The 54,757-nt window shown below is 67.6% G+C and carries 65 protein-coding genes (2 of these 65 cut by a window edge); 35 read left to right on the top strand and 30 right to left on the bottom strand.

Going from position 1 to position 54,757, the window contains the following annotated elements:
• From E0H92_RS11075 to E0H92_RS11060, 4 genes are all read right to left on the bottom strand, one after another.
• Window positions 1-76 carry the beginning of an ABC transporter ATP-binding protein gene (locus tag E0H92_RS11075; protein WP_131467281.1) on the bottom strand. Its footprint begins 995 nt before the window's first position, so only the first 76 of its 1,071 coding nucleotides appear in the window; its start codon is at window positions 74-76; its stop codon lies beyond the left edge, outside the window.
• A 14-nt stretch (window positions 77-90) separates the two neighbouring features.
• Window positions 91-1,095 (bottom strand): ABC transporter permease, encoded by a 1,005-nt coding sequence (locus E0H92_RS11070; protein WP_131496148.1) that lies wholly within the window; start codon window positions 1,093-1,095, stop codon window positions 91-93.
• 3 nt (window positions 1,096-1,098) lie between these two features.
• The gene (locus E0H92_RS11065) at window positions 1,099-2,145 is read right to left on the bottom strand and encodes an ABC transporter permease (RefSeq protein WP_131467279.1); all 1,047 of its coding nucleotides are present in this window, start codon (window positions 2,143-2,145) and stop codon (window positions 1,099-1,101) included.
• Between the two features lie 147 nt (window positions 2,146-2,292).
• Window positions 2,293-2,661, bottom strand: a complete 369-nt coding sequence (locus tag E0H92_RS11060; protein ID WP_131285657.1) for a (deoxy)nucleoside triphosphate pyrophosphohydrolase — start codon at window positions 2,659-2,661, stop codon at window positions 2,293-2,295.
• A gap of 49 nt (window positions 2,662-2,710) precedes the next feature.
• On the opposite strand from E0H92_RS11060, the gene E0H92_RS11055 reads away from it, so the two are divergent.
• From E0H92_RS11055 to E0H92_RS11010, 10 genes are all read left to right on the top strand, one after another.
• On the top strand, window positions 2,711-3,337 hold the full coding sequence (locus tag E0H92_RS11055; RefSeq protein WP_131467278.1) for a hypothetical protein: 627 nt from the start codon (window positions 2,711-2,713) through the stop codon (window positions 3,335-3,337).
• Window positions 3,338-3,444: 107 nt separating this feature from the next.
• Entirely contained in the window at window positions 3,445-3,738 is a 294-nt protein-coding gene (locus E0H92_RS11050) for a hypothetical protein (RefSeq protein ID WP_131467277.1), read from the top strand.
• A gap of 80 nt (window positions 3,739-3,818) precedes the next feature.
• A complete protein-coding gene (locus tag E0H92_RS11045) occupies window positions 3,819-4,538 on the top strand; it encodes a hypothetical protein (RefSeq protein WP_238153388.1) in 720 nt (239 codons plus the stop codon).
• A 16-nt stretch (window positions 4,539-4,554) separates the two neighbouring features.
• Window positions 4,555-6,432 (top strand): fumarate reductase/succinate dehydrogenase flavoprotein subunit, encoded by a 1,878-nt coding sequence (locus E0H92_RS11040; RefSeq protein ID WP_131496147.1) that lies wholly within the window; start codon window positions 4,555-4,557, stop codon window positions 6,430-6,432.
• On the top strand, window positions 6,429-7,181 hold the full coding sequence (locus E0H92_RS11035) for a succinate dehydrogenase/fumarate reductase iron-sulfur subunit (RefSeq protein ID WP_131285662.1): 753 nt from the start codon (window positions 6,429-6,431) through the stop codon (window positions 7,179-7,181). The genes E0H92_RS11040 and E0H92_RS11035 overlap by 4 nt, the downstream gene beginning before the upstream one ends.
• Before the next feature lie 145 nt (window positions 7,182-7,326).
• A complete protein-coding gene (locus E0H92_RS11030; protein ID WP_131496146.1) occupies window positions 7,327-9,303 on the top strand; it encodes an ABC1 kinase family protein in 1,977 nt (658 codons plus the stop codon).
• 34 nt (window positions 9,304-9,337) lie between these two features.
• Window positions 9,338-10,729, top strand: a complete 1,392-nt coding sequence (locus tag E0H92_RS11025) for an MFS transporter (RefSeq protein ID WP_131496145.1) — start codon at window positions 9,338-9,340, stop codon at window positions 10,727-10,729.
• 130 nt (window positions 10,730-10,859) lie between these two features.
• Window positions 10,860-13,334, top strand: a complete 2,475-nt coding sequence (locus E0H92_RS11020) for a DUF4091 domain-containing protein (protein WP_131496144.1) — start codon at window positions 10,860-10,862, stop codon at window positions 13,332-13,334.
• 4 nt (window positions 13,335-13,338) lie between these two features.
• The gene (locus E0H92_RS11015; protein WP_131467271.1) at window positions 13,339-13,626 is read left to right on the top strand and encodes a 4a-hydroxytetrahydrobiopterin dehydratase; all 288 of its coding nucleotides are present in this window, start codon (window positions 13,339-13,341) and stop codon (window positions 13,624-13,626) included.
• Window positions 13,627-13,712: 86 nt separating this feature from the next.
• Complete coding sequence (locus E0H92_RS11010; RefSeq protein WP_131496143.1) at window positions 13,713-14,771, top strand: WD40/YVTN/BNR-like repeat-containing protein; 1,059 nt, start codon at window positions 13,713-13,715, stop codon at window positions 14,769-14,771.
• Window positions 14,772-14,885: 114 nt separating this feature from the next.
• Here the strand turns inward: E0H92_RS11010 and E0H92_RS11005 are convergent, their stop codons facing one another.
• Window positions 14,886-15,233 (bottom strand): VOC family protein, encoded by a 348-nt coding sequence (locus E0H92_RS11005; protein WP_131467269.1) that lies wholly within the window; start codon window positions 15,231-15,233, stop codon window positions 14,886-14,888.
• A gap of 10 nt (window positions 15,234-15,243) precedes the next feature.
• Window positions 15,244-16,077 carry a helix-turn-helix domain-containing protein gene (locus E0H92_RS11000; protein WP_165549742.1) on the bottom strand — a complete coding sequence of 278 codons (834 nt, stop codon included), beginning with the start codon at window positions 16,075-16,077 and terminating at the stop codon, window positions 15,244-15,246.
• Window positions 16,078-16,126: 49 nt separating this feature from the next.
• On the opposite strand from E0H92_RS11000, the gene E0H92_RS10995 reads away from it, so the two are divergent.
• Window positions 16,127-16,951: an acyltransferase domain-containing protein gene (locus E0H92_RS10995; RefSeq protein ID WP_131496141.1), complete on the top strand. Its 825-nt coding sequence runs from the start codon at window positions 16,127-16,129 to the stop codon at window positions 16,949-16,951.
• 3 nt (window positions 16,952-16,954) lie between these two features.
• Here the strand turns inward: E0H92_RS10995 and E0H92_RS10990 are convergent, their stop codons facing one another.
• The 3 genes from E0H92_RS10990 to E0H92_RS10975 all read right to left on the bottom strand — a co-directional run bounded on the left by E0H92_RS10990 (window position 16,955) and on the right by E0H92_RS10975 (window position 20,184).
• A complete protein-coding gene (locus E0H92_RS10990) occupies window positions 16,955-18,196 on the bottom strand; it encodes a polysaccharide deacetylase family protein (protein ID WP_165549741.1) in 1,242 nt (413 codons plus the stop codon).
• 78 nt (window positions 18,197-18,274) lie between these two features.
• Window positions 18,275-18,904 carry a DedA family protein gene (locus E0H92_RS10980; protein WP_131496139.1) on the bottom strand — a complete coding sequence of 210 codons (630 nt, stop codon included), beginning with the start codon at window positions 18,902-18,904 and terminating at the stop codon, window positions 18,275-18,277.
• 98 nt (window positions 18,905-19,002) lie between these two features.
• A complete protein-coding gene (locus E0H92_RS10975; RefSeq protein ID WP_131496138.1) occupies window positions 19,003-20,184 on the bottom strand; it encodes a cytochrome P450 family protein in 1,182 nt (393 codons plus the stop codon).
• 55 nt (window positions 20,185-20,239) lie between these two features.
• Here E0H92_RS10975 and E0H92_RS10970 point away from each other — a divergent pair, with 55 nt between their 5' ends.
• A complete protein-coding gene (locus E0H92_RS10970) occupies window positions 20,240-20,557 on the top strand; it encodes an ArsR/SmtB family transcription factor (protein ID WP_131285674.1) in 318 nt (105 codons plus the stop codon).
• Complete coding sequence (locus E0H92_RS10965) at window positions 20,547-20,987, top strand: SRPBCC family protein (RefSeq protein ID WP_131496137.1); 441 nt, start codon at window positions 20,547-20,549, stop codon at window positions 20,985-20,987. The genes E0H92_RS10970 and E0H92_RS10965 overlap by 11 nt, the downstream gene beginning before the upstream one ends.
• Here E0H92_RS10965 and E0H92_RS10960 read toward each other — a convergent pair.
• The 7 genes from E0H92_RS10960 to E0H92_RS44100 form a co-directional block, all read right to left on the bottom strand.
• On the bottom strand, window positions 20,947-21,741 hold the full coding sequence (locus tag E0H92_RS10960) for an ABC transporter permease (RefSeq protein WP_131496136.1): 795 nt from the start codon (window positions 21,739-21,741) through the stop codon (window positions 20,947-20,949). The genes E0H92_RS10965 and E0H92_RS10960 overlap by 41 nt on opposite strands.
• Entirely contained in the window at window positions 21,725-22,540 is an 816-nt protein-coding gene (locus E0H92_RS10955; RefSeq protein ID WP_131467260.1) for a 2-aminoethylphosphonate ABC transporter permease subunit, read from the bottom strand. The genes E0H92_RS10960 and E0H92_RS10955 overlap by 17 nt, the downstream gene beginning before the upstream one ends.
• Complete coding sequence (locus tag E0H92_RS10950; protein ID WP_131496135.1) at window positions 22,540-23,595, bottom strand: ABC transporter ATP-binding protein; 1,056 nt, start codon at window positions 23,593-23,595, stop codon at window positions 22,540-22,542. The genes E0H92_RS10955 and E0H92_RS10950 overlap by 1 nt, the downstream gene beginning before the upstream one ends.
• Window positions 23,592-24,617, bottom strand: a complete 1,026-nt coding sequence (locus tag E0H92_RS10945) for a 2-aminoethylphosphonate ABC transporter substrate-binding protein (protein ID WP_131496134.1) — start codon at window positions 24,615-24,617, stop codon at window positions 23,592-23,594. The genes E0H92_RS10950 and E0H92_RS10945 overlap by 4 nt, the downstream gene beginning before the upstream one ends.
• Window positions 24,614-25,717 carry a TIGR03364 family FAD-dependent oxidoreductase gene (locus E0H92_RS10940; protein WP_131467257.1) on the bottom strand — a complete coding sequence of 368 codons (1,104 nt, stop codon included), beginning with the start codon at window positions 25,715-25,717 and terminating at the stop codon, window positions 24,614-24,616. Before E0H92_RS10940 ends, E0H92_RS10945 begins: the two co-directional genes overlap by 4 nt.
• 88 nt (window positions 25,718-25,805) lie before the next feature.
• Complete coding sequence (locus tag E0H92_RS10935; protein WP_131496133.1) at window positions 25,806-26,507, bottom strand: GntR family transcriptional regulator; 702 nt, start codon at window positions 26,505-26,507, stop codon at window positions 25,806-25,808.
• A 72-nt stretch (window positions 26,508-26,579) separates the two neighbouring features.
• Entirely contained in the window at window positions 26,580-26,756 is a 177-nt protein-coding gene (locus E0H92_RS44100) for a DUF5302 domain-containing protein (protein WP_157996243.1), read from the bottom strand.
• A gap of 147 nt (window positions 26,757-26,903) precedes the next feature.
• Between E0H92_RS44100 and E0H92_RS10930 the strand changes: the two genes are divergently transcribed.
• From E0H92_RS10930 to E0H92_RS10920, 3 genes are read left to right on the top strand one after another with little or no spacing between them, the layout of a single operon-like run.
• Window positions 26,904-27,554: a LysE family translocator gene (locus E0H92_RS10930; protein WP_202873570.1), complete on the top strand. Its 651-nt coding sequence runs from the start codon at window positions 26,904-26,906 to the stop codon at window positions 27,552-27,554.
• Between the two features lie 34 nt (window positions 27,555-27,588).
• Window positions 27,589-28,254 carry a hypothetical protein gene (locus tag E0H92_RS10925; protein WP_131467255.1) on the top strand — a complete coding sequence of 222 codons (666 nt, stop codon included), beginning with the start codon at window positions 27,589-27,591 and terminating at the stop codon, window positions 28,252-28,254.
• Window positions 28,255-28,298: 44 nt separating this feature from the next.
• Window positions 28,299-29,186: an aminoglycoside phosphotransferase family protein gene (locus E0H92_RS10920; protein WP_131496496.1), complete on the top strand. Its 888-nt coding sequence runs from the start codon at window positions 28,299-28,301 to the stop codon at window positions 29,184-29,186.
• Here the strand turns inward: E0H92_RS10920 and E0H92_RS10915 are convergent.
• Complete coding sequence (locus E0H92_RS10915) at window positions 29,173-29,907, bottom strand: class I SAM-dependent DNA methyltransferase (protein WP_131496132.1); 735 nt, start codon at window positions 29,905-29,907, stop codon at window positions 29,173-29,175. The two genes, E0H92_RS10920 and E0H92_RS10915, sit on opposite strands and share 14 nt — an antisense overlap.
• Window positions 29,908-29,955: 48 nt before the next feature.
• Entirely contained in the window at window positions 29,956-30,768 is an 813-nt protein-coding gene (locus tag E0H92_RS10910) for an ATP-binding cassette domain-containing protein (protein WP_131496131.1), read from the bottom strand.
• 61 nt (window positions 30,769-30,829) lie between these two features.
• Between E0H92_RS10910 and E0H92_RS10905 the strand changes: the two genes are divergently transcribed.
• Window positions 30,830-31,762 carry a helix-turn-helix transcriptional regulator gene (locus tag E0H92_RS10905; RefSeq protein ID WP_131496130.1) on the top strand — a complete coding sequence of 311 codons (933 nt, stop codon included), beginning with the start codon at window positions 30,830-30,832 and terminating at the stop codon, window positions 31,760-31,762.
• A gap of 3 nt (window positions 31,763-31,765) precedes the next feature.
• On the opposite strand, the gene map is transcribed toward E0H92_RS10905, so the two are convergent.
• Window positions 31,766-32,539 carry a type I methionyl aminopeptidase gene (map, locus tag E0H92_RS10900; protein WP_131467250.1) on the bottom strand — a complete coding sequence of 258 codons (774 nt, stop codon included), beginning with the start codon at window positions 32,537-32,539 and terminating at the stop codon, window positions 31,766-31,768.
• 45 nt (window positions 32,540-32,584) lie between these two features.
• Here map and E0H92_RS10895 point away from each other — a divergent pair, with 45 nt between their 5' ends.
• Entirely contained in the window at window positions 32,585-32,851 is a 267-nt protein-coding gene (locus E0H92_RS10895) for a helix-turn-helix domain-containing protein (RefSeq protein WP_131467249.1), read from the top strand.
• Between the two features lie 12 nt (window positions 32,852-32,863).
• Here E0H92_RS10895 and E0H92_RS10890 read toward each other — a convergent pair whose 3' ends face one another.
• The 5 genes from E0H92_RS10890 to E0H92_RS45740 all read right to left on the bottom strand — a co-directional run bounded on the left by E0H92_RS10890 (window position 32,864) and on the right by E0H92_RS45740 (window position 36,181).
• Entirely contained in the window at window positions 32,864-33,364 is a 501-nt protein-coding gene (locus E0H92_RS10890) for a hypothetical protein (RefSeq protein WP_131496129.1), read from the bottom strand.
• 52 nt (window positions 33,365-33,416) lie between these two features.
• Entirely contained in the window at window positions 33,417-34,109 is a 693-nt protein-coding gene (locus tag E0H92_RS10885; protein WP_131496128.1) for a DUF5984 family protein, read from the bottom strand.
• 143 nt (window positions 34,110-34,252) lie between these two features.
• A complete protein-coding gene (locus tag E0H92_RS10880) occupies window positions 34,253-35,521 on the bottom strand; it encodes a type II toxin-antitoxin system HipA family toxin (RefSeq protein WP_131467244.1) in 1,269 nt (422 codons plus the stop codon).
• Entirely contained in the window at window positions 35,514-35,894 is a 381-nt protein-coding gene (locus E0H92_RS10875; RefSeq protein WP_131496127.1) for a helix-turn-helix domain-containing protein, read from the bottom strand. The genes E0H92_RS10880 and E0H92_RS10875 overlap by 8 nt, the downstream gene beginning before the upstream one ends.
• Before the next feature lie 128 nt (window positions 35,895-36,022).
• Window positions 36,023-36,181: a DUF6357 family protein gene (locus E0H92_RS45740; protein ID WP_420843814.1), complete on the bottom strand. Its 159-nt coding sequence runs from the start codon at window positions 36,179-36,181 to the stop codon at window positions 36,023-36,025.
• Between the two features lie 126 nt (window positions 36,182-36,307).
• On the opposite strand from E0H92_RS45740, the gene E0H92_RS10870 reads away from it, so the two are divergent.
• Together E0H92_RS10870 and E0H92_RS10865 are read left to right on the top strand one after the other, a co-directional pair.
• Entirely contained in the window at window positions 36,308-37,003 is a 696-nt protein-coding gene (locus tag E0H92_RS10870) for a hypothetical protein (RefSeq protein ID WP_131496126.1), read from the top strand.
• 310 nt (window positions 37,004-37,313) lie between these two features.
• Complete coding sequence (locus E0H92_RS10865; protein WP_131496125.1) at window positions 37,314-38,162, top strand: reverse transcriptase family protein; 849 nt, start codon at window positions 37,314-37,316, stop codon at window positions 38,160-38,162.
• Between the two features lie 159 nt (window positions 38,163-38,321).
• On the opposite strand, the gene ychF is transcribed toward E0H92_RS10865, so the two are convergent.
• Window positions 38,322-39,398, bottom strand: coding sequence for a redox-regulated ATPase YchF (gene ychF, locus E0H92_RS10860; RefSeq protein ID WP_131467237.1), 1,077 nt, complete (start codon window positions 39,396-39,398; stop codon window positions 38,322-38,324).
• Window positions 39,399-39,443: 45 nt separating this feature from the next.
• Window positions 39,444-39,965 carry a GNAT family N-acetyltransferase gene (locus E0H92_RS10855; protein WP_131496124.1) on the bottom strand — a complete coding sequence of 174 codons (522 nt, stop codon included), beginning with the start codon at window positions 39,963-39,965 and terminating at the stop codon, window positions 39,444-39,446.
• A gap of 67 nt (window positions 39,966-40,032) precedes the next feature.
• Between E0H92_RS10855 and E0H92_RS10850 the strand changes: the two genes are divergently transcribed.
• The 8 genes from E0H92_RS10850 to E0H92_RS10810 all read left to right on the top strand — a co-directional run bounded on the left by E0H92_RS10850 (window position 40,033) and on the right by E0H92_RS10810 (window position 47,326).
• Entirely contained in the window at window positions 40,033-40,899 is an 867-nt protein-coding gene (locus E0H92_RS10850; protein WP_238173371.1) for a DUF817 domain-containing protein, read from the top strand.
• A gap of 69 nt (window positions 40,900-40,968) precedes the next feature.
• Window positions 40,969-41,736, top strand: a complete 768-nt coding sequence (locus tag E0H92_RS10845; RefSeq protein ID WP_131496123.1) for a polysaccharide deacetylase family protein — start codon at window positions 40,969-40,971, stop codon at window positions 41,734-41,736.
• Between the two features lie 19 nt (window positions 41,737-41,755).
• Window positions 41,756-42,745 (top strand): methyltransferase, encoded by a 990-nt coding sequence (locus tag E0H92_RS10840; RefSeq protein WP_131496122.1) that lies wholly within the window; start codon window positions 41,756-41,758, stop codon window positions 42,743-42,745.
• A 46-nt stretch (window positions 42,746-42,791) separates the two neighbouring features.
• Window positions 42,792-43,961: a DNA recombination protein RmuC gene (locus E0H92_RS10835; protein ID WP_131285687.1), complete on the top strand. Its 1,170-nt coding sequence runs from the start codon at window positions 42,792-42,794 to the stop codon at window positions 43,959-43,961.
• 216 nt (window positions 43,962-44,177) lie between these two features.
• Window positions 44,178-45,371: a glycoside hydrolase family 64 protein gene (locus E0H92_RS10825; protein ID WP_131496121.1), complete on the top strand. Its 1,194-nt coding sequence runs from the start codon at window positions 44,178-44,180 to the stop codon at window positions 45,369-45,371.
• A 41-nt stretch (window positions 45,372-45,412) separates the two neighbouring features.
• The gene (locus tag E0H92_RS10820; protein WP_202873568.1) at window positions 45,413-45,751 is read left to right on the top strand and encodes an ArsR/SmtB family transcription factor; all 339 of its coding nucleotides are present in this window, start codon (window positions 45,413-45,415) and stop codon (window positions 45,749-45,751) included.
• Window positions 45,748-46,197, top strand: coding sequence for an SRPBCC domain-containing protein (locus E0H92_RS10815; protein WP_131467230.1), 450 nt, complete (start codon window positions 45,748-45,750; stop codon window positions 46,195-46,197). The genes E0H92_RS10820 and E0H92_RS10815 overlap by 4 nt, the downstream gene beginning before the upstream one ends.
• Window positions 46,198-46,204: 7 nt before the next feature.
• Window positions 46,205-47,326, top strand: a complete 1,122-nt coding sequence (locus tag E0H92_RS10810) for an aromatic ring-hydroxylating oxygenase subunit alpha (RefSeq protein WP_131496120.1) — start codon at window positions 46,205-46,207, stop codon at window positions 47,324-47,326.
• Here E0H92_RS10810 and E0H92_RS10805 read toward each other — a convergent pair.
• Entirely contained in the window at window positions 47,310-47,918 is a 609-nt protein-coding gene (locus E0H92_RS10805; RefSeq protein ID WP_131496119.1) for an NAD(P)-dependent oxidoreductase, read from the bottom strand. The two genes, E0H92_RS10810 and E0H92_RS10805, sit on opposite strands and share 17 nt — an antisense overlap.
• Before the next feature lie 77 nt (window positions 47,919-47,995).
• Here E0H92_RS10805 and E0H92_RS10800 point away from each other — a divergent pair, with 77 nt between their 5' ends.
• The 3 genes from E0H92_RS10800 (at window position 47,996) to E0H92_RS10790 (ending at window position 49,758) form a co-directional block, all read left to right on the top strand.
• A complete protein-coding gene (locus E0H92_RS10800; protein ID WP_131496118.1) occupies window positions 47,996-48,355 on the top strand; it encodes a winged helix-turn-helix transcriptional regulator in 360 nt (119 codons plus the stop codon).
• 83 nt (window positions 48,356-48,438) lie between these two features.
• On the top strand, window positions 48,439-48,957 hold the full coding sequence (locus tag E0H92_RS10795; protein ID WP_131467226.1) for a SigE family RNA polymerase sigma factor: 519 nt from the start codon (window positions 48,439-48,441) through the stop codon (window positions 48,955-48,957).
• A gap of 3 nt (window positions 48,958-48,960) precedes the next feature.
• Window positions 48,961-49,758, top strand: coding sequence for a hypothetical protein (locus tag E0H92_RS10790; protein ID WP_131496117.1), 798 nt, complete (start codon window positions 48,961-48,963; stop codon window positions 49,756-49,758).
• Here E0H92_RS10790 and E0H92_RS10785 read toward each other — a convergent pair.
• The 3 genes from E0H92_RS10785 to E0H92_RS10775 form a co-directional block, all read right to left on the bottom strand.
• The gene (locus E0H92_RS10785) at window positions 49,751-50,779 is read right to left on the bottom strand and encodes a 4-hydroxy-3-methylbut-2-enyl diphosphate reductase (protein ID WP_131467457.1); all 1,029 of its coding nucleotides are present in this window, start codon (window positions 50,777-50,779) and stop codon (window positions 49,751-49,753) included. The genes E0H92_RS10790 and E0H92_RS10785 overlap by 8 nt on opposite strands.
• A gap of 14 nt (window positions 50,780-50,793) precedes the next feature.
• Window positions 50,794-51,204: a hypothetical protein gene (locus E0H92_RS10780; RefSeq protein ID WP_131467224.1), complete on the bottom strand. Its 411-nt coding sequence runs from the start codon at window positions 51,202-51,204 to the stop codon at window positions 50,794-50,796.
• A 143-nt stretch (window positions 51,205-51,347) separates the two neighbouring features.
• Window positions 51,348-51,845, bottom strand: coding sequence for an HAD domain-containing protein (locus E0H92_RS10775; RefSeq protein ID WP_131496116.1), 498 nt, complete (start codon window positions 51,843-51,845; stop codon window positions 51,348-51,350).
• Between the two features lie 46 nt (window positions 51,846-51,891).
• Here E0H92_RS10775 and xseA point away from each other — a divergent pair, with 46 nt between their 5' ends.
• The 4 genes from xseA to E0H92_RS10755 all read left to right on the top strand — a co-directional run.
• Window positions 51,892-53,106, top strand: coding sequence for an exodeoxyribonuclease VII large subunit (gene xseA / locus E0H92_RS10770; RefSeq protein ID WP_131467222.1), 1,215 nt, complete (start codon window positions 51,892-51,894; stop codon window positions 53,104-53,106).
• A 17-nt stretch (window positions 53,107-53,123) separates the two neighbouring features.
• Window positions 53,124-53,318 carry an exodeoxyribonuclease VII small subunit gene (locus E0H92_RS10765; protein WP_131286047.1) on the top strand — a complete coding sequence of 65 codons (195 nt, stop codon included), beginning with the start codon at window positions 53,124-53,126 and terminating at the stop codon, window positions 53,316-53,318.
• Between the two features lie 110 nt (window positions 53,319-53,428).
• Window positions 53,429-53,818, top strand: a complete 390-nt coding sequence (locus E0H92_RS10760) for a GNAT family N-acetyltransferase (protein ID WP_131496115.1) — start codon at window positions 53,429-53,431, stop codon at window positions 53,816-53,818.
• 103 nt (window positions 53,819-53,921) lie between these two features.
• On the top strand, window positions 53,922-54,757 hold the 5' portion of the coding sequence (locus E0H92_RS10755) for a hypothetical protein (protein WP_131496114.1). 88 nt of this gene lie beyond the right edge of the window; 836 of the gene's 924 nt are visible here — the first part of the coding sequence; the start codon lies at window positions 53,922-53,924; its stop codon lies beyond the right edge, outside the window.

The following is a 54,757-nucleotide window of genomic DNA, read 5'->3' as shown; positions in this document are numbered from 1 at the left end:
GCAGGTCCTTGACCTCGAGGAACGGCTTTCCGGCACGGGTGTCCGCCGGCGGCGCACTGGTCACGGATTCGGTCATCTCACCTCACCTGATCAGGACAGCCGCACGCGCGGGTCGATAACGGCGTACAGGACGTCGACGACGATGTTCGCGAGCACCACGAAGATCGCCGCGAAAAGCACCACGCCCATGATCGCGGGCAGGTCGTTGCTGAGGACGGAGTCGATGGAGAACTTGCCGAGGCCGGTGATGCTGAAGATCTGTTCGGTGATCACCGCGCCGCCGAGCAGGCCGCCGACATCCAGGCCGAAGATGGTCACGATCGGCGTCAGCGCGGACCGCAGCCCGTGCTTGAAGACCACGGTCCGCTCGTCCAGGCCCTTCGCCCGGGCGGTCCGGATGTAGTCCTCGTTCATGGTGTCGATCATGTTGGCCCGGGTGATCCGCGTGTACAGCGCCGCGAACACCAGCGCGAGCGTGATCCACGGCAGGATGTAGAACTGCAGCCATTTCACCGGGCCGACCGTGAACAAGGCCGCGTTCGACGTGTCGGGGAACGGTATCCATTTCAGCTTCACGATGAACAGGAACAGCAGCAGGTAGCCGAACACGATCGTCGGGAACGACACCCCGAACAGGGCCAGGCCGACGCTCAGCTTGTCGACGAACCTGCCCTTCCGGAGCGCGGCGATCAGGCCGAGCATGACGCCTGACAACAGCCAGAGGACCGCGGCCCCGAGGGCCAGCCAGAGCGTCGCCGGGAACGCGTCCTTGATCGAGTTCCAGACCGGGATGCCGTTCTGGTACGACTCACCGAAGCACGGCCACGGGCAGTTGCGCTCGTTGCCCTCGGACCCGATCGTCCGCCCGCCCGGGCTCACCAGACCCTGCATGTACTGGCCGTACTGCACGACCAGCGGCTTGTCGAAGCCGTACGTCGCGTTGACCTGCGCGACTGTCTCCGCGTTGCAGTTCTTGCCGCAGATGAGCAACGCGGGGTTCGCCGGCGTGGCCCAGAACAGGAAGAACGTGATCGCGCTGATCACCAGCAGTACGAACACCGCCTGGATCAGGCGGCGGATGAGATAGCGGCCCACCGGTCAGCTCCTTCCCGCACGCGGATCGAGGGCGTCCCGGACGGAGTCGCCGAGCAGGTTGAACGCGAGCACGGTGATGAACAGCGCCGTGCCCGGGAAGAACAGGTACAACGGATTGCTCTCGATCCAGGCCGACGCGTCGGCGATCATCCGGCCCCACGAGGCGGTCGGCTCCTTGATGCCGACACCCAGGAAGGACAGTGCGGCCTCCGCGGTGATGTTCGTCGGGAGCAGCAGCGTCGTGTAGACCAGCAGCGTCGGCAGCAGGTTCGGCAGGACCTGCCGGAACAGCACGTAGTTCGGCCCGGCGCCGAGCGATCTGGCCGCCTCCACGAACTCGCGCTCACGCAACGAAAGCGTTTGACCACGGACGATTCGCGCGAGGTAGGCCCAGCCGAAGAAGCCGAGGACGAACATCAGCACGCCCATCCTGAGCTTGTTGTCGTCAGGTATGCCCAACAGGTCCTGGCCGCGCGACGCGACTACCGGTGTCAGAGCCATCACGAACAGCAGCGACGGGAAGCTCAGCATGATGTCCATCAGCCGGCTGAGCAGCGTGTCGACCCAGCCGCCGAAGTAACCGGACACCATGCCGATCACGGTGCCGAGCACGACCGCGATGATCGTGCCGCCGAGCGCCACGAGCAGCGAGACCCGGGTGCCGTAGACCAGCCGCGAGAAGACGTCACGGCCGTTCTGCGGCTCGACACCGAGCCAGTGCTCGGCGCTCGTGCCGCTGCCCCACAACCCGCCGATCGGGATACCGCCGTCGCGAGTGTTCAGCAACGGGCCGCCGTCGGCGTTGAGCTTGTTGAACTGATCAGGCGGGAAGCCGTTCAGCTTCACGATCAGCGGCGCGAACAGCGCCACCAGAATGATCAGCAGAATCACGATCGCACTGGCGATCGCGATCTTGTCGCGCCGCAGCCGTGCCCACGCGATCTCCCCCGGCGAGCGGCCCTCGATCTCCTTCGCTTCGGCAGTCTCGACCAGAGCATCTGTCGGCAGTCCCTCATCGGGAGACTGCGTCTCCGATACCCCCAGCGTCATCGCCCGTCACCCGTCCTTCATGGTGATGCACCCCGCACCTGTTGACCCGGGCTCGCCGGGTTGCCGGGAACCCTACGTATCTCGCAGTGTGGACGCCATGGGAAGCCAACGCTAGTCACCGAATCGTGACCGGTGTGACTTCCGCCACTACCGGCGAGTTCGAAGTGCCTTGACGAACGGACGATCGGGTACCAGCCAGTCACTCTCGTCGAGATCCTCCGGCGCGAACCACCGCAGCTCCGCGTGCTCCCGCAGAACCGGGTCACCGGCGACGATCACGGCCCGGTAAACGTGCAGCCGGTACGCCTCCGAGATGTCCACGCCGGGGCCCAGGGACTCACCGACCTTGATCTCCAGGTCCAGCTCCTCGCGAAGCTCCCGGACGGCCGCCTGTTCGTCGGTCTCGCCCGGCTCGACCTTGCCTCCCGGGAACTCCCAGCCGCCGTCCGGCCCCGGCCGGTACGCCGCCAGCACCAGGCCGTCCCGTACCACCGCAACACCCACCACGATCCGCATTGTCGCGACTTTGCCAGAAACTCTCACCCGCGTCCGGCATGATGCGGGAATGCCGTTGCAGAACAGGGTTCTGCCCACCCAGGAGATCGTCGCCGACCCCGGCCGCGGCCTGCTGATGGGCAACCGCGGCAGCCTGCACGGCGCCGACCGCCGCCTCGGGACGACCCGCTGGCGCTCGAAGGCGTGGATCTGCTGTGTCCTCGACTGGAAAGGGATCCGCCGCGATCCGATGCCGCCGGGGCGCTGGACCGCACTGTTCTTCTTCGACGAAGCGGTCGCGCTCGCCGCCGGCCATCGGCCCTGTCATTACTGCCGGCGCAGGGATTTCCTGCTGTACGCCGGTGCGTGGGCAAGCGCACACGGTCTCGCCGAACGACCACGAGCCGCCGCGATGGACGCCGTACTGCACAGCCAGCGGGTCGAATCGCGGAGCCGGCGGCAACGGACGACGATCCAGGACCTCGCCGGACTGCCCGACGGCGCGATGGTGCGGTTCGACGGTTCACCCGCCCTGGTGCTCGGTCAGCAGGTGCTCCCCTGGTCGTGGGAGGGGTACGGCGAGCCGCTGCGACCACCTGGGCTGGAACAGGTCGAGACCCTCACACCGCCCGCGAATCTTCTTGTGCTGCAGGCCGGATTCGCCCCATTACTCCACCCGTCCGCAGGTCGCAACTGAGGTAACCCTAACTGGAAACACGCCGTACCGAGGGGTCTTCCGTTGGGCGCTCGGCAGGGGCAAAGTGTGCCCATACTGACAGCTACAAAACCATTACTGGAGTCGGCATGGGTGAGGGCAACAACAGCGTTGCCGCGGTCGTCCGCGCGCTCGAAGGGTTACACGCTGCCGTCGGCAAACTCAGTCAGGAGTACGGTGACACCCTCGGCATCCGCCGCCTGGTGTCCGACGTGGCCCGGCTGAGCGACGATCTCGCGGAGCTCGGCCCGCCCGACCCCAGGCACAGGCCCGGACCCGTTCCGGAGGAACTCGAGGAGATTCCCGACGTGGAGTATGACGCGTCCATGTGGACCGACGCGGAACACGAAGGCTTCGGCGCGCCTGACAGGCACGCTCCCTGATGGCGACGGGAGTCGACGCGCCGGGCCGCGCACAAGTAGGCCTCAAGACTGCAAGAACGGATCGATGGTGGCTCGCGCCGTTGCGTATCGGCGTGATCCTGGGCTTCTTCATCGTCTACGCGACGATCCGGATCTTCATGAACAAGTGGTACTGGGTCGGCGAGCACCACTACCTCACGCCGCTGTACTCGCCGTGTATCAACGACGGCTGTACCCCCGGGTCGAGTCACCTCGGCACCTGGTTCCCGAAGTTCCCGGTGTTCATCCCGTACAGCATCATCACCTTCGCGGTGCTGGCCGGCTTCCGCGGCACCTGCTACTACTACCGCAAGGCGGGGTACCGGTCGCTGTTCTTCGCGCCGGCTGCCTGCGCGGTGCCCGAGCCGCACAAGAACTACACCGGTGAGCGCAAGTTCCCGCTGATCGCACTGAACCTGCACCGCTACTTCTTCTACGGTGCGCTGGTCTTCGGCCTGCTCAACGTGTACGACGGTGTCCTGGCCTTCCACGGCACGGACGGCGGCTTCGGCATCGGCCTGGGCACGCTGATCATCTGGGTCAACCTCGTGATGCTGTGGCTGTACACGCTGTCCTGCCACGCCTGCCGGCACATCGTCGGCGGTCGGCTGAAGAACTTCTCCAAGCATCCGCTGCGCTACCGGTACTGGACCTTCGTGTCCAAGCTGAACCCGAAGCACGGCACGTTCGCGATGGCGTCGCTGTTCACCGTGATCCTCACCGATGCTTACATCATGGCGCTGTCGGCCGGCTGGTTCTCCGACCTGCGCTTCATCAACTGACCGGGAATTTCGAGATATGACTGAGCTGGAACGACACTCGTACGACGTCGTCGTGATCGGGGCCGGCGGCGCCGGTCTGCGAGCGGCGATCGAGGCCCGCGAGCAGGGCAAGAAGACCGCGATCATCTGCAAGTCCCTGTTCGGCAAGGCCCACACGGTGATGGCCGAGGGCGGCTGCGCGGCGGCGATGGGCAACGCGAACTCCAACGACAACTGGCAGGTCCACTACCGCGACACGATGCGCGGCGGGAAGTTCCTGAACAACTGGCGGATGGCCGAACTGCACGCGCAGGAAGCCCCCGACCGGGTCTGGGAGCTGGAGACGTACGGCGCGCTCTTCGACCGCACGCCCGACGGCCGGATCAGCCAGCGCAACTTCGGCGGGCACACCTACCCGCGGCTCGCGCACGTCGGCGACCGCACCGGCCTGGAGCTGATCCGCACGCTGCAGCAGAAGATCGTCTCGCTGCAGCAGGAGGACTTCGAGGCGACCGGCGACTACGAGGCGAACCTCAAGGTGTACGCCGAGTGCACGATCACCGAGCTGATGAAGGACGGCGACGCGGTCTCCGGCGCCTTCGGGTACTGGCGTGAGTCCGGCCGCTTCATCCTCTTCGACGCGCCGGCCGTGGTGCTGGCGACCGGCGGCGTGGGCAAGTCCTTCAAGGTCACCTCGAACTCCTGGGAGTACACCGGTGACGGGCACGCGCTGGCGATGCGAGCCGGCGCGACGCTGATCAACATGGAGTTCATCCAGTTCCACCCGACCGGCATGGTCTGGCCGCCGTCGGTGAAGGGGATCCTGGTCACGGAGTCGGTCCGCGGCGACGGCGGCGTACTGAAGAACTCCGAGGGCAAGCGCTTCATGTTCGAGTACGTGCCGGACGTGTTCCGGGCGCAGTACGCCGAGACCGAGGACGAGGCGGACCGCTGGTACAAGGACCCGGACAACAACCGGCGTCCACCGGAGCTGCTGCCGCGCGACGAGGTCGCCCGCGCGATCAACTCCGAGGTCAAGGCCGGTCGCGGTACACCGCACGGTGGCGTGTTCCTGGACGTGTCGTCGCGGCTCCCGGCCGAGGAGATCACCCGGCGGCTGCCGTCGATGCACCACCAGTTCAAGGAGCTGGCGGACGTCGACATCACCGCGGAGCCGATGGAGGTCGGTCCGACCTGCCACTACGTGATGGGTGGCGTCGAGGTCGACCCGGACACCGCGTCGTCCGTCGTACCGGGCCTGTTCGCCGCGGGTGAGGTCGCCGGCGGCATGCACGGCTCGAACCGGCTCGGCGGCAACTCGCTGTCCGACCTGCTGGTCTTCGGGCGGCGCGCCGGCATGGGCGCGGCGACGTACGTCGATCAGCTGCAGGAGCGGCCGAAGATCGACGAGGCCGATGTCGACGCGGCGGCCGCGGACGCGCTGGCGCCGTTCGAGCTCGAGGGCGGCGAGAACCCGTACACGATCCACCAGGAACTGCAGCAGTCGATGAACGACCTGGTCGGCATCATCCGCAAGGAAGAAGAGATGGAGCAGGCGCTCGGCCGCCTGTCCGAGTTCCGCAGCCGGATCGCGAAGATGACGGTGGAGGGTCACCGGCAGTTCAACCCGGGCTGGCACCTCGCGCTCGACCTGCGCAACATGCTGACCGTCTCGGAGTGTGTGGCCGGGGCCGCGCTGATGCGGCAGGAGTCGCGCGGTGGACACACGCGCGACGACTTCCCGACGATGAACCCCGAGTGGCGCAAGAAGCTGCTGGTGTGCGCGCTCGACGCCGACGGTGTCGTCAACGTCACCAAGGAGCAGCAGATCCCGATGCGCGAGGACCTGCTGGAGCTGTTCGAGGTCGACGAGCTGAAGAAGTACCTGACGGATGAGGAGCTGCCGACAGCATGAGTTACAAGGGCAAATTCCGCGTCTGGCGTGGGGACTCCGAGGGCGGTGAGCTCAAGGACTACGAGGTCGAGGTGAACGAGGGCGAGGTCGTCCTCGACGTGATCCACCGGCTGCAGGCCACGCAGACGCCCGACATGGCGGTCCGGTGGAACTGCAAGGCCGGCAAGTGCGGCTCGTGCAGCGCCGAGATCAACGGTATGCCGAAGCTGATGTGCATGTGCCGGATGAACACGTTCGCCGAGGACGAGGTCGTCACGGTCACGCCGATGCGCACGTTCCCGGTGATCCGCGACCTGGTCACGGACGTCTCGTTCAACTACCAGAAGGCCCGCGAGGTACCGGCCTTCAAGCCGCCGGCGGACCTGAAGCCGGGCGAGTACCGGATGCAGCAGGTCGACGTCGAGCGCTCGCAGGAGTTCCGCAAGTGCATCGAGTGCTTCCTGTGCCAGGACACCTGCCACGTGATCCGTGACCACGAGGAGAACAAGGAGTCGTTCTCCGGTCCGCGGTTCCTGATGCGCGTCGCCGAACTGGACATGCACCCGCTCGACGCCGCCGACCGGCAGCACGCCGCGCAGGAGCAGCACGGCCTGGGCTTCTGCAACATCACCAAGTGCTGCACCGAGGTGTGCCCCGAGCACATCAAGATCACCGACAACGCCCTGATCCCGATGAAGGAACGCGTAGTCGACCGCAAGTACGACCCCCTGGTCTGGCTGGGCAACAAAATCCGCCGCCGCCCCGCCTGACCCCACCACCCGCACCCGCAGCACCCGAGAGCCCCTGGCCCCACCGGCCCGGGGCTCTCTCATCAGCCAGGCAAATGGGGGTGGGGGGTGGGTCACCCGCGTGGGGGAGTTGCCGGGGGTGGTTGGGTGTCTAGGGTTCGGGGCTATGGATGTTGTGGTGTTGCGGCTGGTGAATCTGGTCGTGTTCATGATGATCTTCGTGCCGATCTCGCAGCGGTTGCTGGGGGTGCGGTTCGGGTTCGGGCGGCTTGCGGTCGGTGCGCTGATCACGCTGAGCGTGTCCGGGCCGCTGGCGATCGCGATGATCGGTACGCCGCCGTGGACCGGATCGAACGGCGCCGCGCTCGCGTTCATGGCACTGATCGCGCTCTGCTCGATGCTTGCGGGTCTGGTGTTCCTGGTACTGGCGGAGGCGCTGGTACCGACCGGGTCGTTGCCGCGGGCCCGTGATCTGCGACGGGACCTGAGTGGGCGGCTCGCGCGCACCCGGCGATACCTGCAGATTCTGCGGATCGCGATCAAGCACGGCCTCGGCCCGTATCTGCGCGGCCGCCGCCGCCCCGGCCGCGAGAACGCCGCGGGCCAGGCCGAACTGGCCAGGTCACTGCGGCTCGCACTCGACGAGGCGGGCGTCACGTTCGTCAAGCTCGGCCAGGTGCTGTCGACCCGCAGCGACATCATCCCGGCGGCGGTCGCCGACGAGCTCAGCCGCCTGCAGGACCAGGTCACCGCGGCGCCCTGGCCGGAGATCGAGCAGGTCCTCACCGAGGAACTCGGCGGCCCCCTGGATCAGCTGTACGCCGAGTTCGACCCCGAGCCACTCGCCGCCGCCTCGGTGGCCCAGGTCTACACCGCCCGCCTACACACCTCCGACGATGTGGTGGTGAAGGTGCAGCGGCCTGGGATTGCGGGGGTGGTGGATCGGGATCTCGACATCGTACGGCGGCTTGCGCGGCTGCTGGAGCGGAACACCGACTGGGGACGTGGGATGGGAGTGCGGGCGCTCGCGGACGGGTTCGCGGATGCGATGCGCGAGGAGCTCGACTTCACCGTCGAGGCCGGGAACATGACCACGGTCGCCGCCGGCCACTCCGTTGCCGCGAGCAATGACCTCGTCGTACCGCGGCTGTATCCGGAGCGCTCCACTCGCCGCGTCCTCACCATGCAACGGCTCGACGGCATCGGGCTCGGCAACGCCGGCCAGGCGATCGCCGACCGCGGCCTCGACCCGGCCCGCCTCGGTCGCGCGCTGTTCGAGTGCCTGCTCGGCCAGGTGGCGATCGACGGGGTGTTCCACGCCGACCCGCACCCGGGAAACTTCCTGCTGCTGACCGACGGCCGGATCGGCATGCTCGACCTGGGCTCGGTCGGCCGCCTCGACCCGGCCACCCGCGAGGCGCTGCAACGCTTCCTGCTCGCCATCGATCACGGCGACCCGGTGTCGGCCACCGACGCCCTGCTCGAGATCGTCTACCGCCCGGACGTCATCGACGAACGCGCGCTCGAGCGTTCCGTCGGCCAGTTCATGACCCGGCATCTCGCGGCGGGTGTGACGCTCGGCCCGGCGATGTTCAACGACCTGTTCAAGATCATCACGTCGCACGAACTCGGCGTACCGCCCGAGGTCGCCGCCGTGTTCCGCGCACTCGCCACGATCGAGGGGACGATCTCCCGGATCTCCCCCAGCTTCGACCTGGTCGCGGCGTCGCGTCAGTTCGCCAGCGCTCACGTCACCGACCGGCTCGCGCCCGATGCGCTCCGCCGTACGGCGACCGAGGAGCTCGCGACGCTGCTGCCGATGTTGCGCCGGCTGCCGCGCCGGATCGACCGGATCGCGGCCGCGGCGGAGAGCGGCCGGCTCGGGGTGAACGTTCGCCTCTTCGCCGACGAACGCGATCGCCGGCACTTCACCGGCCTGCTCCACCAAGCGCTGCTAGCAGTGCTAGGTGCGACCGCGGGCATCATGGCCGTCCTGCTACTCGGTACGCCGGGCGGCCCGAAGATCACCGACTCGATGACATTGTTCCAGCTGCTCGGCTACAACCTGCTGGTGATCTGCGCGGTGCTCGTCCTCCGCGTCCTGGTGCTGATCTTCCGGCTCCCGGGAACCCGCCCATCTTGACTTCAACCTAACTTGAACTTCGACGATAACGGGCATGACGACGACCGCCGCCGCTGAGGCCCGCCCCAAGCTGTTCACCGGACAGCATCTGCCACTGGTGCTCGGGGTGATCGGCCTCGTCACCCTCGGCGCGTTCGAGAACCGCGCGGTCGGTACGGCGTTGCCCACGATGGTGCGCGAGTTCGACGCGCTCGGCAGCTTCGGTCTCGCGAACGCGGCGCCGAACGCGAGTTACCTGATCTCGCTCGCGATCGCCGGCCTCTGGTCGGACCGCCGCGGCCCGATCCCGACGCTGCGCGCTGGCGCGATCTCGTTCACCCTCGCGCAGCTCCTGGTCGGTACGGCGACCGCGATGCCGATGGTGATCGCGGGACGGCTGCTCAGCGGCCTGGCCGAGGGGCTGCTCGACGTGTCGTTGATGGTGCTCGTCGCCCGGGCGCTGCCCGCCGTACTGCGGCCGCGGATGTTCTCGTTGTTCGCCGCGATGTGGATCCTGCCGTCGGTCCTCGGACCGGTGCTGACGGGTGTGGTGACGGAGCAGTTCGGCTGGCGCTGGGTCTTCCTCGGCGCGCTCGTGCTGCTGGTTCCGAGCTGGCTGCTGCTCCGCCCGGCGATGCGTCAGTCAGCCGACGCCCCCGCTCCAGAGCGCACCGCCGAGGACGCGGCCGAGCTCCAAGCTTGGCGCGCCGCACTCCCCTGGGCCCTCGCCGCATCCGTCGCACTGTTCTCCATGACACTGGCCGGTGACCACCTGGAAGCGCACCCGGTCCTCGGCGGTACGGCGGTACTCGTAGCGCTAGCAGTGCTAGGACGGGCCGCCGTACGCGTGATGCCCGCCGGAACGTTCACCGCACGACGCGGTTTCCCCGCAGTGGTCGCCGTCCGCGGGCTCGGCGGCGCCGCGTTTGCCGGAGTCGGCGCGTACCTCCCGCTCCTGCTCACCCTGGAGCACAACTTCAGCCCGTCGCGGGCCGGCGTGACGCTGTCGATCACCGGCGTCTGCTGGGCGTTCGGATCGTGGCTGCAGGGTCGTGAGCACGGGATCGAGCGCGTCGTCGTACTGCGGACCGGGCTGGCGTTCATGACGCTCGGGCTGGCAGTGACGTCGCTGCTCGCGTGGACGGACGCGACCACCTGGATCGGCCTGATCGGCTGGGGCTTCGCGGGTATCGGCATGGGGCTCAGCTCCTCGAGCCTGTCGGTGCTCACACTGGACCTCTCCGACCAGAGCAACTCCGGCCGCAACACGAGCGCGGGCCAGATGGCCGCGACGATGAGCATCGCCACCGGGCTGGCGATCAGCGGCACCCTGCTGGCGTTCAATGCCGACGACCCGCAGCCGTGGGTCTTCGGCGTGATCGTCACCGCGGGATCGGTACTGGCGCTTCTCGGATTCCTCGCGGCACCGCGGGCACGGCGCGCCTAGCCACCTTTCGACGCTGATCGAAACTGCGCACAGCGACCATTTTCCGGTCAGAAATCTCCACCTCACGCCTTGACGCGTCTCCCAGGCCGTTTTACGGTGAGGACCGTAATTCCGGCGAGAGGAGCGGCTCGTGAGGAAACTCGTCTTGTTGCTGGCGGCAACTACCATGGTCGCCGGTCTAGTCCAGGTGGGTACGGCGCAGGCCGCCGCACCCGCCGGCGTGTTCCAGGATTTCGAGACCGACGCGGATCTGCAAGGCGCGACCGTCACGTTGCCCCAGGTCGACCGGATCGAGCGCACGGCCGACCCGACGCACGGCGACTCGGGCCTGACGTTCACCGTTGGCCCGTCCAACACACCGGGAGCCAGTGCGTCGTCCGGCATCAACCTGTACGCCGGTACGCCGAGCCTCCCGGTGTCGGACTGGTCCGGCCACACCGTGCTGGGCTTCGACTTCTTCACCGAGCAGGACTACACGGTCGTCGGCCGGATCACCGTCCGGGACCAGTCGAACAAGGCGTGGGGCATGGACTACCCGATCCGCGCCCGCGACTGGACGCCGATCACGCTGCGGATGAGCACGATCGCGGCCGCCGGTGTCGACATCACCCGGATCGCCTACCTCAGCTTCTCGATGCCGCGGGCCAAGACGCAGGTCATCGGTCACTACGACGCGTTCCGGCTCGTCGACAGCTACCCGTACGACCAAACGCCGTACGGCGACAAGGCTGCCGCCCAACTGTTGCGACTGGTCGACTTCAACGGCGTACTGACGAAGCTGGCGGATCAGATCAAGGGGCTTGACCGGTCACTCGGGCACGGGCCCGCGGACGAGCGGCTGAAGGCTCAGGTCCGGGCAGCGGAGGCACAGTGCGCCGAACTGCGCCAGAAGCTCGGCCCGATGACGTACGCGCAGTACCAGCCGTTCAACGCGGGCGTCACCGCGATGCAGCGGACCGTGCCGCGGTTGGCGAACACCATCCAGGCACGAGCGCACGACCGCCGCGCCGACTTCGGCGTCGAGTCCGCCGACTCGATGGCGCTGGTGTACCCGAAGGACCTGCCGTTCACCTCGACCGGTACGGCGCCGACGGTGTCGCTGACCCGTGGCGAGTACGAGAACGTGCAGGCCGTCGTACTGCCGTTCGCCGAGCCGTTGACCGGCGTACAGGCCCGCGTGACGTCCGTGTCCGGCAAGGGCGCGATGCAGGCCACGGTCGCGCCCGTCGGTTCGCTGAACGTGACGCCGACGAACGTGTACCACCGGCCCACGTACGCCGGTTGGACGCCGGACCCGATCCGTGACGACCTGACGTCGGTCGACGTACCCGCGGACACGTTCCAGCCGTACTGGATCCGGCTGAAGGCAGCGAAGACAGCCGCACCCGGCACGTACCACGTGACGGTCGCGTTCTCCGCCGCCGGCAAGCGAACCCGGACCATGACCGTAGCCGCCAAGGTCTGGCCCGTGGCGGCACCCGACGCACCGAAGCTCAACACCACGTTCCAGTTCACGCCCGCGATCGTGAACGACATCTACGGGATCACCGACCCGGCGGCGCAGGAGGCGACCAAGCACCAGTACTGGTCCTTCCTGCACGACTACAAGATCGAGCCGGACCAGCTCTACACCTGCGCGTGCATCCCCTCGAACGCGAACCCGGTGATCGTGCCGACCCCGGTCGAGGACGTGCTGTACATCCGCGACCACTACGGCCTGCGGGACTTCAACGCGTTCTACCTGTGGGCCGGTCTGCTCAACCCGTCCAAGCCGGAGACCTGGCAGGCCCAGATAGACACCTGGATCGCCCAGTTGCGGACCGCGATGGACAGCTACCGCGCGGCCGGTGTCGACAAATATGCATATGTGTACGGCTTCGACGAGGCGAACGGCCCGCTGCTGCAAGCGGCAAAGCAGACCTTCGCCGCGGTCAAGCAGGCGTTCCCGGACCTGCCGATCCTCACGACGCTGCGGGACAACTCGATGGGCGTCGACACCGGACTGGCCGGCCTCGTCGACGTCTGGGTGCCGCAGCAGGATCTGTACAACCAGCAAGTCGCCGAGCGGACCCGCGCTCGCGGCGACCAGGCCTGGTGGTACCCGGACATCGCCACCGGCTCACCGTTGCCGAACTGGTTCAACGGCTACCCGCCGATCGACGCCCGGACGTTGGTCGGGCCAATGTCCTACAAGGCCGGGGTGGAGGGCGTTCTGTACTACGCGACCAACCGCTGGCTCCGCTCCGACCACGCCAACCAGCTGCTGGTGAACGACGGCATCCTGTCCGCGTGGAGGGCGGCGACGTTCAACGGTACGGCGGGTGACGGGTCGATGTTCTACCCGGGACCGAACGGCCCGATGGCGTCGATCCGGCTGGAGAACTTCCGCGACGGAATGGAGGACTACAACCTCCTGTGGCAGTTGCAGCACGACGTACAGAGCAACCCGCAGCTGCCCACGCCGCTGAAGGCCCACGCAGCGAAACTGCTCGCGGCGGACGCCGTGGTCACCGACCAGCGCACGTTCACCGAGGATCCCGCGCGCTACCGCGCCTGGCGCACCGACGTCATCGCCACCCTCACCGCCATAAGGGGTCTAGAGTGAGCGCATGAGTGAGCTCCTGACCGACGACCAGATCGACCTCGCGTTGCGCGACCACCTCCCGGAGTGGAAGGTCGTGGACAACGAACTGGTGCGCAGCGTCAAGAGGGACACGTTCCTGGACGGCATCCGGCTGGTGGCGACCGTCGGGCAGCTCGCGGAGTCGATGAACCACCACCCGGACATGGACATCCGCTACACCACGATCACGTTCCGGGTCAGCAGCCACGAGGCCGGCGGGATCACCGACGACGACCTCGTGCTCGCTCGGCACATCGACACCGCTGCGGGCTAGGAGCCGGCTGACCTCTTCTCGTCATGGCGCTTGTCGGCCACGGCAAGCGCTGGTCTGGTGTGCCCGCAATCCCTTACATCTAAGGGATGACCGTCCTCGGAACTGCCCTGACCGTCCTGATCGCGCTGACTCCTCCGTACGCCGGTGCCGCGGACCCCGGCTGGTTCTGGAACCGCCCGCACTGCGACACCGTGTACGGCGACGGCTCGGTGACGATCACCGAATCCGACGGCGCGACCCTCGCACCGACGACCGGCAAGCTCCGCGCGGTCACGTATGCGAAGGTCGCCGCGCTGCAGGAACCGAACACGCTCGTCAGCATCGGCCGGCAGGCGATCCAGCGCTCGAGTGACGCCGGCTGCAGTTGGCAGTTGCTCGACAAGACACCTGACGACCTGAGCACGTACGACGTACAGCCCGGGCCGGGCGATGCGGCGTACATCTACAGCGTCAACGACCAGCCCATCCATCGCGTGCACGGCTCGCAGGTCAGCACCGTCCTCGGCCCGGTCGCGGGTGGCGGACTGGCTGCGCTGCACGCCCAGCCCGGACGGCTGCGGGTCGTGGCCGGCGACGGGCAGCTGTACGACTCCTCGAACGACGGCGTGACCTGGCAGCGCGTCGGCGTACCGCCTGCTCGTGATCTCTTCGTGTACGACGCCGTGGTGGATCCGCGGAACCCGGATCATGTCGTGGCCGGTGTGATGTCGGACGGGGTGTACGTGACGTTCGACGGCGGGCGTACTTGGACCCGGTCGCGGCCGGTGGAGCGGGTGAACGCGTTCAGTCTGGCGATGTCGCCGGCCGATTCGTCGAAGGTGTGGATGGAGGGGTACGACCGGGACCGGTCGACCCGGTTCATCTGGGAGTCGACCGACGGCGGGCAGAAGTTCCGCGAGGTCCTGGACCAGAGCCGCGCCGACCTCATCAACGGCAACAAGATGTGGGCGTCACCGGTGGACCCCGACCTCCTCTACTTCAGCTACGGCACCTCCTTCGCCAACTTCGGCGCCGACCTCTACCGCTTCGTCCCCTCGACAGGCGCCCTCACGAAGAACCACAACACCTTCGACGGCATCCCGTCGCTGGCCTTCAACCCCGCCGACCCGCAGATCCTCTACCTGGGGCTCGCCGAGGAGCGGTGAGGTGGGGGCGGACCTGCGCCACTCACCAACCCTCACCCAAGGGCGCTCCGAGGACAGGGCTGAGCCTGGACCGCGCGAACTGCCGGTGGTTGGTGAGTGGTGGAGGTCCGCACCTCACGCCTGACGTAACCCGACGAGTACTCTCTCGGTGTCGCGGATGTAGCTCAGTCTGCCGACACCGGGGAGGTCCTGGATCTCGCCGATCGGAGTGCCGCCGGCCGCGCGGGCGCCCTCCAGCGTCGCTTGGAGGTCGTCGACCTCGATCCAGGCGATGGTCGGTTGCGACTGGTACCGGCTGCTCATGATCGCTGCGTCGATCCCCTCCCCCGGCCCGGTCGCCGCGAGCAGGTATCCGTCCGGGACCGGCGCCGGCGTCACCTCCCAGGCGAACACCTCGCGGTAGAACTTCGCGGCCCGATCGTGGTCCTCGGCAACTATCTCGACATGAACGATGCGTCCCATGCCCAGATCCTCACCCGCCGTGCGTGGAGTCGTCTTGGACGGATCTTCCATGCATCAGCGCGGCGATGCCGTTCTGTACGGCGAGAAAGGTCGTCGCGCTGACGCCGGTGTAGCGCTTGAAGTCGCGCGCCGCGTGCGCCTGGTCGTAGTACCCGTGCAACGCCGACAGGGTCGCGGCAGCGTCGGCGGGACCACCGAGCAGCCCGCCGACGAAGTGGTAGTACCGGATGATCTCGGCGTACTGCTTCGGCCCGATCCCGACGCTCCGCCGGAACAGCCGATACAAGGTGCTGTACGACGTACCGCACCGCCGCACCACCTCCGCCACGGCCACCTGGCCCCGCAGCTCGTCGATCGCGCGCACTGCCTCGACGACGACCGGCGGAGCGACCGTCGTCGTCAACCGAACCGCGAGGAAGCCTGCCAGCCGCTCGGCACGCTCCGCGCCGAACGGCACCGCCCGCAACTCCGTCACCAACCCGGCCACCGCATCCGCGCCGACCCAGTCCCCCAGCGGCTGCACCTCGTCCACCAACGCGGTGAGACCGAACGACGCGAGCCCCCACGGCGTGAACTCGACGCCGGCGTAACTCGACGTACCCACCTGTCCGAGCACCTGCGGCCGGGTCATCACCCCGAACACCGAGGCCGCGTTCGGCCACTCGACCTGAGTCACCGGATCATGCCGAGTCCCCGGCTCGCCGAGTGCCACGGCCAGCCCCGGCCGTCCGTTGGGAATCAGAATCTCCTGCCGCAACCGCGGCAACGGCGCCGATTCGACCAGCCAGACGTGGTCAACGACGTCCCGCAACCGCTCAGGAGGAGAGAATCGCTGGTAGCTCACGCCTGAGATCGTAAGTCCCTGGCTCGTTTCCATCAGTTACCGTTGATGAGTGACGAGTGTTGAGGAATATCGCCTGCTCGGGTTCGCCGATGCCGACCGGGAGGCGGCCGAGGCGTTCGCGCCGGATCAGACGGCGGTGAAGGAGCTCGCGGACCAGATCCGCGGCGCGATCGGGAAGCTCGGCACCGAGCCGGACTTCACGATGCCGGAGGACCCGCGGAACTCGGTCCAGGCGTTCCTGGACACCGTGCCGGACATCCGCCGGTTCCACGCGGAGCGCGGGATCCCGGACGACATCAGCTGGGCGACGCTGGCCGACCTGGGACAGCAGCTCAAGGTGAGCCGCCGGACGCACGGCGACTACAGCCTGGAGACGCACTGGTGGTTGACGAACTTCTGGGTCGGCAACATCTACTGGCTCGGGCGCCTGCAGTACATGCTGCACCAGGTCCCGGAGGACAAGCCGGTCCCCGGCACCGAGCCGGGTGAGTGGATCATCGGCGTGCACATCCCGGAGACCGGTCCGCTGACCCCCGAGCTGGTCGACGACAGCATCCAGCAGGCCCGCGAGTTCTTCCCGCGGTACTTCCCGGAGTACCCGGTGCGGACGGCGAACCTGTGGTCCTGGCTGCTCGACCCGTACCTGCTCGACAACCTCCCGCAGGACTCGAACATGGTGAAGTTCGGGCGCCGCTTCACGCCGTACGGGACGCCGAACGACAGCCAGGACAGCGCGATCTTCTTCACGTTCCGCACCCACGGCCTGGACCGTCTCGACGAGCTCCCGCAGGACACCCGTCTACAGCGGCTCGTCGTCGGCCGGATCAAGGACGGCGGCACCTGGCAGAGCGCGTACGGCTACACCAAGCTCTAAAGGCTATGACGGCTGCCGCGGACCACGCGGTACGCCGTACTTCGCCAGCCAGCTCGCCAGCTCCATGTTGGACACGCACCGTACGTCGGGCTGCGTACACGTCTCCGTGACGAACGCGGTCAACGCGTCGGAGTACACGCTGTTGTTCCAGCGGTTGAAGTGGTTGCCGAGGAACAACGGCGGGTTGCCACTCGCGCGCGACTTCGCGAGCGCCTGCCGGTAGGTCGCGAGGACCTGGGCCTTCAACGCCGGTGCCTGGGCGAGCGGTGCCTTGCGCGCCTGGGTCTGTGCGAACCACAAGTTGTAGTCCATCGTCAGCGTCTTCTTCGCGGTTCCGGCCAGGGTCACCGATTCGAGCGGGAAGTTCCACAGCCCGTCGGCCTTCTTCGGCCAGGCGATGTACCCAGGCGCGGAGGCGTCGTACAGCATGCCGCGCTGCGCCATCGCGAGGCGATACGCGGGGCGGTCGCCCTCCAGGCACGGGGTCCGCATGCCCTTCACGGTGGCGGGATCGAACGGCGGCTCGACGGTTTTGCCGGCCGCGAGTGACGGGCCGGTGCGCACCATTTGGTCGAACGCGCTCAGTTCGGCGGTCCACTGGGCGGTGGTCCAGCGGCCGATGCCGGTTGCGCCGCAGAAGTGGCCGTTCGCGTGGGTGCCGATCTCGTGGCCCTCGGCGATCGCCTCTCGCAGTACTTTCGTCCGGCCGAGGATGTTCGCGGTGTCGCCCCAGCCGATGTCGGAGGCGCCGGGTTTCTTGTACGGCGGTTTGTAGTCGGTGCGGTGGTCGCCTGGGTAGAGGTACGGGCCGGAGAGGAAGAACGTCATCCGTGCGTTGACCTGTCGCGCGACCGCCCGCCAGCGGGCCCAGAGCATGAGGTCGCCGGCGCCGTCGAAGGAGACGACTACGAAGAGAGGCGGTTTGCCGCTGGGCAGTCGTCCCGGAAAGGACCGCAGTACAGGGGCTGCTGCCGGTGGCTTGCCTGGCTGCGGCGTCGACGGCTTCGGCGGGGTCGGGTTCGGCGGCGACGCAGTGGTGGTGGGGGTGGGCGTGGGCCCAACGGTGGGGTTGGTCGCGGTGGGTTTGGTCGCGGTGGTCGCGGTGGGTTTGGTCGCAGGAGGTGCGGCGGGAGTGGATGCGGAAGAGGTGGGGGTGGGAGCGCCTTCGAGGGGTACGTCGGCGCATCCGGTCAGGGCCGCTGCGATGACCACCGCGGCGGCCGCGAGGTTTGCCCCAGGCCTCACCACGGGTCTACTGACGCATGAACGTCAGGAAAGGTTGGTGCGGGACACGCGCCCGCGGGGAAACCGGGGCGGGGATCGTTAAGCGCCTGTGACCTTCATCGCGCGGCGCTTGACCACGATCCGGCGGGACGTCTCGACGACGAGACCGATCACCGCGGCCAGGCTCAGGCTGAACGCGAGCCCCTTCAGCTGGTCGTGCGCGAACGCGTCACCGCCGAGGTACCCGAGCAGGGCGACGTACGTGTAGGCGATCGTCACGCCGGCGAAGGTGAAGACGATGAACTTCTTGAACGAGTACCGCGTCGCGCCCGCCGTCAGCGTCGCGACCATCCGGGCGCCCGGGATGTAGCGGACCGTCATCAGGATCAGCCCGCCCCGCGAATGCAGTGCGGCCGAGACCTTCTCGTACAGCTGCTGGCGGCGCTCCTGGCGCTTCATCCAGCGGTGCAGGGCCGGTCCGGAGCCGCGGCCCAGGAAGTAGCAGACGGACTCGCCGATGACCGAGCCGGCCATCGCGACCGCGATGACGAGCGGCAGGTTCTGGTGGCCGGCGGCCGCGGCCATACCGGCCGTGATCACCATGCCCTCGCTGGGCACCACCGGGAACACCGCGTCGATCAGGGCCGCGGCGAACAGGATGAGCAGCAGCCAGTGCGAGGCCATCGCAAGGCCGAGCAGGTGTCGCGCGACCTCTATCAGCTCCGTCACCCGGCCAAGGATGCCATTCATCGTCAAGAGAGCCGCAATCCCACTGATGTGATTCAGGCCTGGTTCACCCGATGTTCAGCCGATGCCACTGGCTGAGGTCAGAGCAGCACAGGGAGTTCGCGGATCGCGTTCATCAGCAGGCTCGGGTGCCGCGGCGGATCCTGCTCGGGTACGGCGAGCCGCAGCCGCGGGAACCGCTCGAACAACAGACCGAGCGCGATCCGGCCCTCGAGCCGCGCGAGTGGGGCGCCGAGGCAGTGGTGGATACCGTGCCCGAACGCGAGGTGCGCGGTGTCGGTCCGGGTGATGTCGAGCTCGTCGGCCCGCTCGACCTTCCGTACGTCGCGGTTCGCCGGGAGCAGCGCGAACACGATCACCTCACCGGCCTCGATCCGGGTCCCGGCGATGTCGATCGGCGCGGCGGCGATGTACGGGATCGCGGCCTGCAGCGGACCGTCGTACCGGAGGAGTTCCTCGACGGCCGTGGGCAGCCGCTCGGGCTCGTTCTTCAGCAGCTCGAGCTGGTCGGGATGTCGAAGCAGAGCGTGCACTCCGTTCGTGATCAGGCTGACCGTCGTCTCGTGGCCGGCCGCGAGCAGCAGGAAGACCATCGAGGTGAGCTCGTCCTCGCTGAGCCGGTCGCTGCCGTCGCGGGTCGCGATCAGGGCGGACAGCAGGTCGTCGGTCGGCGCCTGCTGCTTCTGCACGATCAGCTCGTGGACGAAGGCGAGCATCGAGGTCGTCGCGTCGATGTACTCGTCGGCGGTGTACACGGCGGCGTTCACGAACACCGACGACCAGCGGCGGAAGTCGTCGCGCCGGACGGCCGGAATGCCGATCAGCTCGCAGATGACGGTGATCGGGAGCGGGTAGCTGTACGCGTTCACCAGGTCGACCGGCTCGTCCGCGGCGGCCATCTCGTCGAGCAAGCCGGTGGCGATCTCCCGGATCCTCGGCTCGAGCGCCTCGATCCGGCGCCGGGTGAACGCGGCCGTCACCAGTTTGCGCAGCCGGGTGTGGTCCGGCGGGTTCGCGCCCAGCATGTGCTGTTCGGTGCGCGCGATCAGGTCGTCCATGACGCTGTCGCGGTGCGGCCCGTCCAGCGGCGAGCGCACCACGTCGGGATGGGCGAGCAGCTCGCGCGTCTCGGCGTACCCGGTGACGAGCTGGACGGGTACGCCGGTGAACAGTGTCAGGCGTTGCACCGGGCCTGTGGATGCGAGGTCTTCGAAGCCCCAGTGGCGGGCGATTCCACTGGTTTCCGTGAACGGCTGCCGCATTCAGCCAGCGTACGACCCTTGACAGAACAGTTCACCATTTGGTGAAGTATTGCGCGTGCTGAGTACGACGTTCGGAGCGCTCGCGGACCCGACCCGGCTGGCCGTCGTCGGCCGGCTGAGCCGGGGTGACGCGACGATGGGCGAGCTGGCCGAGCCGCACCGGATCACGCCGCCGGCGATGACCAAGCACGTCACGGTGCTGGTCGACGCCGGGCTGGTGAGCCGGCGGCGGGTCGGTCGTACGGTCGTGTGCTCGCTCCGGCCGGAGGCGTTCTCCGAGGTGGAGCAGTGGCTCGGCGACCTCACGGCGTACTGGAACGGCACCGTGGACCGGTTGGAAGAACTCCTGCGAGGGGACGGCGATGGACACTGAGATCCGGATCGAAAGGGTGCTTCCGGCAACGATCGGACGGGTGTACGACGCCTGGACGCGGGCCGATCTCCTGGTCCAGTGGTACTGCCCGAACCCGAAGCTCGACCTGAAGGTGCAGGCGGACGTCCGCACCGGTGGTTCGTACGTCGTGGAGATGGGGCCGCACGTGGTGCGTGGGACCTACCTCGAGGTGGAGCCACCGCACCGGCTGGTGTTCAGCTGGAAGTGGGACGGCACCGACGACGCGCCGACCCGCGTCGAGGTCGAACTGTCCGAGGTCCCCGACGGCACCCGGATGCTGCTCAGCCACACCGGCTTCCCGACCGCCGAGGACGCCGCGAACCACCGTCAGGGATGGGACCCCGAGGTCCAGCGACTGGCCGAGCTGCTCACCGTTCGCCAGCCCGACCCCGCAACCGATCGAGGATGAGGACGAGGACGACGGTGGTCGCGAGCAGCACCACCGCTTCGGCCGCGGCGGCGAACGCCTGACCGCGGTCGGTCAGCGCGAAGATGCTCACCGGCAGCGTCCGCCACGACGCCGGGTAGACCATGATCGTCGCGCCGACCTCGCCCATGGACAGCGCGACGGACAGGCCGGAGGCCGACGTGATCGCGGGCAGCAGCATCGGCAACCGGACCCGCCACAGCACGCGGGCCGGCGACGCTCCGAGTGACGCCGCGACATCGGCGTACGACGGGTCGATGCGTTGTTGCAGTGCGGCGGACACCGTTCCGTAGCTGAAGGCAACCATCAGTACGAGATGCGCGATCACCACGATCCATTTCGTGCCGTTGAGCAGGATCGGCTGGCGGGAGAACGCGACCAGCAGGCCGAGCCCGACCACCACGGACGGTACGGCGATCGGCAGGTGATGCATCGCGTCCGCGACCCGCTGGAAGCGGGTGCCCGCGGCCGACAGGGCGCCCCAGGTCCCGAAGACGACCGCCAGGAGGCCGGCGATGAACGCGGTCTGCAGGCTGACCGACAGCGAGGCCAGTTCGTCGCCGTTCAGCGCTTGTCTCAGGTGATCTGCGGTTGGGTCCGACGGCAAGACGCCGTTCCAGGAGCCGGCGAACGCGGCCGCGATCACGACGACGAACGGTGCGAGGAACAGCAGTCCGAAGACGACGGCGAACACGGTCCAGACGATCGCTTTGCCGCTCCTAGTCCAGACGAGCACGGCGGCCTCCCAGTGCCACTCGAAGTACGGCGTACAGGCCGAGGGACAGCGCGATCTGTACGACGGCGATCACGCAGGCACCTGGATAGTCGAACATCACGATGCCCTTGGTGTGCACCAGCATCGGGAGCGTGGTGGTGCCCTTCGCGCCGAGGAACAGGACGATGCCGAACTCGTTCAGCGTCAGCAGGAGCGTGAGGCTGCCGCCGGCGACGAGGGCTGGTCGTACTTCGGGCAGGACGATCTGCCGCAGTACTCGCCACGGTCCCGCGCCGAGACTTGCCGCCACGTCGAGTTGTGCGCGGGGCAGTCGGCTCATTGCCGCGAGCAACGGTCGCAGGACGAAGGGTGTGTAGAAGGTGATCTCCGCCAGTACGACGGCCCAGGGCGAGGCGAGGAAGCCGCCGGCGCGAAGGATGCCGGTGGCGCCGTAGATGAACGTGAACGAGAGTGCGACGAGGAACGACGGGAGCGCGAGCATCGTGTCCACGAGTCCGGCGACGATGCGAGCGCCCGGGAACGGCACGAAGCTGATCACGACGGCTAGGAAGGTGCCGACCACGAGACAGCCCGCGGTTGAGCTCGCGGCGATCTGCACGGTGCGCAGGAGGGCATTCCGGAACTCTGCCGATCCGACGACCTCACCCCACGCCGGAGCGGACTCCACCGCGACCAGCACCAACGGGTAGACGACGAGGACGGCGATCAGCAGGAGCGGCGGCAACACCCACAACCACTTCCCGTCCCGCCGCCGCTGAGACTCCCTGACCGCAGGGACCCCCAACAACTCAACAGCCATCAGCCCGCCTCCGCCGGCACCAGGCTGCAACCCTCCACCGGCAGCGCCACCACAACCCGCTCCCCCACCCCAGGCACCCACCGATCCACCGGCACCTCGACCCGCACATCCCCCACCCCGTCAACCTCACACACAACCTGACTAACGGCACCACGCCACTGCACCGCCACCACCCGCCCGACAACCCGAACCCCACTCACCTCATCACCACGGCTCGGGGACTCCAGGCGGATTGCGTGTGGCCGGATGCACAGCAGGCTCTTGTCGCGCGCTGCTTGCAGTCCCGGGACTAGCTGGCCGGCCAGCTTCACGCTGTCGCCGGACGTCTCCACCGGGAGCAGGTTCGCGCCTCCCAGGAACGAAGCGGTGAAGGCTGACGGCGGAGCGGCGTACAGGTCGGCCGCCGGGGCCACGTCGACCAGACGAGCGTCCCGCATGACAGCGATCCGGTCCGCCAGCACCAGCGCCTCGGACTGGTCGTGGGTCACGTACACGATCGCGATGTCCGGCACCTCCCGCCGCAGCTTCTGCAGTTCGCCGAGCATGTCCGCTCGCAGTCGCGCGTCCAGCGCCGCCAGCGGCTCGTCGAGCAGCAGCACCGACGGCCGGATCGCGAGCGCCCGCGCGATCGCGACCCGCTGCTGCTGCCCGCCCGACAATTCCCGCGGAAACCGCCGCGCATACGACGTCATTCCGACCATCTCGAGCATCTCGCCGACTCGGCGGACGACCTCGGCCCTCGGTTTCCGCGCCGCCCGCAGCCCGAACGCGACGTTGTCCGCGACCCGCAGATGCGGGAACAGCGCGTACTGCTGGACCACCACGCCGATCCCGCGCTTCGCCGGCGGCAGGTCGGTGACGTCGCTACCGCCCAGCCGAATCCGCCCCCGGCTCGGCCGGACGAATCCCGCCACCGCCTTCAACGCGGTCGACTTCCCGGAGCCCGACGGCCCGAGCAGCGCGACCGTCTCACCGGCCGCGACGCTCAGATCGAACCCTTCCAAGGCGCACGTCCTGCCGAAGTGGACCGTCACGTCCTCGAGCTCAACCGTCATCCGACAGCCTTCGTGTACGCCGCTACGTCCGCGTCGAGCTCGCTCAGCACCGCGGACCAGTCCGGCTGCCAGACCTCGACACCCTGCGTCGACTTCTGGACCGCCAGGAAGTTCGCGTCCGCAGGCTTCACGTCGTCCCGCGCGGGCAGCCCGAACGCGTTTTCCGAAACCGTTTTCTGCGCGTCGACCGAGAGCAGGTACGCCATCAGTTGTTTGCCGCCGTCAACGTTCGGCGCACCGGCGCCGAGACCCATCACGTACGGCAGCGCCACCGTCGTCCGCTTGCCGTCCGCGGCCGCCGGGAAGAAGATGCTGAACGCCGACTTGTCGTTCGCGATCGACGCCGCGTTCATCTGCACGTCGCCGTTCGCGACCAGCAACTCGCCCTTGCTGACCTTCGGCTGTAGCTTGCCGGTCGACGCGGACGGGCCGACGTTGTTGGTCTCCAGCTTCTTCAGGTAGTCCAGTGCGCCCTGCTTCCCGAGCAGGTGCTGAAGCAACAGCAGTACGGCGGTGCCGTCCCCGGCCTGCCCGGGCGTCGAGTACTGCAGTTTGCCCTTGAACTTCGGGTCGAGCAGATCGTCGAACGTCTTCGGCGTACCCGCCTTCTGATTCGCGATGAAGCACAGGTAGTTGTCGACGACCGCGACATAGTCGTCACCCTTGACGCCCTGCACGTGATCGCTGCCCGGTACGTCGTACTTCTGCAGCAGACCGTCCTGGGACGCCTTCTGGATGAACGGCGGCAGCGTCACTACGACGTCGGCCTGGGGATTCGACTTCTCCTTCTGCAGCCGCGACACCACCTCGCCGGAGCCGGCCTCGACCGTCTGGACCTTGATCCCGGTCTGCTGGGTGAACGCGTCGAAGCGGGTCTTGTACCCGTCGGCGAGACCGTCCGCGGTGTAGACGGTGACGGTCTTCGCCCCGCCGTCGCCGGTGGACGCGGCTCCGGTGCCACCACACGCGGCCGTTCCGGCGAGCAACAGGGTGGCGGCGAGCAGGGTCTTCAGTGCCTTCACTTCTCGATCCTTCCGATAGCGTCGAACGTCGCCTCGGCGATCGCGGGCGACATGGTCATCCCGCGCCCGCCGGGACCGGTCACCAGGTGCACGCCGTCGGCGACTTCGCGCCGAACGATCACCTCGTCGCCGGTCGCCTGCGAATACACACCGGCCCAGCGCCGCACGATCGTGGGCAGCTTGCGGCCGAGCAGGTGCTCCGCGGTGTCCTGCAGGTAGTCGTACGGATCGCTCTGTACGTCGAATCCGAACGGCTCGTCGTATTCGTGGGTGTCGCCAATCGTCAGTCCGCCGTGCGTCCGCTGCACCATCAGCAGCTGCATCTTGTGATCGGCCGCGATCGGGTCCTGCGGGGCCAGCTCGTCGAGGGCCGCCCCGTCGTACGCCGGGTAGTACCGGAAGCTGTCCGCGTCGGCGACCGCGGTCGTCAGCGTGTCGTCGAGCGGCGCCGTCTGCATCATCTGCAGGCGCACCCGGCGTACCGGAAGGTCGTCGATGAGTTCCCGGATCAGCCCGCTGTGCCACGCACCCGTACAGAGAACGACGACGTCGGCCGCGTGCGTCGTACCGTGGTCGTCGACGACCCGGCCGGCGTGGACGTTGCGCACTTCCCGTCCGCCGAGGAACTGGTAGCGGTTCGTCTTCAGCAGCTCGGCCCGGAGCGCCGGCAGCACCTCACGCGGCTCGACGATCGCGTCCCGCGTACACCACAACGCACCGAGCAGGTCGCCCTTCAAGGCAGGGTTGCGTTCGCGGGTCTGCTCCGCGTCGAGCACCTGGAACCCGCGGGCCGCCGCGTCCGGTCGCGCCGCGGCCTCCTTGGCGACCGCCAGCTCGGCCTCGGTCCGGCAGACCGTCAGAGAGCCGGCCGGACGGACGCCGACGCCGGGCACCTCGGCCCACAGATCACGGGCGCGTTGGGCCAGCTCGATCTCGGCCCCGTCGGCGCGGCCGCTGACCCAGACCAGGCCGAAGTTCCGCACACTCGCGCCGCGCGCCTCGAGTTCCCGTTCGACCTGCAGCACCTCGTGCCCCCGCCGTACCGCTTGCCAGGCATGAAACGTGCCCAGCACCCCACCACCCACCACAACCACCCGCATACCGGCTCCTCTCGTCGGGACCAAGATTGGTCCGGACCAATGAAGCTAGCGTGCGGGAAGGGCGACCGGTCCGTGAACAGTCGGGGAACTAGGGGCGGAGCGTGGCGCGGAAGCCGACGCGGTCGCCGCGGTAGAGGGAGCGGACGACCTCGATGGGTTCGCCGGCGGTGTCGCGGCTGTTGCGGTGCAGGAGGAGCATCGGCAGCGACTGGGTGGCCTTCAGGAGCTCGGCCTCGCGCGGGGTCGCGATCACCGTCTCGACCAGCTCCTCGCCGTCACCGAACCGCACCCCGAGCTGACCGGTCAGGCACCGGTACAGCGAGCCGGTCGGATCCAGCACCTCACGCAACGTCGGGAAGCGCGCGACCGAGAGGTACGTCGTCTCGAGCCCGATCGGCTGCCCGTCCGCGAACAGCACCCGCTCGAGCCGGTGCACCGGATCCCCCTCGGCGACCTTGAGCTGCTCCGCGAGGTCCGCGTCGGCGATCACCTCGTCGAACGCGACCACCTCACGCCCCGGCGTATGCCCCTGGGCCCGCAACGCCTCGGTGTAACTGACCAGCGCCAGCGGCTGCACCAGCTTCGGCGTCGCGACGAACGTTCCCTGACCCTGCCGCGCCCGCAGCCGGCCGTCGGCGATCAGCTCCCGGATCGCCTGCCGCATGGTCCACCGGGACACCCCGAACTCCTTGGCGAGCACCCGCTCCGGCGGCAACGCCGCTCCCTCGCCCAGCCGCTCCAGCACGTCCACCAGCTTGGTCTTCACCACGAAATGCAGCGGCTCACTCACAGTGCCGACAATAGTCGAGCCCCGGGCGGCAACCCGGGGCTCATGCGGATGGATGGAACAGTTTGGCGGAACTCAGCTGCCGGACTTGCGCCGGAACTGGCGCTTCTGCTTGTCGTTGTGCGCGTCGCCGACGCCCTGCCCCCGCACTCCGGATCCCGGATGCGAGTGCTTCCCGGCGTTCTTCTTCTCGAGCGCTTCCCGAAACTTCTTCTGCAGATCGTCCGCCGGCTCGCTGGACTTGTCGCTCATACCGTCTCCTTCACAAACCGTAGGCGTACGGACCCCACGCTAACCGAGGGTGAGTGCCGCCGCGAGTGGATTCCAGCTCGCGGAAACCCCCGGCGGCCGCCTGGGTGCCGCTGTTAGGTTCGTCGTACGTCGAGGGAGGGATACGGAATGCTGGTCAGCAACGAGGCACTGCTCGGGATCGCCCTGGTCGAGCTGGGTCTGGTGATCGTGCCGGGACCGAACATGATCTACCTGATCTCCCGCTCGATCGCCCAGGGCCGCCGCGCGGGCCTGATCTCGCTGGCCGGCGTCGGCCTCGGCTTCCTCACGTACTTGCTCGCGGCAAGCGCCGGCCTCGCGACCCTCTTCGCGCTGGTCCCTGAGATCTACGTCGCACTGAAGCTGGCCGGCGCGGCGTACCTGCTCTGGCTCGCGTGGCAGGCGTTCCGCCCCGGTGGTACGTCGGTCTTCGCCACCCAGGAACTCGAGCCGGACCGCCCGCGCAAACTGTTCGGCATGGGTCTGCTCACCTGCCTGCTGAACCCGAAAATCGCGATCCTCTACATCTCGCTGCTCCCCCAGTTCCTGGATCCGTCCCGCGGTCATGTCGGTCTGCAGAGCATGATCCTCGGGCTCACCCAGCTCACGGTCGGCGTGGCCATGAACGCCGTCTTCGTGATCACCGCCGGCTCGGTCGCCGTGTTCCTGTCCCGCCGCCCGACCTGGATGCGTATCCACCGCTACCTCACCGGCACCGCCCTGGCGGTCTTCGCCATCCGCCTGGCCACCGACCGCGCCCGCCCCCTCGCCACCCACTGAGAACTGTCCGACCCGGCGGCTAGCCTCGGGCGGGATGAACGATTTCGTTGCCTCGTCCCTCGATCGGCTCGTCACAGCCTGGAGCACCGGGCCGGTCGCCGACCTCGTCCGTGATCGCGGACTGCCCGCGATCACCCGCGAGTACCTACTCGACACGTTCGCCTGGCAACGCGCCGAGGACGCCACGCGTGCGCTGACCGAGCACTTCGCCGGCGCCCGCTTCGCCGACGAGGTCGAGTACGGCGTACTCCTCGTCCCGGACCCTTCGAAGCTGGACACGCGCGGACCGTTGCCTCGTGAGCTGCCGTCACCCGATGTGTTCGACGAGCGCCTGCCGGCCGGGGTCGCGCTCCCGGGCGATCGTCCGTGGCAGCTCGTGGCGACCGTGATCGGGTCGTACGGCCCGTCGCTCGGCAGCTACAACGACGTGATCACCGCGGACGATTTCATCGTGGACGGGCAGGACACCAGGCAATGGATGACCCGCCAGGTGTGGGGCGCGCGCGTGCTGCAGTGTGGTGCGACGCCGCCGGACTGCGAGAACAACGAGCGGTGGACCTTCACGCTGTTCCCCGGTGAAGACCTGGTCGACGGGCAGGCCGAGTCCGGGACGGTACTGAAGGGCAAGGTCCGGTTCCGGCTGGGTAAACCGGACCGTGGGATCGGATCAGCTCGGGTCGCCCCTGCAGTCCTGGTCTAAATCGTGTGCAGCGGTCGTGTGGCTCCCGGATACTTCTGGGCGTGATGCACGAAGGGCAGTTGGAGGTAACGGTCGAGCTCGTCGAAGGGCTCGTCAAGGATCAGTTCCCGGACTGGAGTGCGCTCGCGGTGCGCGCCGTACCGTCGCACGGGACCGTCAACGCGGTGTTCCGGATCGGTGACGAACTGGCCGCCCGGTTCCCGATCCAGCCCGGTGACGTGGCGGAAGTGCAGCGGGAACTCGAGGACGAGGCCGATGCGGCGCGGCGGTTGCGCGCGATGTCGCCGTACCCGACTCCTGCGCCGGTCGCGATCGGTACGCCGGGCGCTGGTTATCCGCTGCCGTGGGCGGTGCAGACCTGGGTGGACGGCACGATCGCGTACGACGCCGATGTCGCCGGATCAACCGCGTTCGCCGAGGATCTCGCGCGTTTCGTGCTCGCCTTGCGGGCGCATCCGACCGACGGACGCGTCTTCACCAGTTCTGGGCGTGGCGGGCTGCTGACCTCGCAGGACGAGTGGGTCGCGGACTGCCTGGAGCGCAGTCGCCGGATGATCGACGTCGACGCCCTGACCCGGTTGTGGGCCGACCTGCGGACGACGCCGCGCACCGAACCCGACAGGTGGACGCATCGCGACCTGATGCCCGGCAACCTGCTCGCCAAGGACGGTCGGCTGGCCGGGGTGATCGACGTCGGCATGTTCACGGTCTCGGACCCGGCGATGGACCTGCAGCCCGCGTGGAACCTCTTCGACCCCACCGCCCGCGAGGCGTTTCGCACCGCGCTCGGCAGCGACGACGTCGACTGGCGCCGCGGCATGGGCTGGGCGTTCGCCCAGGCCATCGGCTGCCTCTGGTACTACGTCGAAACCAACCCGGTCATGTCCCGCACCGCCCACCACACCCTGACCGCGCTGCTCAAAGCCGCCTAGCGACGAAGACGAACTCCTTGCCGGGGCGGTCCGGCGCGTCCCGTACGTCGTCGACCGCGAACCCGGCCGCGGTGAGCGACTGCTCGAGCTCATCACGTTCCCGGAACCGCAGCGTCGAGTCCGAGGTGAGTACGGCGCCGTCGGACGAGAACACGTACGTACCGCGGAACGACACGAACGGCAGCTCGACCGAGAGCAACTCACCCCAGGTCTCCACCGTCCCGCCCTCCGCGACCGGCGCCACCTGGTGCGTGTTCTCCCGCGTCCACTTCCCCCATTCCTCCCACACCCGCGCCGCGGGATCCCGCGTCTCGAACACGAAACGGCCGCCCGTGGCCAACGCCGCATGCACCCCGCGCAACGTCGCGGCCCAGTCCTCATCAGTCAGGAACACCTGCGCCACGTTCCCCGTCATCACCGCGAGGTCCGCCTCGAGCGGCGGCAACGTCGTCGCGTCCCCGTGGATCCAGCGCACCCGATCCGCAAACTCCTTGCCCCGAGCAACCTCCAGCGAAGCCTCCGCCGGATCGACGCCGACAACGTCCACCCCGTCACCCGCCAGCAGACAAGCCAGCACGCCCGTCCCACACCCCACATCCACCACCCGCCGCGCGGCGAACTCCCCCACCATCGCCACGTAATGCTCCAGATCCACCCGATCCGGCTCAAACCCGTCATACACCGCAGCCAGCCGACCTACCCCAAACTTGGCATCAACCATGCCGATCACGCTAGCCCGCCCACCCTCCACCCAGCGACCGCATTTCTCTCACGAGGTCGCCCCGGTGTAACGACGCAACCCAGCCCGCCAAGCCAGCGCTGCCAGGGAGGCTGCTCCTGCTGCTGCGAACACTCCGGCGAGCAGTACGCCGACTTCGGGTTCGCGGAGCAGTGCGGTTGAGGGGACACTTGCGATGAGCGCCATCGGGAAGACGTAGGTGAGGAGGATGCGGAGCGGGCGGGAGAAGACGTCAGTCGGGTAACGGCCGAGTTGCCAGGCCGAGTGGTAGAACACGTCCAACTGCAGCTTCGGTTCGTCGAGGAACAGCACCTCGGGGCGGTAGATCAGCGCCATCGCGAGGCCGACCCGCATCCGCTCGCCGAGGCTCAGTGCGCGGAGCTGCCGCTCCAGTAGCGGTTCGAGCTCGAGGAGCGCTTCGAGTTCGGCCAAGGTACGGCGGAACGTGGTGCGCGGGACGTCGTACAGCAGGCGCTGGTACTCGAGGGAGTCCATGACCGTCAGCTCCTGCGAACCGCCGACCGGTTGGCTGCCGCGCACGAACGCGATCCGCTTGAGGAAGGCGGAGCGGCGTTGCCAGGGGACGGTGCCGAGGACCCGCACCGCGCCGCCGGTCGGGTGCAGGATCCCGGAGAGGATCTTCATCGTTGTGGTCTTGCCGGCGCCGTTCGGGCCGATGAACCCCGCGACCTCACCCGAGGCGATCGTGAATGTCACCTCGTCGAGGGCCTGGACGGTTCTGTACTCGCGGCGTACCAGCGAACCGAATGCCGCCCTCAGCCCGCTCTTGCGGATCGGAGCCTTGTAGGACATCGAGAGGTTTTCCACGTCGACGGCTGTCATGGGGCGAACGTAGGTTCTAAAGACGACAACCCTTGGCTTGTTTTCTTGAGATAGTCGGAGGATGCGTGCCGAACGGCTCCTTCGACTGTTGCTGCATCTGCAGACGCGTGGTCAGTCGACGGTTGCGCAGCTGTCCGCCGCGCTCGACGTCTCGTCGCGCACGATTCAGCGGGACCTCGACGCGCTGAGCCTTGCCGGTGTTCCGGTGTACTCGATTCGCGGGCGCGGCGGTGGATGGACGCTGCTGCCCGACTACCGCAGCCGGCTGACCGGGCTGACGCCGTCTGAGGTGATGTCGGTCTTTGTCGGCGCGACCGCCCACGTCCTCGCGGACCTCGGCCTCGACGCCTCCAGCGAACTCGCCGTCACCAAGCTGATCGCATCACTTCCCGAAAGCACTCGGCGCGAGGCCGAATACGCCCGCCAACGCCTCCTGATCGACCACGCCGGCTGGGACGACCACCGCGAAGCCCCCCGCTGGCTCGACCTCTGCCGCCAAGCCCTCTGGCAAGAACACCACCTAGAAATCACGTACGGCGAACCACCGCGCGGCTCGTTCGCGGTCGCGCCGCTCGGGCTCGTCGCGAAAGCACGTACCTGGTATCTGGTCGCCGCCCGCACCGACGGCCGCCTCCGCACCTACCGCCTCTCCCGCCTGACCTCAGCCGAACTCACCACCGACACCTTCACCAGACCGGCCGGCTTCGACCTGACTGCCTACTGGTCCCAGTCCCAGCGCGAGTTCCAGGCCTCGCACCCGTCGTACCCAATCGTCCTGAAGGTCCACGACCACGCCCTCCGCCGCTTCCGCCCGACGTCACTCTTGCTCCCCACCGAAGACCCCGCCTGGTGGATCATCCACACCGACCTCGAGAACCCCGACGAAGCCCAAGCCGCCGTCCTAGCCCAAGCCGGCGCCGCCCAGGTCATCGCCCCACCCGAACTGATCACCCTGGTCCGCAACGCCGCCCGCGAAATCGCGAACAATCACTAGCACTCAGGCGCTCGGCAGCGTGAGGATCTCAGGACCGTCTGGAGTGATGGCGATCGTGTGTTCGGTGTGGGCGGTGCGGCAGCCGGTGATGCTGCGGAGGGTCCAGCCGTCGTCGTCGGTGACGAGTTCGGCGGTGTCCTGCATGACCCACGGCTCGAGGGCCAGCAGCAGGCCGGGGCGGAGCTGGTAGCCGCGGCCGGGCCTGCCCATGTTCGAGACGTGCGGGTCCTGGTGCATCGTCGAGCCGATGCCGTGACCGCCGAACTCCATGTTGATCTGGTACCCCGCGGCGCCGAGCACCGTCCCGATCGCTCGCGAAATGTCGCCGACGCGCGCGCCCGGCCGAGCGGCGGCGATCCCAGCCGCGAGTGCACGCTCGGTCGCGTCGATCATCGCCACATCTGCAGGAGCCTTGGTCTCACCCACGATGAAGCTGATCGCTGCGTCGGCCGCGATCCCGCCCAGCGAAACGGCGAGATCAAGCGTCAGCAGGTCGCCATCAGCCAGTTGGTAATCGGACGGTTTTCCGTGCAGTACGGCGTCGTTGACCGCCGTACAGATGTAGTGCCCGAACGGCCCGCGCCCGAACGACGCCTCGTAATCGACATAGCAGGACTGCCCTCCGGCCTCGGCGATCAGGGCCTTCGTCCACTGGTCGATGTCCAGCAGGTTCGTGCCGACCGCGGTGCGGCTCTTCAGCGACTGCAGAATCCCGCCGACCAGCGCACCGCTCTCTTTCGCCTGCGCCAGCTCACGCGCATCCAGGATCTCGATCATGCAATAACTATACCGGTCTTATTATCCCGGTACTATTATCGGGTCATGGTCAGACTGCCGCTCACCCCCGCAGAGGTCGAGCGCGGCGAACGCCTCGGCGCCCTCCTCCGCCGCGCCCGCGGCACCCGCTCGATGCTCCAAACCGCCCTGGACGCCGGCGTCTCCCCCGAAACCCTCCGCAAAATCGAGTCCGGCCGCGTCGCCACTCCGGCCTTCCCCACCATCGCGGCCATCGCCGACGTCCTCGGCCTGTCCCTCGACACCCTCTGGTCCGAGGTCAACCGGCCGGCCGCCAAGCGACTGGTTTCCTGAGCACCAGGAGCCTCAGGCCCTTTCGACCCGCGTCCTGCGCCCCGAAACCGCACCGGGCGCTCCGACGATCTCGTGCGCCTCACGAGCGGACATCGTCACCGGGTTGGGCGACTCGAACCCGGCCTCACCCCAGGCTCGATGCCACCGGCTCATCATCAGTCCGTGTCCTCCGCCGGCGCAGATCATCGCACCGACGAGGACGATCAGCCCAGGTGCCACGAGGTACCGGGCCGCGTCGACCCCGAGCCACCCCAGTACGACGCCGACCACGAAACACGCGAACGCCGCGGTGGTGAGTACGACGAGTCCGCGGACGAACCCGCCGATGACCTTCTTGTCCCGCGCGAGCCGATCGTCCAAGGCATCGAGCTCCGCGATCCCCAGCCGCCTGCTCGTGGTGTAACGCCCGTACAGCTGCTGGTGCGGCTGGTCACCCTTGGACCGCTGCCTGATCACGGTCCCGTCCGCGCCGACATGCCACTGGACCGTCCAGGGCTTCCTCGGCGAACTCATCCGCACTCAAACGTTGAAGCGGAACTCGACCTGGTCGCGTCGCGGATCAACGTCAGGGCTGTAGTTGGGTGGCTCCGCTTCGTACGGCGGTCCAATCGGTGGTGCGGATGCGAGAACTGGCGTGGGTGAGCCACTGGGCGCGCTCCTGGTGTTCGCGGTGGAGATTGGCGAGGTCGAGGTCGACGCCTGGGCGTGGGGAGGCTTCGACTTCGATGATGCGGGCTTCCATGGCGGCCATCAACGTGGTGTGAAGTTCGTCGACGGCGGAGACGAAGTCAGCGACGGTGACTGTGGTTCGCAGGGTTCGGGGCTCGGCGAAGTTGGCGGGGGCATTCCAGTCGATCGTGATGTCGTCACCGGTTCGCCAGCAGCGGAGGCTCGGCGGTTCGCGGAGGTAGCTGAAGTTCAGGCTCCGATCGGACCAGCAGTCGATGGCTGCGTCGACTGCTTCGGACTCGACCTCGCACCAGTCGCGGCTGTCGGATTCCAGGAAGTCGATCAGGTCGGGCGGCACTTCCTCGAGTGCTGCGGGCAGGAGCGCCAGCAGGTCCTCCCACAGCCGTACGACGTGGTAGTCGACGTACGGGATGTCGTAGTCGGCCGCGAACTTCAGCAGGTGAACATCACCCAGCTCGATCCGGTACCAGCCGTCAGTGAGGCCGAACCAATGCAGAGTCGGCCTGTCGCCGCCCCACAGCCCAACCTCCGCCAGCGGATGAAGACCGAACCGAAAGCGAATCGGCATCTCGAGACCCGACTGGCTCTTCCAACGCGAGATATCCGCGGCATGGGCAGAGGTAGAGAGGTCGTCCACGCCCGCCATGCTCACAGAGCGCCCCAGCCGCTGGCAACGAACCATCTGCCCTGGGAGCAAAGATGATGTAGCTCTCAAGCCAATTGCTGGACGAGACGTTTGCAGTGTTCGCGCAACGCAGGCAGGGTCCGGGCGCCAACCTCGTCCGCTCCCGGGATGCCCTGGGCCTGGACTACCGCACGCTCGAACGCATCCGGATACTGCTCGGCCAGCCCGCGGACGCGGCCAATCACCAGGTCGGCTTCCAGGCCCACAGTACCGGCGGCCTTCTCCCACTGCTTACGCCTTATCCGACTGAAGATCCGCTCGCCTCCGACGGAGAGCGCGACGCTTCGTTCGACCGATCCTCGGTCGTAGCTGAGACCTGTGGCGAGGTCGTAGAGGGGCGCTATCCGACGGCGGCCATCAGGAGCCAAGAGAAGCGCGATGTTCTTCGAGTGTCCATCAGGTGCGCCTGCGACGAGATTGACAGCCGCGAAGTCAGCGAGAGCCATCAAATCGTCGTCTCGCTCTGACGACCACTTCCTGACGGCACCTGCCATATCGGTGAGCCGGGGTCCACCACGGGACTCGTACTTCATGTCAGGAAGCCGGCCAAGCGCCTGACAGAAGTCCTCTTGATGGACGCGCACGACTGAACCGTCACGTCCGATGATGCGGTCGAAGCGCTCGACCACCAGGGCCCACTGGTCATCGAACTGAACAATGCGGCTTGCCGCAACGTCGACTCCGAGGTCAGATGCTGCAGCCATCGTGAGGTGTTCGACAAGCGCTTGGTGATGCAGGGCCTTGATACCGGGCTTGATGATGTGTGTCGTCGCAGCGGATCCGTGCGCCTCGTGCCATTGACCGGCGAGCATCGTGAGCGCGAACTTCTCCTGCTGTCCTCCCAACGACCAGTGCTCGCCGGGCATGCTCCAAGAGGCCGGCTCATCGACGAGTTCACGCAAGCGTTCAGCGATTTCGGTATCGCTGATCGGCTTGTACTCACCGTTCCGGCTCAGCAGGTCGTCAATCTCGTCCGGACGACAGAACTGCACCGCGCCAGGACATTCCCATCCCATCTCGGCCAGAATCGCGAAGATGTCGTCCGGCACTGCACCGAGCCGGTCGGCCCATCGCGCGAGCGTCTCTCTGTTTTCCGGAAGGAGCCCACGCAGGTAGGGCTCGACCCGTTGCTCCGAATACGTGGTCAGCGCGATCGGGAGTCGCAACGAGAGCGGCACAGCACCGGAAGCTGCATAGGCGCCCTCATAACTGAAGCTCGGAAGGTCTCCCCTCGCCATCCGCTCCAACCGGCCGACAACCTGTCCGTACAGCAGGACGGCCAAGCGCTCAGCCATGGTCGGATCGCGCCGGCTTGTGCCGGCCAGCGGACCACGCACGTCGGCGGATCTCCGCGCTGTGCTGGCGTTTGTCCATCAACTCTCGCATCGCGTCGAAATCCTGGCCGACACGATGAGCTGTAGCACTCGGCCCGTCCGCGGCAGGCGCAGTCGCACCAGAACGGAGAACCAACGATAAGCCGAGAGCGTCGAGCAGACGAAGAATCTGTTCGAACTCTGCTCCACGGTGACCTGCTTCAAGCTTTGCCAGCCAGGAACGAGAGACCCCGGCCCGGGCCGCCAACTCATGCTGACTCAACGCCAGCCGTGCACGCTCAGCCTTGATCGTCGCCCCGAACTTGTTCCAGTCTGCGATCGTGACATCGCGCATTCGATCCCTCCCTCCGTTGTCCTCGTTCATAGACAGTGTGCCTCTGTACACGAACGAAGACAAGAAGCCGGTGTCTACGAACGAAGACACTGGCGAACACGAAGGCGGCATCAGAAACCTCACGGTGATCACCGAGTCGTCGACAAGCTCGAGGCGTGTACCGCACACCATCCCGTCGCCGCCATCAGGTCAAAGGCACGATTGTCCGTCGCACGTTCTTCCCGGCGTGGATCGCGGCCGACCCGCATCCTGGCGCACGCTCGCCCCGCGGTGGCCATCACTCGCAGTACGTCGGACTACAGCGCCGGATCGTCCGCCTAGGGACCGCGCCCAGGGATCCTTGCGCGTGCAATGTTTTTGGTGCCGAGAGCTCACGTCTCGGACTAAGCGTGCGGTGAGGCTATCGTTTGCGTATGGCCGACGAAAAGGATCCTGAAGATCGCCTGCCGGTCTTTCTATTCTTGGACGAATCCGGAACCGCGCCAACTGATCCCCTGACAATGGTTGGCGCAACCGCATATCACGATGTCGCCCGAGCGGAAGCGGCGATCATTGACGCATACGGGCGCACGCTAGGTGATGCTTCTTTGTGGCACCGTTCATCGAAGCGTCGAAGATTCTCAGAAGTTGGCTTCCATTTCACTGAAGACAGCGAGTCAGTCGGAAACACCTTTCTCTCGGCGCTCGATTCGATCGATTACCGAGCTTACGCAGCCTATTCAAGAAACGATGCGCAACTCAGCACGACCGACCTCATTGTGGCAATGTACGGCACGTTGCTGTCAAGCGTCCTTGCTCGATACCGCGACTACAAGCTCACTGTCGTATTTGAGCAGAACTCGACGATGGATCCACTGTACGGAAAAATTTGGTCGGTGCTGCAGAATACGATCCCTGGTATCGGGTCGGCCACAGCACTACGTGGCACGAAGTCCGCACCATGCCTGGCGGCGACGGACTACGTTCTTGGCGTCACGCGAGCGCACCTTTTAGAAGGTGCCTCAGACTTCCAAGAGGGGCGCTTCGTCGCATTGGGCAGAAGCTACGCTTACCTCATCGACTTCGACGACGACCGACACCTGGGCGGCAGAAAGCACCCTATACTGTAGACGCTGGGGGTGCCGCAGCCTTGGGGACGAGTCGTCCCCGTGACCATGTGATGTGTGAGAATCCCGCTATGGCACCCCCGGTCCCACTCTTTGAGTTCACGTGTCATCAGTCTGTCGCCTCGCTGGAAGTCCCGCTTGGCAAGCCAACCCACGCTCTGGAACACCTGGCCACGACTTGCGACTCCGGCGGGGCCTACCAGCTGAATTACTTCTGGATTCGCAATAAGCTGCGAAGCGTCTCCGTCCCGAACCACCAGCTGGATCTTGTTCACCGACGGATAAACTCCCTTATTTCCCCGTCGACCTGGCAATGAGAAGAGAGGTTAACGGGTTCATAGCCCGAAGATCTACGATCACAAACGCCCGGCCGCACGCCGGAGCCAGATATCTGCAAAAATTTGATATCAAAGATTTTTTCATCAACATAAGAACGCTTCAGATTCGGGCCGCGCTACGCAATATCGGTTTTGGCCCCGGCGCGGCTACCATGCTCAGCCGGCTAGTTTCATGTAATGATCGAATCCCTCTCGGAGCCAGGACGAGCCCGCGCATTTCGAATCTGGTATTGATGTCGTTCGACGATGCCATGATTGCGCTAGCTGACGAACGGGACCTTGCCTACACTCGCTACGCTGATGACCTGTCATTCAGTGCCCAAGCCATGTTTGACGTAAGCAGCGAGGTCCGCGCAGCCTTGACCTCCAGCGGATTCGAATTGAATGCATCGAAGACGAAGTCGTTCAAGCATGGACAGCCGATGTTCGTCACCGGATTGGCGATTTCCGACGCATCAAGGCCGCGTCTTCGCAAGCGACTCAAATCGCGACTCCGCCGCGAGTTCTACTTCGTCGAGAGGTTCGGCTTGGCAGGACATGCCAACAAGATCGGTGCCCACCCCGAGCGCACGGCGAGTCGGCTGCTGGGCCAGTTCCATTATGCGAGGTCCGTTGAACCAGAGTTCGCCACCCGATTGGAAGCCAAGTATCCGACCGCCTTCGGCGAGCTGATTCCTCAGCGAACCGATGACCGCGTCGAACGCGCGCAGCGCTCCAGGCGAGAATTCCTGACTGACGTAGAGAACGCGCCACAGCAGACTCTGCCGTTCTATACGCCGACGGCATCGCTGCCGTTCGTCCCGGCCCACCGTGCGGTTGAGTGACCGACCGAACGTGCGAGATGCAGGCCTAAGCTCCTCCACCGGGGGATTGAGCCCAGAGCCGAGGCGTCCGTCAGCGCCTCGCCGAGCTTCGGTGGCGACCGCCTCGCGAGGCTGCGCCGGAGGCGCCAAAGGAACAGGCGCCGCCGGAGGCGGTGTCCTTTAGACGTTGAAGCGGAACTCGACCACGTCGCCGTCCTGCATGACGTAGTCCTTGCCTTCCATACGGACCTTGCCGGCGGAGCGGGCGGCGTTCAGGGTGCCGGCTTCGATGAGGTCGTCGAAGGAGACGATTTCGGCCTTGATGAAGCCGCGCTGGAAGTCGGTGTGGATGACGCCGGCGGCTTCGGGGGCGGTGGCGCCGCGTTTGATGGTCCAGGCGCGGGATTCCTTGGGACCGGCGGTCAGGTAGGTCTGCAGGCCCAGGGTGTCGAACCCGACGCGCGCCAGTACGTCGAGACCGGGCTGCTCGATGCCCATCTCGGCGAGCATCTCGCGGGCCTCGTCCTCGTCGCCGAGCTCGACCAGTTCGGCCTCGAACTTCGCGTCCAGGAAGATCGCCTCGGCCGGCGCCACCAGGTCCCGCATCTTCTGCTTGAGATCCTCGTCGGCGAGCTCGTCGGAGTCGCAGTTGAAGACGTACAGGTACGGCTTCGCGGTCATCAGCATCAGCTCGCGGATCGCGTCCCGGTCGACGCCGGTGGCGATGATCGGCGTACCGGCCTCGAGGTGCTTCTGCGCCTCCCGGACCGCCTCCAGGACGACCGCCGACTCCTTCTTCAGCCGGGCTTCCTTCTCCAGCCGCGGGATCGCCTTCTCGACGGTCTGCAGGTCGGCGAGGATCAGCTCGGTCTGGATCGTGGAGATGTCGTCGGCCGGCGAGACCTTGCCGTCGACGTGCGTGACGTCGTCGTCGCGGAACACCCGGGTGACCTGGCAGATCGCGTCCGACTCGCGGATGTGGCTGAGGAACTTGTTGCCCAGGCCCTCACCCTCCGACGCGCCGCGGACGATGCCGGCGATGTCGACGAACTGGACGGTGGCGGGAATCACCTTCTGCGAGCTGTACAGCTCGGCGAGCTTCCCCAGCCGCGGGTCCGGGACACCGACCACTCCGACGTTCGGCTCGATGGTCGCGAACGGGTAGTTCGCGGCGAGTACGTCGTTCTTGGTCAGCGCGTTGAACAGGGTGGACTTGCCCGCGTTCGGGAGCCCGACGATTCCGATGGTGAGTGCCACGGGAGGCAAGGTTACGCGGCCGGACCGCCGTACCCCCAATCCGCGTCAGATCAGGAACGCCTCGAGCTCCGCGCCGTACCAGCGGCTGGTGCGGCCGATCGGGCGCATGCCGAGCCGCCCGCAGACGGCCAGCGACGCGACATTGGCCGGGCGGACGACCGCGTAGATCTGCCCGATCCCGGCCCGGAACCCGTGCTCGATCGCACCCCGCGCCGACTCGGTCGCCAGGCCGCGGCCCCAGGCGTCCGGATGGAAATGCCACCCGACCTCGACCTCGCCGCGGCCTGCGGTACCGTCCGTCGGGTCCGGTAGCGGGGTCAGTAGTACGGTGCCCGCGATCGTCCCGGTGGCCCGTTCCTCCACGGCCCAGACGCCGTACGGCGCCTCGCGGCTGCGCTCGTTCCACCGCATGATCGCCTTCGTCGCCGCCCCGCGATCGGTCATCACCCGGGGCTCGGCGCCGAGCCAGCGGGACACCTCCCAGCGACGGTAGATGTCGAAGACCCGGTCGCCGTCCGGGTCCGCCCAGTCCCGCACCACCAGCCGGTCAGTCTCGAAAACCACCATGCTCCCCACCTCCCTAGGCTGTTCCTAAATGGCCGAACTACGTGATCGCAAGCAACGTCTCCATCCTGTGACCACTTGGACGGATCGGATCGGGATTCCCTCACGCTTCGTGTTCGGCTGCCTGCAATTCCTGCGGTTCGGGTGGCTGGAGGTGGTGTCGTGCCTGTTTCCCGGGTTCCTGTTCGCGGGCCTGGCGATCTCGAAGTACGTCCACCTCCCGATCGCCCGGTACGACGCGCTTCTGATCTACTGCCTCGGCCTGACACTGCTGTTCTGGGTGGTGCGGCTGGAGACGTGGCGTGAGGTCGCGGTGATCTTCGGGTTCCACCTGGTCGGGCTCGGGCTGGAGCTGTTCAAGGTCCGGGTCGGTTCGTGGCAGTACCCGGGCGACGCGGTGACGAAGGTCGCCGGCGTACCGCTGTTCGCGGGGTTCATGTACGCCGCGGTCGGCAGCTACCTGTGTCAGGCGTGGCGCCGGTTCGACCTCCGGGTGAGCAACTACCGGCCGGTCCTGACCACGATCTTCGCGGTGCTGATCTACGCGAACTTCTTCACCCATCAGTGGATCCCCGACCTGCGGATCCCGATCGCACTCGGTCTGCTCGTCGTGTTGCGTCGTACCTGGGTCTTCTTCACGGTCGGCGTACGGCGCTACCGGATGCCGCTGGCGTTGTCGTTCGCGCTGATCGGGTTCTTCCTGTGGATCGCGGAGAACTTCGGCACGTTCCTCGACGCCTGGAACTATCCCGACCAGGTGAGTGTGTGGCGGCTCGTCCATCCGTCGAAGTTCGGCGCGTGGTCGTTGCTGGTGAGCATGAGTTTCGTGCTCGTCGCGAGCGTGAAGTCCTTGGAGGGCCGGCTGTACCACCGCGGCGGAACCGCAACAGTCGAGACATCACCGCAACACGGCAACGCCAACCAAGCTGACGGGTAAGGCGTCTTCTGTGATGTGAGGGCGCCTGAGGGGGCGCTGGGGAACCGCCTTAGGTACAAGGGGAAAGTCATGTCCCGTAAGTTCGCCGCATTCGTCGCGACCGGGGTGGCGCTGGCCGTCGTCGTCGGTTCGTTGCTGGTCCTGGCACTCGGGCACGAGCGGCAACCACGACCGGCCGCCGCCACCACGCAGAGCACGACAACGCCGGCGCCGACACCTACGGAGACACCGACGCTGAACGCGCCGCCGTCGAAGCCGCGCAAGCCGGCGCCGAACCCGACCGCGGAATTTGCCTCCGGCAACAAGAAGGTGTTGTTCTTCAGTTTCGACGACGGGCCGGACCCGTACTGGACGCCGAAGGTCCTGCAGGTCCTGAAGAAGTACGGCGCCCACGCGACGTTCTTCGAGCTCGGCTCCATGCAGGCCGCGCACCCCGGGCTGCGCGAGCAGGTGCTCGCCGCCGGTCACACGATCGGCAGCCACTCGATCACGCACCCGCAGCTGACCGCGATCTCGGCGGCGAAGCGGCACCACGAGATCTTCGACGGACCTGAGTCGACCTGCTTCCGCCCGCCGTACGGCGCCTCGAACCCGAAGGTCCGCGCCGACATCAAGGCGGCCGGCATGGTCCAGGTGCTGTGGGACGTCGACCCGCGCGACTGGGCCCGCCCGGGGACGAACGCGATCGTGCACAACATCCTCACCCACGCGCACAACCACAACATCATCCTGATGCACGACGGCGGCGGCAACCGCGCCCAGACCGTCGCGGCCTTGGACAAGGTCCTCCCGCTCCTGAAGGCCCAGGGCTACACGTTCCCCGCGAGGAACTGCTGAGCGGCGGACGATGGCAGACATGGATGCTTCCCGACAGCTGTACGGCCTCGCCTCCGGCTTCCAGGTGACGCAGGCGATCCACGTCGCCGCGACGTTGCGGATCAGCGATCTGCTCGCCGACGGCCCGAAGAGCCTGCCCGAGCTCGCCGAGCTGACCTCGTCGGACCCTGCGGCGCTGGCCCGGCTGCTGCGCGCGCTGACGGCCGTCGGGCTGTATGCCGACACCGAGGGCAGGTACGAGAACACCGAGCTCGGCGACGCGTTGCGGACCGATGCGCCGCACTCGATCGCCGGCTGGGCCTGGTACGTCGGTCAGGGTTCGCAATGGCAGGCGTACGGCGCTCTGGAGCACAGCATCCGTACCGGTGAGACCGCGTTCCCTGCCGTCCACGGCGAATCGCTCTGGTCGTACCGCGCGACGCACCCGCCGGAACGCGAGCTCTTCGACGCCGCCATGCTCTCGGTCTCGAAGACCCAGGCGGACGCGATCGCGTCGGCGTACGATTTCGGCCGCTTCCCGACGATCGTGGACGTCGGCGGTGGCCGCGGTCTGCTGCTCAGCACGCTGTTGTCGCGCCGCTCCGGCGTCGAGGGCGTGCTCTTCGACCAGCCCGCTGTCGTCGCGGGAGCGCACGAGGTGCTGCTCGCGGCGGGCGTAGCGGACCGCTGCCAGGTGGCCGGAGGCAACTTCCTCGAGGCGGTCCCGGAGGGATCTCTGCACCTGCTCAAGTCGGTGCTCCACGACTGGACGGACGCCGAGGCCATCGAGATCCTCCGCAACTGCCGGCGCGCGATGCCCGCGGACGGCCGGCTGCTGATCCTCGAACAACTGCTGGATCAGGCACCGGATCCCGTCCGTACGGCGTTCACCGATCTCAACATGCTCGTGATGACCGGCGGCCGGGAACGCACCACGGACGAGTACCGCAGCCTGCTCGCCGCGGCCGGTCTGACGCTCCTCAGGACGATCCCGACCGCCAGCGACATGTTCGTCATCGAGGCTTCTTGAGCGTGGGATTCAGAAACTGTCGGTGGGCTTCGGCACTATCTGTGACATGACCGGTACGACGGTGTTGCTGATCCTGCTCTTCCTCGTGGTGGGGCTGTTGCTGGGGGCTGTGTTCGGCGTGCTGTGGGTGCGCGGGCGGGACGGTGCCGCGCTGGCGCGGATCACGGCTGAGCGTGACGCGGCCGAGGACCGGGTGGTCGAGCTGACGCAGGAGCGGACGAGTGTCGGGCAGCAGATGGGCGGGCAGGCCGTCGTCAAGGAAGCGCTGGATCGCCTGCACGCGCAGCTGAATCAGCTCGAGCAGGGTCGTGCCGCGTGGCAGAGTCAGCTGCACCAGCAAGTGAACGAGGTGCGGATGAGCGGCGAGGCCTTACGCCGCGAGACGGCCTCGTTGTCGACCGCGTTGCGCAAGCCGCAGGTGCGCGGACGGTGGGGCGAGCTGCATCTGCGCCGGACCGTCGAGCTCGCCGGGATGGTTGCCCACTGCGACTTCACCGAGCAGACGACCACCGTCGCGGAGGACGGCATCCTGCGGCCCGATCTCGTGGTGAGACTTGCCGAGGGCAAGAATCTGGTCGTCGACTCGAAGGTGCCACTGGCCGCGTTCCTCGACGCGAGCGAGTCCGACGACGCGGAGTACCGCGAGGACCGGTTGCGGGCGCACGCACGGCACCTGCGCACCCATGTCGACCAGTTGGCGGCGAAGGCGTACTGGACGCGCCTGTCGCCGTCGCCGGAGTTCGTCATCCTCTTCGTGCCGGGTGAGTCGTTCCTGTCGGCCGCGCTCGACATCGAGCCCTCCCTGCTCGAGTACGCCGCTGAGCGCCGGGTGATCCTCGCGACGCCGACCACGCTGATCGCGACACTGCGCGCGGCGGCGTACGCGTGGAACCAGTCGGCGTTGACCGAGTCCGCGCAGCAGGTCTTCGAGCTCGGCCGGGAACTGTACGAGCGGCTCGGCACGATGGGCGACCATCTCGGCCGCGTCGGGCGGTCGCTGACGTCGGCGGTGGAGGCGTACAACGGGACGGTTGGGTCGTTCGAGCGGCGGGTGTTCATCACCGCGCGCAAGCTCCGCGACCTGCACGTCACCGAGGCCGAGCTGACCGCGATGGAGTCGATCGAAGCGTCCGTGCGTCCGCTCACCGCGCCCGAGTTCGTCGCGCTGGACGAGTCACCGACCACGAGGCGCTGGCCGCCCTCGCAAACCGGCTGACCATTCCTCGCCCTGGAAGTGCGGCGGGCTGGACTCGGCCGGCCTGAACAAGCAGTATCCGCCGTCGACCGTGACGCTCGGCGGGCTGCTCAAGCACTTGGCGCTGGTAGACACGCCCTCACTGTCGGAAAGCCGACAGTAGTGAGCTGTTGACAGTCGGTGTCCCCCTCACGCAACGATGAGAGCGCTCTCTCAGGCGGACGTGAGGAGAAAGAAATGCGCTTCAGAACCAGAGTGCTGGGTGTCGTCGCGGCTGCGGTGGCTGTCGCCGGCGTGTTGTCGGCGGCCCCGGACCGGCCGGCCGACGCGGCCGTACCGGCGACCATTCCGCTGACGATCACCAACAACTCGGGTCGCGGCGACCCGGTCTACATCTACAACCTGGGCACGAACCTGGCCACCGGGCAGCAGGGCTGGGCCGACGCCTCGGGGACATTCCACGCCTGGCCGGCCGGCGGCAACCCGCCGACCCCGGCGCCGGACGCGTCGATCGCCGGTCCCGCCAACGGGCAGTCGGTCACGATCCAGATGTCGAAGTTCTCCGGCCGCGTCTACTTCTCGTACGGCCAGAAGCTGGTCTTCAAACTCACCACGGGCGGCCTCGTGCAACCCGCCGTACAGAACCCGAGCGATCCGAACCGGAACATCCTGTTCCACTGGTCGGAGTACACGCTCAACGACGCCGGCCTGTGGATCAACAGCACGCAGGTCGACATGGTCTCGGCGCCGTACGCCGTGAGCGTGAAGGCCGGGGACGGATCCACGAAGACCACCGGGCATCTCAAGGCCGGCGGCTACAACGCGGTCTACGACGGTCTCCGCAACGCCCCCGGCGGGTGGGGCGGCCTGATCCAGACGGCGCCTGACGGGTCGGTCCTGCGCGCGCTCTCCCCGCTATTCGGCGTCGAGACCGGCGCGATCCCGGCGAGCGCGATGGACGACTACATCAACCGCGTGTGGTCGAAGTACAGCTCCGAGACCCTGACGGTCACGCCGTTCGGCGACCAGCCGAACACCAAGTACTTCGGCAAAGTCGAAGGCGGCGTCATGAACTTCAGGAACAGCTCCGGCGCTGTCGTCACGTCGTTCCAGAAGCCCGACTCGGCCAGCGTCTTCGGCTGCTTCAAGTTGCTGGACGCGCCGAACGACCAGGTCCGCGGCCCGATCTCCCGGACTCTGTGCGCCGGCTACAACCGCTCCACGCTGCTGACGAACCCGAACCAGCCGGACCCCAACGACGCGAACTTCTACCAGGACGCGGTCACCAACCACTACTCGAAGATCATCCACTCCCAGATGGTCGACGGCCACGCGTACGGGTTCGCCTTCGACGACGTCGGCAACCACGAGGCGCTCGTCCACGACGGGAACCCGCAGCAGGCCGGACTGATCCTCGATCCGTTCAACTGACGGTCTTGACTCCTTGCTCGGTTAGTGGCAGCTTACCGTTCGTGGGAACTTACGGATCACTCGAAGCAGCCGGGCCGGTGCTGGACGCGCTCGGCGACCCGACGCGCCGGGTGATCCTCGAGACGCTGCGTACCGGCGGGCCGTGCTCGGTCGGCGTACTGGCCGAGCGCGTGCCCGTCAGCCGGCCCGCGATCTCGCAGCACCTGAAGGTGCTCGGCGCGGTCGGTCTGGTGCAGCACGAGTCGCGCGGGACCCGGAACATCTACCGGGTCCACCAGGCGGGTCTCGGCGAGCTGCGCAGCTGGCTCGACCAGTTCTGGGGCGACGCGTTGCAGGCGTACGCCGACCACGTTCGCCAGACCGAGGAGGAACGGAAATGACTGTGGAACAAGACCTCTCGCCGTTGGTGAAGACCGTCGTCGTACCAGTCGGGGTCGACCGCGCGTTCGAGGCGTTCACCGCGGAGACGTCGGCGTGGTGGCCGCTGTTCAGCCATTCGGTCGGCGAGGCGGCGGCGACCGAGGTACGGCTGGAAGGCGCCGTCGGCGGGCGCATCGTGGAGTACGGCGCCGACGGCGAGATCGCCACCTGGGGCACCCTGTCGGACTGGGATCCGCCGAAGTCGCTGAGCTTCAGCTGGCACCCCGGCCAGGATCCGTCGGAAGCCGGACAGGTCACCGTGACGTTCGACGCGACCGACGACGGCACGCAGGTCCAACTCGTGCACTCCGGCTGGGAGCGCCGCGGCGACGGCGGCCGGGCCCGCCTCAGCTACGACACGGGCTGGGACTACGTGCTGGGCAAGTATGTGGAGCACGCCCGATAGTTGAGGGATGGCGAATCCTCCTGTTGACGCGCGCGCCCTGGAAGCCTCGCTGCGGCCGCATGGTGAATCGGTCATGCTGCCGCGGGCGGCGTACGTCGATCCGGAGGTGCTCGCCTGGGAGCGCCGGCACTTCTTCGCCGGCACCTGGACGTGCCTCGGCCGCGTCGACGAGCTGGCCGACGGTACGACGTACCGCGAGGTGACCGTCGGCGACATCGCGACGGTTGTCACGTTCGGCGACGTACCGCGGGCGTTCGCGAACACGTGCCGGCATCGCGGTCACGAGCTGCTCCAGCGGGACGAGACGAGTGACCGGCGGGCCGTGGTGTGCCCGTACCACGGGTGGTCCTACGAGCTCGACGGCTCGGTGAAGGCCGCGCCGCGGATGGGCGATTCCTTCGACACGGCGCCGTACGGGCTGGTCGAGCTGCCGACCGAGGTGTGGCAGGGCTGGCTGTTCGTCAACGCGACCGGTACGGCGGCGGCGTTCGAGGACCATCTCGGCGGGATCACCGGGCTCGTCGCGCCGTACGCGCCGGAAACCCTTGTACTGAAGGCGCGACACGCGTACGACGTGGCGGCGAACTGGAAGACGATCGTGGAGAACTACCACGAGTGCTACCACTGCCCGCTGATCCATCCCGAGCTGTGCAAAGTGTCACCGCCGACCTCGGGCGACAACTGGAACCTGCCCGGCGCGTGGGTCGGCGGGCTGATGGACCTGCGACCGGACGCCGAGACGATGTCACTCGACGGCCGGTCGCGCGGGGTCCCGATCGACGGCGTCGACCCGCGGCAGGTCAACTACCTCGGCCTGTTCCCGAACCTGCTGATCTCACTGCATCCCGACTACGTGATGACCCATCGCCTCGAACCGCGCGCACCAGGCCTGACCGCGATCGAGTGCTCCTGGTACTTCCGGCCCGAGGTGACGGACCCGTCGTACGCCGTGGAGTTCTGGGACATCACGAACCGCGAGGACTGGGCCGCCTGCGAGTCGGTCCAGCGCGGCGCGGAGTCCCCGCACTTCCGCCCCGGCCCGCTGGCCCCGGCCGAGGACGCCGTCTACCAATGGGTGACGATGCTCGCCCGCGGCTACCTCGGGAAACCCCTCAGTACCCCAGCGTGAAGCGGCGGCCGTTGTGGGCGGGGGTTTCCGCTTCGTCGATCAGCGCGACGGCGTAGTCCTCGGCTGAGATGTTGGTGCCGACCGGCTCGTCGAGGCCGAGGCGGAAGGTGCCGGTGCGTTCACCCGGGGCGATCACGAAAGCCGGGGAGAGCATGGTCCAGTTCACGTCGCTCGCGCGCAGGTTCTCGAGCGCCTGCGAGACGGTGAGCGACTCGTTCTTGTAGTCGGCCGGGAAGTCCGGCCCGTCGACCACCCGGTTGCCGTCGACCACCAGGCTGCCGGCGCCGCCGACCACGAACAGTCGGGTCGCCGTCCCCCGCACCGCGGCGATCAGGGTGTCGACCGCGTCCAGGTACTCCTGGTGGTCACCGCCGGTCCGGCTCGGCCCGATCGCCGCGACCAGCACGTCCGAGTCCGCCGCCAGCTCCTTGGCCGCGGCCACGTCGTTCGCGCTCCCCTGCACCGCGCGGACGCCGTCCGGCAGTTCGCCGCCCGAGCGCGTCACGCCGGCCACCTCGTGCCCGCGGCCCACCGCCTCGGCCGCCACCCGGCTGCCGACCATGCCACTCGCGCCGAACACCGCGATCTTCATCTCTGCTCCTTGTCTGTTGACCTGACCTCGACGGTATCCATTGGTAACTGGCTACTTCAACGTGCTATAAGTACCTTGTGGTAACCAAAGGCAACGCGTTCGACCCGAACTGCCCGACCCGCACGATCCTCGACCGGATCGGCGACAAGTGGACGGTGCTCGTCGTCCTGAGCCTGCGCAGCGGCCCGCTCCGCTTCACCGAGCTCCGCGACCGCATCGGCCAGGTCGCGCCCAAGGTCCTCACCCAGACGCTGCGCCGGATGGAGCGCGACGGCCTGATCACCCGCGAGGTCTACCCGGAGATCCCGCCGAAGGTCGTCTACACCCTGACCCCGATGGGCGACTCCCTGATCGGCCCGATCAGCGTGATCACCGACTGGGCCGAAACCCACCTCCCCGCGATCACGAAGGCGCAGGCGGCGTACGACGGCGTCTGAAATCGTCCGTTTCCGCGCTCAACCTTTACGCTCCGCTCGGGCATCACAAGTCTGACCGAGTTGAACGAGATGGGGGGCTGGGGATGGACCCAGGACGCGACCACGAATTCGCGGAGTTCGTGGACGGGAGATTCACCGCACTGCAGCGGTTCGGCTACCTGCTGACCGGTGAGTGGCATCTGGCCGAGGATCTGGTGCAGACCGCGCTGACCAAGGTGTGGTTCCACCGCAACTCCTTGCGGAGCGGCAACGCGCTGGAGAGTTACACGCGGACCGTGATGGTGAACACCAGCACGCAGTGGTGGCGGCGGAAGTGGCGCGGCGAGACGCCGACCGAACAGTTGCCGGAGGCGCCGTCCCACGAGCAGTACGGCTCGGTCGACGACCGGGATCTGTTGCTGCGGGCACTGGCCACACTCCCCCGGCGTACACGTGCAGCGCTGGTCCTGCGGTACTTCGAGGACCTGCCGGAGGCCGAGATCGCCCAGATCATGGGCTGCTCGGTCGGCACCGTGAAGTCGAGCGTCTCCCGCGGGCTGGCCAAGCTCCGCGAGCATCACCTCGTCGCCGCCATTTCCGCTCCGGCCCAGAAGGAGGGCTGAACCATGACCGACGATCTCAAGCAGCAGTTCGAGCGACTCGTCGCCGACCCGCCGCCGCCCAGCACAGTCCCGAGCGAGTCCGTGTTCGCCCGGGTTCGCACGGTACGGCGTCGTCGTACCGCCGGCGCACTGACCCTGGCCGCCGCCGCGGTGGTCGCCGTCGCCGTTGCCACGAGCAACCTCACGGACATCGGCAGCAGCCCGCCGGTCACCAACAGCCCGAGCGCACCGGTGACGATCGTCACCGGCCCCCCGACCAGCACGCAGTCGACGGTGGCACCGACCACGACCGGAACGTCCACCACCGGAACGACCACGACCACGCACGGGACGACGACCGGCACGCCGGGCGCCGGGACCACCCAGGGCACCGTGAAGCCGACGGGCACGACGACGACGGGAGCCGGCACCACGAACACGCCACCGCCGGTTCGGCCGATCCAGGTCGGTGTCGTGCTCAAGCCGACCGTCACCGGCCGCACCGTCGCGGTGAAGGTGACCGTCTCGGGCACCGTCATCGTGCCCACGGTCGACGGGAAGAACCTGCCCGCCGACACGTCGTTCCTCAACCTGTCCGGCGGCACGAACTACTACTGGGGCGATGGCGAACAGGGCGGTTCGGACGGCGGCTCGGCCGGATGCGGTGGTACGACGCGGAAGACCGGTCGCGAGACGTACTCGATCGAGACGCACACCTACGCGAAGCCGGGCACGTACACACTGCGCTACGAAGTGCGGTACTGCACCGCCAAGAACACAGCGTTCACGTTCACCAAGACCATCAAGGTGACGGTCAAATAGTCCAGGCGTGGTCGGAGGTGCCGGTGGTGGGGAGGCCGGCTGCCTTCAGGTCGGCGCGGAGGTCGCGGGGGAGGGCGAAGGTCAGGCTCTCCTCCGCGGTCGTGATCTCGTGAACGTCGCCGTACCCGCGCTCGGCCAGCCAGCGCAGGACGTCGCGGACCAAGACCTCCGGCACGCTCGCGCCGCTGCTGACGCCGACCGAGTCGACGCCGTCGAGCCAGGCGTCGTCGATCTCGTCGGCGTAGTCGACCAGGTAGCCGGCCTTCGCGCCGTGCTCGACCGCGACCTCGACCAGGCGCACCGAGTTCGACGAGTTCCGGGAGCCGACGACGATCATCAGGTCGGCTTCCGGGGCCAGCTTCTTGACCGCGGCCTGGCGGTTCTGGGTGGCGTAGCAGATGTCGTCACTCGGCGGGTCCTGCAGGTGCGGGAACCGCTCGCGCAGGCGCCGTACCGTCTCCATCGTCTCGTCGACCGACAGCGTGGTCTGCGACAGCCAGACGACCTTCTCGGGGTCGCGGACGGTGACGTTCGGTACGTCGTCCGGGCCGTCGACCAGCGTCACGTGCTTCGGGGCCTCGCCGGAGGTGCCGATGACCTCCTCGTGCCCCTCGTGGCCGATCAGCAGGATGTCGTAGTCGGTCGCGGCGAACCGCTTCGCCTCGTGGTGCACCTTCGTGACCAGCGGGCAGGTCGCGTCGATGGTCTTCAGCTGCCGCGCGGCAGCCTCCTCGTGCACCACCGGGGCGACACCGTGCGCGGAGAAGATGACGGTCTCGCCCTCGGGCACCTCGTCGGTCTCGTCGACGAAGATCGCTCCACGCTTCTGCAGCGTCTCGACGACGTACTTGTTGTGCACGATCTCCTTGCGCACGTAGACCGGCGGCCCGTACAGGTCGAGCGCCTTCTCCACCGCCACCACGGCCCGGTCCACACCCGCGCAGTACCCACGCGGCGCGGCAAGCAGCACACGCTTTGTCGTCGTACCGATGGCGTCAGGTTGAGAAGTCACGGTGCCCATCGTACGGGCCGCGTTCACACCCGCCGGAGCTGGACCAGATGGCCGATCGTCAGTCCGAGACCACACAAAGTCAGCGCCAGCCCGGCATTCCCGAACGATGTCAGGCCCGGATGGTCCGACCCGGTCCCCGGCTTCGTGATCAGCATCACGGCGATCAGCACCGTGAAGATCGCGATCACGACGGGTGGGCCGGCTGTCGTCGCGGGCCGCAGGGTCGCCCAGGCGAGCGCGACGACCAAGCCGAACATCATCATCAGCCCCAGAGCCGCCGGGCCGCCGGCCGGTCGTGCGGCCGTCTCCCACAGCGTCCCGTAGGTGCCCTCGAGGATCGGCTGGAACGCGATCACGACACAGACCACGGCCAGCGGGCCGTACAGCCGGGCATAGCCGGCCGCGATGCGTTCCTTGGCCACGTGCGGCTCCACGTCGTACCTCCTCGTACCGTGCCGGCGAACATCCAGCATGACGGCCGAAGGGGTCGAGGACGGGTGGGTTGCCATAAGCAACGTACGTCGGGGAGCCGTCCGCCCTGTCCGGACGGCTCCTCCGCGGGAGGTGTACCTGCTGTTCAAGAATCGCTGGGAAACGCCTTGTGCGCAAAGGGTTTTCGGACCCACTCCCGCAGTACGGCGAAATGCTGATCGGTCAGCCCGGCCCGCGCGTCGACCGGAAGGATCAAGGCCCGCGGGAACCGGGCTCGCTCGGGCTCCCCCACCTCGTCGTCCACCCAGGCGAACGGACGGTCGCCGACCCAGTCCGCGACGTACGGCGCCTTCCAGGAACCCCGGCGTACCGGCGTGCGATCGGGCCAGAGGATCGTCGGCAGCTCAGGGAGACCGAGGAGCGGTCCAAGGAGGCGATTGGCGCCGTGCTCCCAGCTACTGGCCCACACCAGGTCGAAACTCTCCGCGAGCGCGTTGAGCTCCACCCCGTGCGCCGGATTGAGCAGAACCCGCCAGGTCTTCGCCCCTTCAGTGATCTCGTGCCGCTCGTACCCCGGCGGCACACCGTCGGCCCGGTGCGGGTTGAGCGGACCGTCGAAATCCAGCAGCAGGAGTGGACGCATTACTCAACGTTAGGGAATGTCGGTGCGGGGTCGTAGGGTCTGGGACGTGGCTTTGGAGACCTCGCCGGAAGCGCCCGCGGCCGTCCGGACGATCGCGAACGGGATCGCCAGCTGGATCAACCAGCTCGGTGCCGTGTGGGTCGAGGGGCAGCTGACGGACGTCTCGATCGGGCGCGGTACGACGACGGTCTTCGGGACGCTGCGCGACACCGACGCGGACATCTCGTTGCGGTTCACCTGCAACCGGCGGGTGTTCGAGGCGGTCGACGTCCACGACGGCTCGCGGGTCCTGGTGCACGCCAAGCCGAACTTCTTCGCCCGCCGCGGCACGCTCGCGCTCGCCGTCAACGAGATCCGCCACGTCGGGATCGGTGAGCTGCTGGCCCGGATCGAGCGGCTGAAACAGCTGCTCGCGGCCGAGGGGCTCTTCGAGCCGCACCGCAAGCGCAGGCTGCCGTTCCTCCCGCACACGATCGGGCTGATCTGCGGGCGGGACTCGGCGGCCGAGCGCGACGTACTGGAGAACGCCAAGCGGCGGTGGCCGGCGGTCGCGTTCCGGATCGAGTACGCGTCGGTGCAGGGCCCGTCGGCGGCCGGTGAGGTGATGACCGCGCTGCGGAAGCTGGACGCGGACGACGCGGTCGAGGTGATCGTGATCGCGCGCGGCGGCGGGTCGCTGGAGGATCTGCTGCCGTTCTCCGACGAGGGCCTGATCCGGGCGGTGTCCAAGACGGGTACGCCGGTGGTGAGCGCGATCGGGCACGAGCCGGACTCGCCGCTGCTCGACCTGGTCGCGGATCTCCGGGCGTCGACGCCTACCGACGCAGCGAAGCGGATCGTGCCGGACGTGCGCGAAGAACTCGACGGCGTGCGGCAGTTGCGCGAGCGCGGCTTGCGGGCGATCCGGTCCTGGCTGGATCGCGAGGCGCACGCGTTGGCAGCGATCCGTTCAAGGCCGGCGCTGGCGGCGCCGGTGTCCGACCTGCAGCGGCGGTCCGACGAGATCGCGGCGCTGGTCGAGCGCAATCGGCGGACGCTCACCCATCGGCTCGACCGGGCGAGCGACGACATCACGCACCGGTTGGCGAGTGTGCGGGCGTTGTCCCCGAAGGCGACGCTCGAACGCGGGTACTCCGTGCTGCAGTTGGCCGACGGCACCGCCGTACGGGAAGTGGCGCAGGTGGCGCCGGGTGACCTGCTGCAGGCGCGGGTCAGTGACGGCCGCTTCGCGGTCGAAGTCAAGTCCGAGGAGGACCAGTGAGCGGCGACCGACCCGAGATGACCTACGAACAGGCCCGCGAGGAGCTTGTCGAGGTCGTCCGCAAACTCGAAGCCGGCGGCACCAGCCTCGAAGAGTCCCTCGCCCTGTGGGAACGCGGCGAAGAACTGGCCGGCACCTGCCAACGCTGGCTGGACGGCGCCCGCGAACGCCTCACCAAAGCCCAAGCCGCCCAGGAAGAGAAATCCAACTGACCCCCACTCGGGTGGCTCGGACCTCGGATCTGTTGGGGGCTGCTGAGGCTCGAGTAGCCAGCTGGCGAGCTGCCTTCACAGGACTCGTGCCGCAGGACTTTCTGGACACTATGGATCCGGCCGCGATCGCCTCCTCCTGGGCGGACAGCATCGCCGCCGGCCGGTCACGGATTCACGTAGCGGTCGCCGACGAGCAGGTGATCGGGTACGCCGGTGTCGGGCCGGAACGTGATGTCTCCGCCCCACCGAACACCGGCGAGCTGTACGCGCTTTTCGTCCACCCCGACCACTGGGGAACCGGCGCCGGACGCGCCCTGACCGACGCAGCCTGTGCCGATCTCCGCGATGCCGGATGCACAACCGTCCGTCTTTGGGTGCTCGAGGCAAACATCCGCGCGCGCCGCTTCTACACGCGCCACGGCTTCACGGAAACGCCCGACCGCACCCAATCCTCGCTCGGCGACCTCCCCGAGATCAGGCTGACCGCACCCCTGGTGTGAAGGTTCCGCAAAGCCACACCGATTCCTCCAACGGTGACCTGATCGATCACTACGGTGAACAACTTTCCTAACTCCGGTTCACCATGTGGAGGTTTTACCAACCATGATCGCGCTCATCGTGATCGGCGTCCTCGTCCTCGGACTCGCCGGTTTCGTCTTCTGGTTCCTGAAGATCCGCGATCCCCTGAAGGGCGAGGACTTCTACAAGTTCCACGCCGAGCAGAAGTGGGCCTGGGAGCTCACGCTGACGCCTGAGCAGGAGAAGGCGTTCATGGCCGGCCTCGAGGCGTACGACGACGAACGCGGCTGCTCCCCGATGCGCGAGGAGGGCATCCTGCGCGTGTACAGCCCGATGATGCTGATCTCGCTGTTCTGGATGACCGAGCGGTTCGCCGCGATGGGCCCGGCCGCCGTCCAGGACCCGGCAGGCGCCGTACAGCAACTGATGACGGACGCCGCCGACGGCGAGACCGACGGGATCCTCTACTACGACGACGAGTGGATGGGCGAGGACGTCGAGCAGGTCGACGGTATGGACAAGTACGCCTTCACCGACGCGATCATGTCCGCGACGCACGCCCAGGGCGTGGACCACGAGTTCGCCGGCGGGTACGCGGACGAGGACAAGGGCTTCGTCACGATGGGCGTCCTCGCCAAGAGCCCCGAGCACGTGGAGCGCATGTACGAGGACGCGTACGCCGTCTCCGGGCCGCAGAAGCCGCTCAACAACCGGCTGGACGTCATGAAGGAGGTCATGCGCGAGGAGGACCCGGAGTACATCGCGGCGCACAACAGGGCCGAGGCGGAGAAGAGCAAGTACGTGAATACGTTGATCTTCTGCTTCGACCGCGTGGTGAAGCACTACAACGATGCGCGGCCGCAGATGCAGTACGCCGAACCGCGCGACGTACTGTCCGTCGTGATGGCGCAGATGCTGGA

Source organism: Kribbella speibonae (assembly GCF_004331375.1).
In the GTDB taxonomy this organism is placed as follows: Bacteria; Actinomycetota; Actinomycetes; order Propionibacteriales; family Kribbellaceae; genus Kribbella; species Kribbella sindirgiensis.
The sequence above is the reverse complement of the archived record's forward strand: the minus strand, read 5'-3'. Positions and strand labels throughout refer to the sequence as shown.

Coding starts and splice junctions, on each gene's coding strand:
- E0H92_RS11065 (WP_131467279.1), bottom strand. CDS start 2,145: ATGACGCTGGGGGTATCGGAGACGCAGTCTCCCGATGAGGGACTGCCG.
- E0H92_RS11060 (WP_131285657.1), bottom strand. CDS start 2,661: ATGCGGATCGTGGTGGGTGTTGCGGTGGTACGGGACGGCCTGGTGCTG.
- E0H92_RS11055 (WP_131467278.1), top strand. CDS start 2,711: ATGCCGTTGCAGAACAGGGTTCTGCCCACCCAGGAGATCGTCGCCGAC.
- E0H92_RS11050 (WP_131467277.1), top strand. CDS start 3,445: ATGGGTGAGGGCAACAACAGCGTTGCCGCGGTCGTCCGCGCGCTCGAA.
- E0H92_RS11040 (WP_131496147.1), top strand. CDS start 4,555: ATGACTGAGCTGGAACGACACTCGTACGACGTCGTCGTGATCGGGGCC.
- E0H92_RS11035 (WP_131285662.1), top strand. CDS start 6,429: ATGAGTTACAAGGGCAAATTCCGCGTCTGGCGTGGGGACTCCGAGGGC.
- E0H92_RS11030 (WP_131496146.1), top strand. CDS start 7,327: ATGGATGTTGTGGTGTTGCGGCTGGTGAATCTGGTCGTGTTCATGATG.
- E0H92_RS11025 (WP_131496145.1), top strand. CDS start 9,338: ATGACGACGACCGCCGCCGCTGAGGCCCGCCCCAAGCTGTTCACCGGA.
- E0H92_RS11015 (WP_131467271.1), top strand. CDS start 13,339: ATGAGTGAGCTCCTGACCGACGACCAGATCGACCTCGCGTTGCGCGAC.
- E0H92_RS11010 (WP_131496143.1), top strand. CDS start 13,713: ATGACCGTCCTCGGAACTGCCCTGACCGTCCTGATCGCGCTGACTCCT.
- E0H92_RS11005 (WP_131467269.1), bottom strand. CDS start 15,233: ATGGGACGCATCGTTCATGTCGAGATAGTTGCCGAGGACCACGATCGG.
- E0H92_RS10975 (WP_131496138.1), bottom strand. CDS start 20,184: ATGCGGCAGCCGTTCACGGAAACCAGTGGAATCGCCCGCCACTGGGGC.
- E0H92_RS10965 (WP_131496137.1), top strand. CDS start 20,547: ATGGACACTGAGATCCGGATCGAAAGGGTGCTTCCGGCAACGATCGGA.
- E0H92_RS10955 (WP_131467260.1), bottom strand. CDS start 22,540: ATGGCTGTTGAGTTGTTGGGGGTCCCTGCGGTCAGGGAGTCTCAGCGG.
- E0H92_RS10950 (WP_131496135.1), bottom strand. CDS start 23,595: ATGACGGTTGAGCTCGAGGACGTGACGGTCCACTTCGGCAGGACGTGC.
- E0H92_RS10940 (WP_131467257.1), bottom strand. CDS start 25,717: ATGCGGGTGGTTGTGGTGGGTGGTGGGGTGCTGGGCACGTTTCATGCC.
- E0H92_RS44100 (WP_157996243.1), bottom strand. CDS start 26,756: ATGAGCGACAAGTCCAGCGAGCCGGCGGACGATCTGCAGAAGAAGTTT.
- E0H92_RS10930 (WP_202873570.1), top strand. CDS start 26,904: ATGCTGGTCAGCAACGAGGCACTGCTCGGGATCGCCCTGGTCGAGCTG.
- E0H92_RS10925 (WP_131467255.1), top strand. CDS start 27,589: ATGAACGATTTCGTTGCCTCGTCCCTCGATCGGCTCGTCACAGCCTGG.
- E0H92_RS10920 (WP_131496496.1), top strand. CDS start 28,299: ATGCACGAAGGGCAGTTGGAGGTAACGGTCGAGCTCGTCGAAGGGCTC.
- E0H92_RS10915 (WP_131496132.1), bottom strand. CDS start 29,907: ATGGTTGATGCCAAGTTTGGGGTAGGTCGGCTGGCTGCGGTGTATGAC.
- E0H92_RS10910 (WP_131496131.1), bottom strand. CDS start 30,768: ATGACAGCCGTCGACGTGGAAAACCTCTCGATGTCCTACAAGGCTCCG.
- E0H92_RS10905 (WP_131496130.1), top strand. CDS start 30,830: ATGCGTGCCGAACGGCTCCTTCGACTGTTGCTGCATCTGCAGACGCGT.
- map (WP_131467250.1), bottom strand. CDS start 32,539: ATGATCGAGATCCTGGATGCGCGTGAGCTGGCGCAGGCGAAAGAGAGC.
- E0H92_RS10895 (WP_131467249.1), top strand. CDS start 32,585: ATGGTCAGACTGCCGCTCACCCCCGCAGAGGTCGAGCGCGGCGAACGC.
- E0H92_RS10890 (WP_131496129.1), bottom strand. CDS start 33,364: ATGAGTTCGCCGAGGAAGCCCTGGACGGTCCAGTGGCATGTCGGCGCG.
- E0H92_RS10885 (WP_131496128.1), bottom strand. CDS start 34,109: ATGCCGATTCGCTTTCGGTTCGGTCTTCATCCGCTGGCGGAGGTTGGG.
- E0H92_RS10880 (WP_131467244.1), bottom strand. CDS start 35,521: ATGGCTGAGCGCTTGGCCGTCCTGCTGTACGGACAGGTTGTCGGCCGG.
- E0H92_RS10875 (WP_131496127.1), bottom strand. CDS start 35,894: ATGCGCGATGTCACGATCGCAGACTGGAACAAGTTCGGGGCGACGATC.
- E0H92_RS10870 (WP_131496126.1), top strand. CDS start 36,308: ATGGCCGACGAAAAGGATCCTGAAGATCGCCTGCCGGTCTTTCTATTC.
- E0H92_RS10865 (WP_131496125.1), top strand. CDS start 37,314: ATGAGAAGAGAGGTTAACGGGTTCATAGCCCGAAGATCTACGATCACA.
- E0H92_RS10855 (WP_131496124.1), bottom strand. CDS start 39,965: ATGGTGGTTTTCGAGACTGACCGGCTGGTGGTGCGGGACTGGGCGGAC.
- E0H92_RS10845 (WP_131496123.1), top strand. CDS start 40,969: ATGTCCCGTAAGTTCGCCGCATTCGTCGCGACCGGGGTGGCGCTGGCC.
- E0H92_RS10840 (WP_131496122.1), top strand. CDS start 41,756: ATGGATGCTTCCCGACAGCTGTACGGCCTCGCCTCCGGCTTCCAGGTG.
- E0H92_RS10835 (WP_131285687.1), top strand. CDS start 42,792: ATGACCGGTACGACGGTGTTGCTGATCCTGCTCTTCCTCGTGGTGGGG.
- E0H92_RS10825 (WP_131496121.1), top strand. CDS start 44,178: ATGCGCTTCAGAACCAGAGTGCTGGGTGTCGTCGCGGCTGCGGTGGCT.
- E0H92_RS10815 (WP_131467230.1), top strand. CDS start 45,748: ATGACTGTGGAACAAGACCTCTCGCCGTTGGTGAAGACCGTCGTCGTA.
- E0H92_RS10810 (WP_131496120.1), top strand. CDS start 46,205: ATGGCGAATCCTCCTGTTGACGCGCGCGCCCTGGAAGCCTCGCTGCGG.
- E0H92_RS10805 (WP_131496119.1), bottom strand. CDS start 47,918: ATGAAGATCGCGGTGTTCGGCGCGAGTGGCATGGTCGGCAGCCGGGTG.
- E0H92_RS10795 (WP_131467226.1), top strand. CDS start 48,439: ATGGACCCAGGACGCGACCACGAATTCGCGGAGTTCGTGGACGGGAGA.
- E0H92_RS10790 (WP_131496117.1), top strand. CDS start 48,961: ATGACCGACGATCTCAAGCAGCAGTTCGAGCGACTCGTCGCCGACCCG.
- E0H92_RS10785 (WP_131467457.1), bottom strand. CDS start 50,779: ATGGGCACCGTGACTTCTCAACCTGACGCCATCGGTACGACGACAAAG.
- E0H92_RS10775 (WP_131496116.1), bottom strand. CDS start 51,845: ATGCGTCCACTCCTGCTGCTGGATTTCGACGGTCCGCTCAACCCGCAC.
- E0H92_RS10765 (WP_131286047.1), top strand. CDS start 53,124: ATGACCTACGAACAGGCCCGCGAGGAGCTTGTCGAGGTCGTCCGCAAA.
- E0H92_RS10760 (WP_131496115.1), top strand. CDS start 53,429: ATGGATCCGGCCGCGATCGCCTCCTCCTGGGCGGACAGCATCGCCGCC.